57 protein-coding genes and 1 other RNA gene (2 of these 58 cut by a window edge) are annotated in these 57525 nt (G+C 54.5%); 22 read left to right on the plus strand and 36 right to left on the minus strand.

What is annotated here, in order from left to right; all coding sequences use genetic code 11:
- The 4 genes in view from P0H77_RS17720 to idi are tightly spaced (at most 56 nt apart) and all read left to right on the plus strand, a layout consistent with a single transcriptional unit that may run on beyond the window.
- On the plus strand, window positions 1-339 hold the 3' portion of the coding sequence (locus P0H77_RS17720) for a UbiD family decarboxylase (RefSeq protein WP_276158599.1). It extends 1146 nt beyond the left edge of the window; 339 of the gene's 1485 nt are visible here — the last part of the coding sequence; its start codon lies off the left edge, out of view; it ends in the stop codon at window positions 337-339.
- A gap of 10 nt (window positions 340-349) precedes the next feature.
- Window positions 350-931, plus strand: coding sequence for a UbiX family flavin prenyltransferase (locus P0H77_RS17725; protein WP_276158600.1), 582 nt, complete (start codon window positions 350-352; stop codon window positions 929-931).
- A 33-nt stretch (window positions 932-964) separates the two neighbouring features.
- Window positions 965-1681: a DUF554 domain-containing protein gene (locus P0H77_RS17730; RefSeq protein ID WP_276158601.1), complete on the plus strand. Its 717-nt coding sequence runs from the start codon at window positions 965-967 to the stop codon at window positions 1679-1681.
- Window positions 1682-1737: 56 nt separating this feature from the next.
- Window positions 1738-2286, plus strand: coding sequence for an isopentenyl-diphosphate Delta-isomerase (gene idi, locus P0H77_RS17735; protein ID WP_276158602.1), 549 nt, complete (start codon window positions 1738-1740; stop codon window positions 2284-2286).
- Window positions 2287-2332: 46 nt separating this feature from the next.
- Here idi and lysS read toward each other — a convergent pair whose 3' ends face one another.
- The 5 genes from lysS to xerD form a co-directional block, all read right to left on the minus strand.
- Window positions 2333-3850 carry a lysine--tRNA ligase gene (lysS, locus tag P0H77_RS17740; RefSeq protein ID WP_276158603.1) on the minus strand — a complete coding sequence of 506 codons (1518 nt, stop codon included), beginning with the start codon at window positions 3848-3850 and terminating at the stop codon, window positions 2333-2335.
- Between the two features lie 9 nt (window positions 3851-3859).
- Window positions 3860-4958, minus strand: a protein-coding gene (gene prfB, locus P0H77_RS17745) for a peptide chain release factor 2 (RefSeq protein WP_176920966.1) whose coding sequence is annotated in 2 segments (ribosomal slippage) — window positions 3860-4882 and window positions 4884-4958 — 1098 coding nt in all. Because the reading frame shifts where the segments join, the coding sequence is not laid out codon by codon here.
- Between the two features lie 170 nt (window positions 4959-5128).
- Complete coding sequence (recJ, locus tag P0H77_RS17750) at window positions 5129-6862, minus strand: single-stranded-DNA-specific exonuclease RecJ (RefSeq protein WP_276158604.1); 1734 nt, start codon at window positions 6860-6862, stop codon at window positions 5129-5131.
- A 5-nt stretch (window positions 6863-6867) separates the two neighbouring features.
- Entirely contained in the window at window positions 6868-7581 is a 714-nt protein-coding gene (gene dsbC / locus P0H77_RS17755; RefSeq protein WP_276158605.1) for a bifunctional protein-disulfide isomerase/oxidoreductase DsbC, read from the minus strand.
- Between the two features lie 24 nt (window positions 7582-7605).
- Window positions 7606-8502, minus strand: coding sequence for a site-specific tyrosine recombinase XerD (gene xerD, locus P0H77_RS17760; protein WP_276158606.1), 897 nt, complete (start codon window positions 8500-8502; stop codon window positions 7606-7608).
- Between the two features lie 101 nt (window positions 8503-8603).
- On the opposite strand from xerD, the gene fldB reads away from it, so the two are divergent.
- Entirely contained in the window at window positions 8604-9125 is a 522-nt protein-coding gene (fldB, locus tag P0H77_RS17765) for a flavodoxin FldB (RefSeq protein ID WP_276158607.1), read from the plus strand.
- Window positions 9126-9135: 10 nt separating this feature from the next.
- Here the strand turns inward: fldB and P0H77_RS17770 are convergent, their stop codons facing one another.
- Entirely contained in the window at window positions 9136-9546 is a 411-nt protein-coding gene (locus P0H77_RS17770) for a protein YgfX (protein ID WP_276158608.1), read from the minus strand.
- Window positions 9527-9793, minus strand: a complete 267-nt coding sequence (gene sdhE, locus P0H77_RS17775) for an FAD assembly factor SdhE (protein ID WP_276158609.1) — start codon at window positions 9791-9793, stop codon at window positions 9527-9529. Before sdhE ends, P0H77_RS17770 begins: the two co-directional genes overlap by 20 nt.
- Window positions 9794-10041: 248 nt before the next feature.
- On the opposite strand from sdhE, the gene ygfZ reads away from it, so the two are divergent.
- Window positions 10042-11025: a tRNA-modifying protein YgfZ gene (gene ygfZ / locus P0H77_RS17780; protein WP_276158610.1), complete on the plus strand. Its 984-nt coding sequence runs from the start codon at window positions 10042-10044 to the stop codon at window positions 11023-11025.
- 39 nt (window positions 11026-11064) lie between these two features.
- Here the strand turns inward: ygfZ and P0H77_RS17785 are convergent, their stop codons facing one another.
- The gene (locus P0H77_RS17785) at window positions 11065-11724 is read right to left on the minus strand and encodes a hemolysin III family protein (protein ID WP_276158611.1); all 660 of its coding nucleotides are present in this window, start codon (window positions 11722-11724) and stop codon (window positions 11065-11067) included.
- 271 nt (window positions 11725-11995) lie between these two features.
- Here P0H77_RS17785 and P0H77_RS17790 point away from each other — a divergent pair, with 271 nt between their 5' ends.
- A complete protein-coding gene (locus P0H77_RS17790) occupies window positions 11996-12724 on the plus strand; it encodes a MurR/RpiR family transcriptional regulator (RefSeq protein WP_276165172.1) in 729 nt (242 codons plus the stop codon).
- A 115-nt stretch (window positions 12725-12839) separates the two neighbouring features.
- Complete coding sequence (locus P0H77_RS17795; protein ID WP_276158612.1) at window positions 12840-14273, plus strand: 6-phospho-beta-glucosidase; 1434 nt, start codon at window positions 12840-12842, stop codon at window positions 14271-14273.
- A 95-nt stretch (window positions 14274-14368) separates the two neighbouring features.
- Here the strand turns inward: P0H77_RS17795 and P0H77_RS17800 are convergent, their stop codons facing one another.
- The 8 genes from P0H77_RS17800 to P0H77_RS17835 form a co-directional block, all read right to left on the minus strand.
- Window positions 14369-15112, minus strand: coding sequence for an SDR family oxidoreductase (locus P0H77_RS17800; RefSeq protein ID WP_276158613.1), 744 nt, complete (start codon window positions 15110-15112; stop codon window positions 14369-14371).
- Between the two features lie 70 nt (window positions 15113-15182).
- Complete coding sequence (gene gcvP, locus P0H77_RS17805; RefSeq protein WP_276158614.1) at window positions 15183-18056, minus strand: aminomethyl-transferring glycine dehydrogenase; 2874 nt, start codon at window positions 18054-18056, stop codon at window positions 15183-15185.
- A 182-nt stretch (window positions 18057-18238) separates the two neighbouring features.
- A complete protein-coding gene (gene gcvH / locus P0H77_RS17810) occupies window positions 18239-18628 on the minus strand; it encodes a glycine cleavage system protein GcvH (RefSeq protein ID WP_276158615.1) in 390 nt (129 codons plus the stop codon).
- Window positions 18629-18650: 22 nt separating this feature from the next.
- Window positions 18651-19745 (minus strand): glycine cleavage system aminomethyltransferase GcvT, encoded by a 1095-nt coding sequence (gene gcvT, locus P0H77_RS17815; RefSeq protein ID WP_276158616.1) that lies wholly within the window; start codon window positions 19743-19745, stop codon window positions 18651-18653.
- A 376-nt stretch (window positions 19746-20121) separates the two neighbouring features.
- Window positions 20122-21324: an FAD-dependent 2-octaprenylphenol hydroxylase gene (gene ubiI / locus P0H77_RS17820; protein ID WP_276158617.1), complete on the minus strand. Its 1203-nt coding sequence runs from the start codon at window positions 21322-21324 to the stop codon at window positions 20122-20124.
- Window positions 21325-21377: 53 nt separating this feature from the next.
- A complete protein-coding gene (gene ubiH / locus P0H77_RS17825; RefSeq protein WP_276158618.1) occupies window positions 21378-22544 on the minus strand; it encodes a 2-octaprenyl-6-methoxyphenyl hydroxylase in 1167 nt (388 codons plus the stop codon).
- Window positions 22541-23857 (minus strand): Xaa-Pro aminopeptidase, encoded by a 1317-nt coding sequence (pepP, locus tag P0H77_RS17830; protein WP_276158619.1) that lies wholly within the window; start codon window positions 23855-23857, stop codon window positions 22541-22543. The genes ubiH and pepP overlap by 4 nt, the downstream gene beginning before the upstream one ends.
- A 21-nt stretch (window positions 23858-23878) precedes the next feature.
- On the minus strand, window positions 23879-24457 hold the full coding sequence (locus P0H77_RS17835; RefSeq protein ID WP_276158620.1) for a YecA family protein: 579 nt from the start codon (window positions 24455-24457) through the stop codon (window positions 23879-23881).
- Between the two features lie 168 nt (window positions 24458-24625).
- Here P0H77_RS17835 and zapA point away from each other — a divergent pair, with 168 nt between their 5' ends.
- From zapA to P0H77_RS17850, 3 genes are all read left to right on the plus strand, one after another.
- A complete protein-coding gene (zapA, locus tag P0H77_RS17840; RefSeq protein ID WP_049838699.1) occupies window positions 24626-24955 on the plus strand; it encodes a cell division protein ZapA in 330 nt (109 codons plus the stop codon).
- A 41-nt stretch (window positions 24956-24996) separates the two neighbouring features.
- Window positions 24997-25180: non-coding RNA, 6S RNA (gene ssrS / locus P0H77_RS17845), on the plus strand.
- A gap of 15 nt (window positions 25181-25195) precedes the next feature.
- A complete protein-coding gene (locus tag P0H77_RS17850) occupies window positions 25196-25792 on the plus strand; it encodes a 5-formyltetrahydrofolate cyclo-ligase (RefSeq protein WP_276158621.1) in 597 nt (198 codons plus the stop codon).
- 28 nt (window positions 25793-25820) lie between these two features.
- Here the strand turns inward: P0H77_RS17850 and serA are convergent, their stop codons facing one another.
- Complete coding sequence (gene serA / locus P0H77_RS17855) at window positions 25821-27053, minus strand: phosphoglycerate dehydrogenase (RefSeq protein WP_276158622.1); 1233 nt, start codon at window positions 27051-27053, stop codon at window positions 25821-25823.
- A gap of 265 nt (window positions 27054-27318) precedes the next feature.
- Window positions 27319-27978, minus strand: a complete 660-nt coding sequence (rpiA, locus tag P0H77_RS17860; RefSeq protein ID WP_176920986.1) for a ribose-5-phosphate isomerase RpiA — start codon at window positions 27976-27978, stop codon at window positions 27319-27321.
- 153 nt (window positions 27979-28131) lie between these two features.
- On the opposite strand from rpiA, the gene argP reads away from it, so the two are divergent.
- On the plus strand, window positions 28132-29025 hold the full coding sequence (gene argP, locus P0H77_RS17865) for a DNA-binding transcriptional regulator ArgP (RefSeq protein WP_276158623.1): 894 nt from the start codon (window positions 28132-28134) through the stop codon (window positions 29023-29025).
- A gap of 40 nt (window positions 29026-29065) precedes the next feature.
- On the opposite strand, the gene P0H77_RS17870 is transcribed toward argP, so the two are convergent.
- Both P0H77_RS17870 and argO read right to left on the minus strand, forming a co-directional pair.
- Window positions 29066-29824: an oxidative stress defense protein gene (locus P0H77_RS17870; protein ID WP_276158624.1), complete on the minus strand. Its 759-nt coding sequence runs from the start codon at window positions 29822-29824 to the stop codon at window positions 29066-29068.
- Between the two features lie 90 nt (window positions 29825-29914).
- Window positions 29915-30550 carry an arginine exporter ArgO gene (gene argO / locus P0H77_RS17875; protein WP_276158625.1) on the minus strand — a complete coding sequence of 212 codons (636 nt, stop codon included), beginning with the start codon at window positions 30548-30550 and terminating at the stop codon, window positions 29915-29917.
- 209 nt (window positions 30551-30759) lie between these two features.
- Here argO and dctP point away from each other — a divergent pair, with 209 nt between their 5' ends.
- Window positions 30760-31800 carry a TRAP transporter substrate-binding protein DctP gene (gene dctP, locus P0H77_RS17880; protein ID WP_276158626.1) on the plus strand — a complete coding sequence of 347 codons (1041 nt, stop codon included), beginning with the start codon at window positions 30760-30762 and terminating at the stop codon, window positions 31798-31800.
- Window positions 31801-31848: 48 nt separating this feature from the next.
- On the opposite strand, the gene mscS is transcribed toward dctP, so the two are convergent.
- The 12 genes from mscS to tkt all read right to left on the minus strand — a co-directional run bounded on the left by mscS (window position 31849) and on the right by tkt (window position 44470).
- Complete coding sequence (gene mscS / locus P0H77_RS17885) at window positions 31849-32724, minus strand: small-conductance mechanosensitive channel MscS (RefSeq protein ID WP_276158627.1); 876 nt, start codon at window positions 32722-32724, stop codon at window positions 31849-31851.
- Window positions 32725-33047: 323 nt separating this feature from the next.
- A complete protein-coding gene (gene fbaA, locus P0H77_RS17890; RefSeq protein WP_194208317.1) occupies window positions 33048-34127 on the minus strand; it encodes a class II fructose-bisphosphate aldolase in 1080 nt (359 codons plus the stop codon).
- 102 nt (window positions 34128-34229) lie between these two features.
- Entirely contained in the window at window positions 34230-35393 is a 1164-nt protein-coding gene (gene pgk, locus P0H77_RS17895) for a phosphoglycerate kinase (protein WP_276158628.1), read from the minus strand.
- 49 nt (window positions 35394-35442) lie between these two features.
- Window positions 35443-36462 carry an erythrose-4-phosphate dehydrogenase gene (gene epd / locus P0H77_RS17900; protein ID WP_276158629.1) on the minus strand — a complete coding sequence of 340 codons (1020 nt, stop codon included), beginning with the start codon at window positions 36460-36462 and terminating at the stop codon, window positions 35443-35445.
- A 232-nt stretch (window positions 36463-36694) separates the two neighbouring features.
- A complete protein-coding gene (locus P0H77_RS17905) occupies window positions 36695-36841 on the minus strand; it encodes a hypothetical protein (RefSeq protein ID WP_276158630.1) in 147 nt (48 codons plus the stop codon).
- The gene (locus P0H77_RS17910) at window positions 36825-37532 is read right to left on the minus strand and encodes a nucleoside/nucleotide kinase family protein (RefSeq protein ID WP_276158631.1); all 708 of its coding nucleotides are present in this window, start codon (window positions 37530-37532) and stop codon (window positions 36825-36827) included. Before P0H77_RS17910 ends, P0H77_RS17905 begins: the two co-directional genes overlap by 17 nt.
- Window positions 37529-38038 (minus strand): MltR family transcriptional regulator, encoded by a 510-nt coding sequence (locus P0H77_RS17915; RefSeq protein WP_276158632.1) that lies wholly within the window; start codon window positions 38036-38038, stop codon window positions 37529-37531. Before P0H77_RS17915 ends, P0H77_RS17910 begins: the two co-directional genes overlap by 4 nt.
- Window positions 38039-38053: 15 nt before the next feature.
- Entirely contained in the window at window positions 38054-39025 is a 972-nt protein-coding gene (gene glpX, locus P0H77_RS17920; protein ID WP_276158633.1) for a class II fructose-bisphosphatase, read from the minus strand.
- Window positions 39022-40299 carry a zinc-binding dehydrogenase gene (locus P0H77_RS17925; protein ID WP_276158634.1) on the minus strand — a complete coding sequence of 426 codons (1278 nt, stop codon included), beginning with the start codon at window positions 40297-40299 and terminating at the stop codon, window positions 39022-39024. Before P0H77_RS17925 ends, glpX begins: the two co-directional genes overlap by 4 nt.
- Window positions 40300-40301: 2 nt before the next feature.
- Window positions 40302-41702, minus strand: a complete 1401-nt coding sequence (locus P0H77_RS17930) for a PTS mannitol transporter subunit IICB (RefSeq protein WP_276158635.1) — start codon at window positions 41700-41702, stop codon at window positions 40302-40304.
- A gap of 27 nt (window positions 41703-41729) precedes the next feature.
- Complete coding sequence (gene cmtB, locus P0H77_RS17935) at window positions 41730-42173, minus strand: PTS mannitol transporter subunit IIA (RefSeq protein ID WP_276158636.1); 444 nt, start codon at window positions 42171-42173, stop codon at window positions 41730-41732.
- Between the two features lie 305 nt (window positions 42174-42478).
- A complete protein-coding gene (tkt, locus tag P0H77_RS17940) occupies window positions 42479-44470 on the minus strand; it encodes a transketolase (RefSeq protein WP_276158637.1) in 1992 nt (663 codons plus the stop codon).
- Window positions 44471-44750: 280 nt separating this feature from the next.
- Between tkt and P0H77_RS17945 the strand changes: the two genes are divergently transcribed.
- Window positions 44751-45509, plus strand: coding sequence for a M48 family metallopeptidase (locus P0H77_RS17945; protein WP_276158638.1), 759 nt, complete (start codon window positions 44751-44753; stop codon window positions 45507-45509).
- 211 nt (window positions 45510-45720) lie between these two features.
- Here P0H77_RS17945 and speB read toward each other — a convergent pair whose 3' ends face one another.
- From speB to yqgB, 3 genes are all read right to left on the minus strand, one after another.
- Window positions 45721-46641 carry an agmatinase gene (speB, locus tag P0H77_RS17950; RefSeq protein WP_176917322.1) on the minus strand — a complete coding sequence of 307 codons (921 nt, stop codon included), beginning with the start codon at window positions 46639-46641 and terminating at the stop codon, window positions 45721-45723.
- A gap of 250 nt (window positions 46642-46891) precedes the next feature.
- Complete coding sequence (gene speA, locus P0H77_RS17955) at window positions 46892-48865, minus strand: biosynthetic arginine decarboxylase (protein WP_276158639.1); 1974 nt, start codon at window positions 48863-48865, stop codon at window positions 46892-46894.
- Window positions 48858-49004 (minus strand): acid stress response protein YqgB, encoded by a 147-nt coding sequence (gene yqgB, locus P0H77_RS17960; protein WP_276158640.1) that lies wholly within the window; start codon window positions 49002-49004, stop codon window positions 48858-48860. Before yqgB ends, speA begins: the two co-directional genes overlap by 8 nt.
- Before the next feature lie 648 nt (window positions 49005-49652).
- Between yqgB and metK the strand changes: the two genes are divergently transcribed.
- Window positions 49653-50807, plus strand: a complete 1155-nt coding sequence (gene metK / locus P0H77_RS17965; RefSeq protein ID WP_276158641.1) for a methionine adenosyltransferase — start codon at window positions 49653-49655, stop codon at window positions 50805-50807.
- Window positions 50808-51207: 400 nt separating this feature from the next.
- Window positions 51208-52602 carry a galactose/proton symporter gene (gene galP, locus P0H77_RS17970; protein ID WP_276158642.1) on the plus strand — a complete coding sequence of 465 codons (1395 nt, stop codon included), beginning with the start codon at window positions 51208-51210 and terminating at the stop codon, window positions 52600-52602.
- A 54-nt stretch (window positions 52603-52656) separates the two neighbouring features.
- On the opposite strand, the gene hiuH is transcribed toward galP, so the two are convergent.
- A complete protein-coding gene (hiuH, locus tag P0H77_RS17975; protein WP_276158643.1) occupies window positions 52657-53067 on the minus strand; it encodes a hydroxyisourate hydrolase in 411 nt (136 codons plus the stop codon).
- A gap of 134 nt (window positions 53068-53201) precedes the next feature.
- On the opposite strand from hiuH, the gene hprR reads away from it, so the two are divergent.
- The 6 genes from hprR to gshB all read left to right on the plus strand — a co-directional run.
- Window positions 53202-53882 carry a response regulator transcription factor HprR gene (hprR, locus tag P0H77_RS17980; RefSeq protein WP_276158644.1) on the plus strand — a complete coding sequence of 227 codons (681 nt, stop codon included), beginning with the start codon at window positions 53202-53204 and terminating at the stop codon, window positions 53880-53882.
- Window positions 53872-55227: a heavy metal sensor histidine kinase gene (locus P0H77_RS17985; RefSeq protein ID WP_276165173.1), complete on the plus strand. Its 1356-nt coding sequence runs from the start codon at window positions 53872-53874 to the stop codon at window positions 55225-55227. The genes hprR and P0H77_RS17985 overlap by 11 nt, the downstream gene beginning before the upstream one ends.
- 50 nt (window positions 55228-55277) lie before the next feature.
- The gene (locus P0H77_RS17990) at window positions 55278-55778 is read left to right on the plus strand and encodes a SprT family zinc-dependent metalloprotease (protein ID WP_276158645.1); all 501 of its coding nucleotides are present in this window, start codon (window positions 55278-55280) and stop codon (window positions 55776-55778) included.
- A 93-nt stretch (window positions 55779-55871) separates the two neighbouring features.
- Window positions 55872-56579 (plus strand): deoxyribonuclease I, encoded by a 708-nt coding sequence (endA, locus tag P0H77_RS17995; protein WP_276158646.1) that lies wholly within the window; start codon window positions 55872-55874, stop codon window positions 56577-56579.
- A gap of 41 nt (window positions 56580-56620) precedes the next feature.
- The gene (gene rsmE / locus P0H77_RS18000) at window positions 56621-57352 is read left to right on the plus strand and encodes a 16S rRNA (uracil(1498)-N(3))-methyltransferase (RefSeq protein ID WP_276158647.1); all 732 of its coding nucleotides are present in this window, start codon (window positions 56621-56623) and stop codon (window positions 57350-57352) included.
- A 12-nt stretch (window positions 57353-57364) separates the two neighbouring features.
- Window positions 57365-57525, plus strand: the 5' end (the start) of a protein-coding gene (gene gshB / locus P0H77_RS18005) for a glutathione synthase (protein WP_176917314.1). 787 nt of this gene lie beyond the right edge of the window; the window shows 161 of its 948 coding nt (coding positions 1-161); its start codon is at window positions 57365-57367; the stop codon falls past the right edge of the window.

Genomic DNA, 57525 nt, shown 5'->3' on the forward strand with positions numbered 1-57525 from the left:
CGTCAGCGTCAGGCGGCCCTGCTGGCCTTCTCCGCCTTCCCTGAACTGAAACACGTGATCTTAGTCGATGAGGACGTGGACATTTTCGACAGCGATGATGTGATGTGGGCGATGCAAACGCGCTATCAGGGCGATGTAGATACGGTTTTTATCCCCGGCGTGCGCTGTCATCCGCTGGATCCGTCGCAGGTGCCGGAATACAGTCCGTCCATCCTGCAACAAGGGATGTCCTGTAAAACGATTTTCGACTGCACCGTGCCGTTCCACCTGAAACATAACTTTGAGCGTTCCAAATTCCAGCACGTTGACGTGAAACGCTTCCTGCCAGATTTCGAATAAGGGGACCGACATGAAACCACGCATCATCATCGGCATCAGCGGCGCATCCGGTTTCCAGTATGGTGTTAAGGCGCTGGAACTTCTTCAGCCCCTGCCGCTGGAGGTTCATCTGGTCGTCTCGAAAGGGGCGGAAAAAACCTGTGAACTGGAAACAGTTTATCGGCTGGATGAGGTGATGGCGATGGCTGATGTTGTGCACCCTATTGGCAATCTGGGCGCGTCAATTTCCAGCGGCTCTTTTAAAACGCTGGGAATGCTGGTGGCTCCCTGCTCCATGCGATCGCTGGGAGCCATCGCGCACGCACTTACCGATAATTTGCTGACCCGGGCGGCGGATGTAGTGCTAAAGGAACGGCGGCGCCTGGTGCTGCTGGCGCGGGAAACGCCGCTGAATCTGGGTCATATACGCAATATGCAGGCGGTAACCGAAATGGGCGGGATCATCTTTCCGCCCGTTCCGGCGCTGTATCAGCGCCCGTCATCGGTGGATGCCATTATTACCCATAGCGTCAGTCGCGCTCTCGATCTCTTTAATCTCGAGATAAATACGATCCCCCGCTGGGGAGAAGGCAAACTTAATTACGATCGTTAATTTTCAGGATATATTTCCACAGGAAAATTTAAAATGTTAATTGGTCCTTATGTAAATGGCTCGGCGGTAATTATCGGCGGGCTGCTGGGAGCGTTCGCCGGAGGAAAACTGCCTGAACGCGTTAAAACGGCGCTGCCGATGACGTTCGGGCTTTGCTCAGTCGGTCTTGGTATTACGCTGGTATTAAAAGTAAAATATATGCCCGCCGTGGTTCTGGCAATGGTGCTCGGTGCCATTATCGGCGAGCTTCTGCATCTGGAAAAAGGCATTGGGAAAGCCGCGGGTTCTACCCGGGGAATTATTAATAAGGTCCTTCCGCCGGTGCCTGGCTTAACGCACGAAGAATTTACCGAAAAATTTGTTGCCATTCTGGTTCTGTTTTGCGCCAGCGGCACCGGTATTTTTGGCGCAATGACGGAAGGAATGAGCGGCGACCCATCCATCCTTTATATTAAAACGATTCTCGATCTGTTTACGGCGGGTATTTTTGCTACTTTGCTGGGTTATTCGGTCATAACTATTGCCCTTCCGCAAGTCATTATTCAGGTCGCTCTTGCCATGCTTGCTGTATTCATCCTGCCAATGATTACCCCGGAAATGATGGCTGATTTTTCCTGCGCAGGCGGCCTGTTGATGGTCGCAACCGGATTGCGTATCTGTAATATTAAACTTTTTCCTGTCGCTAATATGCTTCCAGGGCTGGTTTTGGTAATGCCTTTCTCGCATTTTTGGGCTACGCTTGTCGCCTGATTTCCGTGGTGACCCGAAAGAATCCTTCGGGTCCCCTTTTTCCTTCAGGAGTATCCATGATCAGGGAACACGTCATTTTACTGGATGCGCAGGATCGCCCCTCTGGCACACTGGAAAAGTATGCGGCGCACACGGCGACAACGCCTTTGCACCTGGCCTTCTCTTCATGGCTGTTCAATACGCAAGGACAGCTTCTGGTCACGCGCCGCGCTCCTGGCAAAAAAGCCTGGCCCGGCGTGTGGACCAACTCGGCGTGCGGTCATCCACAGGAAGGCGAAACCTTCGAGCAGGCGATTGCCCGCCGCTGCCGCTTTGAACTGGGTGTGGAGATTGCCGATCCAATACCGGTTTACCCGGCCTTTCGCTACTGTGAAATCGATCCTTCCGGGATTATGGAAAACGAGGTGTGTCCGGTTTATGCCGCGCGGGTGGTGAGCGATATAAAGGCGAATCCCGACGAAGTGATGGATTACCAGTGGGTAGGGCTGGATGAAATGTTCAATGCGCTTGCGGCTACGCCATGGGCGTTTAGCCCGTGGATGGTACAACAGTCTTCTTTTGCCGATGCACGTGCCGCGCTGAAACGCTATATCCGGCAGGCATAAAAAAGCCCCGGCGTTTAGCGTCGGGGCTTTTTTCAGTACAACAGGCTTACTTCACCGGGCGCATCGCCGGGAACAGGATCACGTCGCGGATGGTGTGGCTGTTGGTGAACAGCATCACCATACGGTCAATACCAATACCCAGACCTGCGGTCGGCGGCAGGCCGTGTTCCAGCGCGGTCACGTAGTCTTCGTCAAAGAACATCGCTTCGTCATCGCCTGCGGCTTTGGCGTCAACCTGATCCTGGAAGCGCTGCGCCTGATCTTCGGCATCGTTCAGTTCGCTAAAGCCGTTACCGATTTCACGTCCGCCAATGAAGAACTCAAAGCGATCGGTGATTTCAGGATTCACGTCATTACGGCGCGCCAGCGGAGAGACTTCTGCCGGGTATTCGGTGATGAAAGTCGGCTGAATCAGGTGCGCTTCCGCTACTTCTTCGAAGATCTCGGTGACGATACGGCCCAGGCCCCAGCTTTTCTCGGGTTTAATGCCGATAGATTCGGCAATCGCTTTGGCTGAATCAAAGTTATCCAGATCGGCCATTTCCGTTTCCGGACGGTATTTCTTGATCGCTTCGCGCATGGTCAGTTTTTCAAACGGCTTGCCGAAATCGAACGTCACATCGCCATAAGGCACTTCAGTTTTGCCCAGAACATCCTGCGCCAGGGTGCGGAACAGGGATTCGGTCAACTCGATCAGATCTTTATAATCTGCATACGCCATATAGAGTTCCATCATGGTGAACTCTGGGTTATGGCGAACGGAGATGCCTTCGTTACGGAAGTTACGGTTGATTTCAAAGACGCGCTCAAAGCCACCGACCACCAGACGTTTCAGGTACAGTTCCGGCGCGATACGCAGGTACATGTCCAGATCCAGCGCATTATGATGGGTGATGAACGGACGCGCAGACGCACCGCCTGGGATCACCTGCATCATCGGCGTTTCGACTTCCATAAAGCCACGGCCAACCATGAACTGACGAATACCGGCGAGGATCTGCGAACGCGCTTTAAAGGTATTACGGGATTCATCGTTAGAGATGAGGTCCAGATAACGCTGACGATAGCGCGCTTCCTGATCCTGCAAACCGTGGAATTTGTCCGGCAGCGGGCGCAGCGCTTTGGTCAGCAGACGCAGTTCGGTACAGTGGATAGACAGTTCGCCCGTTTTGGTTTTGAACAGCTTACCTTTTGCGCCGAGGATGTCGCCGAGATCCCATTTCTTGAATTGCTCGTTATAAACGCCTTCCGGCAGATCGTCACGGGCAACATACAGCTGAATGCGGCCGCCAACGTCCTGCAGGGTAACAAAAGAGGCTTTACCCATGATACGACGGGTCATCATGCGGCCAGCAACGGTGACCTCGATGTTCAGCGCTTCCAGCTCTTCGTTTTCTTTCGCATCAAAGTCAGCGTGCAGTTGGTCTGAGGTATGGTCGCGACGAAAATCGTTCGGGAAGGCAATTCCCTGCTCGCGAAGGCCAGCCAGCTTCTCGCGGCGCGATTTCAGTTCATTATTAAGATCGGCCGCCGCGTCAGCGCTCTGTACGTTTTGTTCAGACATGTTGGTTCCTCATAACCCTGCTTTCAAACTTGCTTCGATGAATTGATCCAGGCTGCCATCCAGCACCGCCTGCGTGTTACGGGTTTCAACCCCGGTGCGCAGGTCTTTGATGCGGGAGTCATCAAGGACATAAGAACGGATCTGGCTGCCCCAGCCAATGTCAGACTTGTTGTCTTCCATCGCCTGCTTCTCAGCATTTTTCTTCTGCATTTCCAGTTCATAAAGCTTCGCTTTCATCTGCTTCATGGCCTGGTCTTTGTTTTTATGCTGGGAACGGTCGTTCTGACACTGGGTTACCGTATTGGTCGGAATGTGCGTAATACGTACTGCGGATTCGGTACGGTTAACGTGCTGGCCACCCGCACCGGATGCGCGATAAACGTCAATACGCAGGTCCGCCGGGTTGATATCGATATCGATATCGTCGTCTACTTCCGGGTAAACAAAGGCGGAACTGAACGAGGTATGGCGACGGCCGCCGGAGTCAAACGGACTCTTACGAACCAGACGGTGAACGCCGGTTTCGGTACGCAGCCAGCCATAGGCGTAATCGCCGGAAATCTTGATGGTCACGGATTTGATACCCGCGACTTCGCCTTCAGACTCTTCAATGATTTCGGTTTTAAAACCGCGCGCTTCCGCCCAGCGCAGATACATACGTTCCAGCATGCTGGCCCAGTCCTGCGCTTCTGTACCGCCTGAACCTGCCTGGATATCCAGGTAGCAGTCGGCATTGTCGTATTCGCCGGAGAACATGCGGCGAAACTCAAGCTGCGCCAGTTTCTCTTCCAGCACGTCAAGTTCGGCAACGGCTTCGTTGAAGGTATCTTCGTCGTCGGCTTCAACAGCCAGCTCCAGTAGCCCGGAAACATCTTCCAGCCCCTGAGACATGTGATCCAGGGTTTCGACAATGGCTTCGAGGGAGGAACGTTCTTTACCCAGCGCCTGTGCGCGTTCAGGTTCGTTCCAGACGTCCGGCTGTTCCAGCTCGGCGTTTACTTCTTCGAGACGCTCTTTCTTCGCATCATAGTCAAAGATACCCCCTAAGAACGCCAGAGCGATCGGTGAGGTCCTGAATGCGGTTTTTTACCGGGTTAATTTCAAACATAGTCAGGTTTCTTTTATTGAACGTGTCAAAATGCAGTTATAAGGGTGAGATTGTACCCAATTCACGGCTTTTTTTATACACACAAAATTATTCGGGATGTATCCGGGCGCAGGCCCGGAACGACCGATAATCCTGCGCCAGAGTTTGCAGCAGGAGGTGAATATCAGGCGCTACAGTGGCCAGATATGATCGATGATAATTTGCAGGCTGCGGTTGCCGCGAAACTCGTTAATATCGAGTTTGTAAGCCAGTTCAACCTCGCGCACGCCGTTATCCGGCCAGCAGGAGGTATCGACATTAAACGCAATGCCGTCCAGCAGCGGACCGCCGCCGACCGGCTCAACCATCACTTTCAGGTGACGTTCACCCACAATGCGCTGTTGCAGCAGGCGAAAACGTCCGTCAAACAGCGGCTCCGGGAACATTTGTCCCCACGGGCCGGCATCACGCAGCATTTCGGCAATTTCCAGCGTCATATCGTCGGGCGAAAGCGGACCGTCGGAAACCACCTCGCCCTGCAATAATGCCGGATCGAGCCACTCGGTAATCAGTTCGCCAAAGCGCTGCTGAAATTCGTCAAAGCGCGTCTCATCAAGGGAAAGCCCCGCCGCCATCGCATGACCACCGAACTTAATGATCAGCTCCGGGTAGAGGGTATCCAGACGCTCCAGCGCGTCGCGCATATGCAGACCGGCAATGGAACGCCCTGAGCCTTTCAGGGTGCCGTCTCCCGCAGGTGCAAAGGCAATCACCGGGCGGTGAAAACGCTCTTTGATCCGCGAGGCCAGAATACCCACCACCCCCTGATGCCATTCGGGATGATACATCGCCAGCCCACCGGGCAAAGCCTCACGGCTGCGCTCCAGCTTTTCGCACAGCGCCAGCGCTTCGATTTGCATCCCCTGCTCGATCTCTTTACGCGTCTGGTTAAGCGCGTCGAGTTCGCTTGCCAGCACGCGGGCCTCGGCGATGTTCTCGCACAGCAGCAGCGCCACGCCGACCGACATATCGTCGAGCCGTCCGGCGGCGTTCAGCCGTGGGCCGAGTGCAAAGCCTAAGTCGCTGGCGGCTAAGCGGTGCGGTTCACGGCGGGATATCTCCAGCAGCGCTTTAATACCAGGACGGCATTTACCGGCACGAATGCGATTCAGGCCCTGCCAGGTGAGAATGCGGTTATTCGCATCAAGCGGCACCACATCCGCCACCGTGCCGAGCGCCACCAGATCCAGCAGTTCGGCCAGATTCGGTGCCGCAATGCCGCGCGTCTCAAACCAGCCCCGATCGCGTAAATGGGCACGCAGGGCCAGCATCAGATAAAACGCCACGCCAACGCCCGCCAGTGATTTCGACGGAAAATCGCAGTCGCGCAGGTTGGGGTTAACGATCGCTTCGGCGTCCGGGAGCGTGTCGCCGGGCAGATGGTGATCGGTGACCAGTACCGGGATCCCCAGCGCATGCGCCCGATCGACCCCGGTGATGGAAGAGATCCCGTTATCCACGGTCATGATCATCTGCGCGCCACGGGCATGCGCCTGATCGACCACCTCCGGACTCAGGCCGTATCCATCCTCAAAACGGTTCGGCACCAGATACGCCACGCTTTCGCAGCCCAGCGCCCGCAGCGCCAGTACGCTAAGCGCGGTGCTGGTCGCGCCGTCGGCGTCAAAGTCGCCGACCACGACGATACGCAACCCTTCGCGAAGCGCGTTGTAGAGCATATCGACCGCTTTCTCAACGCCGGTCAGTTGCTGCCAGGTCAGCATACCTTTGACGCTTCGCTCCAGATCCTGCGCCCCTTTCACGCCACGGCTGGCGTAGAGCCGCCGCAATAGCGCAGGCAGGTCGGCGGGAAGATCCGCTGTTTCATCCACCTCGCGGCGGCGTAGTTGTATCGGTTGTTTCACGCGAATTATTTACCGCTGGTCTGTTTCTGGTGCTCATCGAGGAAAGCTTTCATCTCTTTCGGCCCCTGATAGCCCGGCACGACATTGCCATCGCTTAACACGATAGCGGGCGTGCCGTTGACGCCGAACTGCACGCCAAGCGCGTAATGGTCGGCGATATCGATATCGCATGAGGCTGGCGTCACGCCTTTGCCGTTCATCGCATCGTCGAACGCTTTATTACGATCTTTCGCGCACCAGATAGCTTTCATATCCTGCTCGGGCTGGCTTTGCAGACCCGCGCGCGGGAAGGCAAGATAGCGCACGGTAATGCCCAGCGCGTTGTAGTCTTTCATCTCTTCATGCAGCTTGTGGCAGTAGCCGCAGGTGATGTCGGTAAAGACGGTGATGACGTATTTTTCCTGCGGCGCTTTATAGACGATCATCTCTTTTTCCAGCGCGTTCAGGTGCTTCATCAACAGCTGATTGGTAACGTTAACCGGATGTGCGCCGCTGACGTCATACATTGGCCCCTGGATCATGTGCTTGCCGTCGTCGGACACATACAGCACGCCGCTGTTGGTCAGAACGGTTTTCATACCCGCGACAGGCGCAGGCTGAATATCAGTGCTTTGCACGCCAAGCTTCGCCAGAGCCTGTTGGATCGCCGCATCGTCAGCGTGGGCCATACCGGTAAACGCCGTGGTCAGCAGCGACAGGATCAATAAACCTTTTTTCATAACGTATCCTTTTATTTCAGGCAATCACGCGCGCGGATGATGCTGCTGATGTAACTGCCGTAAGCGTTCAGTGGCTACATGGGTATAAATTTGCGTCGTCGAAAGATCGCTGTGGCCCAGTAGCATTTGCACGACGCGCAAATCCGCGCCGTGATTAAGTAAATGGGTGGCAAAGGCATGGCGCAGCACGTGCGGCGACAGTTTTTCGCTGTCGATACCAGCAAGCTGCGCGTAATGCTTAATGCGATGCCAGAAGGTCTGGCGCGTCATCTGCTGCGCGCGCTGACTGGGAAACAGGACGTCAATGGAGACGCCGTTTAACAGCCAGGGCCGCCCGTGTTCAAGATACGTTTCCAGCCAGTACACCGCTTCTTCGCCGAGCGGCACCAGCCGCTCTTTATTGCCTTTACCGATCACCCGTACCACGCCCTGCCGCAGGCTGATATCGCTCATGGTCAGCCCTACCAGCTCAGAGACGCGCAGTCCGGTGGCGTACAGCACTTCCAGCATGGCTTTATCGCGCAGCTCCAGCGGCTGATCGGTAACGGGCGTTTGCAGCAGACGTTCAACCTGCTGCTCGGATAAATCTTTTGGCAGCCGCTGCGGCAGCTTTGGCGACGCCAGCAGCGCGCTGGGATCGTCCGCACGGATTTTTTCACGGTACAGATGCTGAAAAAACCGCCGCGTGGCGCTCAGCAGCCGTGCGGAACTGGTGGCTTTATAACCGCCCGCCAGGCGCTCCGCCAGCAACGACTGAAGATCGTCATGCTGCACGCGTTCGAGCGATAATTCGCGGTGATGCAGCCATTCCACCAGCATCGTCAGATCGCGTCGATAGGCGCTGAGCGTATTCTCCGCCAGGTTGCGCTCCAGCCAGAGCGCATCCAGAAACTGTTCTATACGTGCAAGATCCTGATCCATCCGTGCCTCTTTACCGCCTCTGCTGCTGCATTATGCCTGATTAATTCACGTTTCTGGTACACTGAGCGCAAAGTCACGAGAAGAATTGAGACGTTTACGCCATGAACATTGGTCTTTTTTACGGTTCCAGCACCTGCTACACCGAGATGGCAGCAGAAAAAATTCGCGACATTATCGGGCCGGAACTGGTCACGCTACACAACCTGAAAGATGATTCTCCCGCGCTGATGGAGCAGTACGATGTCCTTATTCTGGGCATTCCAACCTGGGATTTCGGCGAAATTCAGGAAGACTGGGAAGCCATCTGGGATCGGCTCGGCACGCTCAACCTGAAGGACAAACCCGTTGCCCTTTATGGTATGGGCGATCAGCTGGGCTATGGCGAATGGTTCCTTGACGCGCTTGGTATGCTCCACGATCAACTGACGATGAATGGCGTGAAGTTCATCGGCTACTGGCCCACTGAAGGCTACGAATTCACCAGCCCAAAACCGGTTATCGCCGACGGCAAACTGTTCGTTGGTCTGGCGCTGGATGAAACCAATCAATACGATCTCAGCGATGAGCGCATCCAGACGTGGTGCGAGCAGATCCTTATGGAGATGGCAGAGCAGTTCTCCTGAGCCTTCATTATTAACGCCGCGCTGGCTGTTGCATTAGCATCCGGCGCAGATCGCGCCATTCACCGCTTTCCATGCTGTCCGCTGCCAGCCACAGGTGCTGTCGCCGACGGCTACCCAACTTACGTAGTCGCAGCATCATGCCGCTTTTCAGCATCCAGGGTGCGCCGGTAATTTCCCATTCTTGACCCTGCCAGCGCAGCCGGGAATTCATCATCAGTTTGATTTCCCCCTGGCAGGCGTTGATACGCCGTTGGCTACGCACGCAGTCAAATACCACCAGCGACAGCAGCAGCAGCCATAGCGGCAGGTAGCTTAACGGCCACGGCATGAGTAAAACCAGAGCGGCGACCACGCCATGAAGCAGAAGCGATAGCCACTGTGAGCGCCACGAGACGCGTAAATCAGATTGCCACAGGACCACGTTCCCGATTCCGTGTTTGAATTAATTGCACCATGCGTTGTAGATCTGCGTCAGCGGGTTTACCGTGATTCATCAACCAGTTAAATAAATCCGGGTCGTCGCATTCCAGCAGGCGAATGAAGAGATGTTTGTCATCATCACTCAGCGTGTCGTACTCGTATTCAAAAAAAGGCATGATGGAAATATCGAGTTCGCGCATACCGCGGCGGCATGCCCAGTGGATACGGGCTTTGTTATTAATATCCATGTTTTCAATCCTGCGTCGCTAGATCAGAGTAGTGTAACGCGTTTTATCGACTTACTTTACAGGATTATTGTGTCCTGCGAGCCTGATTCCACTTAAAATCCTGTAAAATTAATCATTTCTCCACAATTGCCTTTCCTGTTCCACCGCAAAAACGGCACAAAAGGCGCGTTAAAAGCGCTTGCAATGGCAACTGGCTCTTTTACCATGAGTTATATTCTTACTTCGCGTTACGCAACCAGGACAACATTATGGCTTTTACTCCATTTCCTCCGCGCCAGCCTTCCGCCTCCGCGCGTCTGCCGCTGACGCTTATGACGCTTGATGACTGGGCGCTGGCGACCATTACCGGCGCGGATAGCGAAAAATATTTACAGGGTCAGGTAACGGCTGACGTGGCTACCCTGACGGAACATCAGCATCTGCTGGCCGCGCATTGCGATGCCAAAGGCAAGATGTGGAGTAACATGCGTCTTTTCCACCACGCCGGAGGCTTTGCGTGGATTGAGCGCCGCAGCCTGCGCGATGCCCAGCTTACCGAACTGAAAAAGTACGCGGTGTTTTCTAAAGTAACCATCGCCGCTGATGATGAGTCCGTGCTTTTAGGTATTGCCGGATTCCAGGCCCGCGCGGCCCTGGCGAATTTATTCAGTGAATTACCGGACGCTGATAAACAGGTCACGACAGAGGGCGAGACATCACTGCTGTGGTTTGCGCATCCTGACGAGCGTTTCCTGCTGGTGACCGATGCGGCAACGGCGCAGCGTGTTACCGAGGCCCTGCGTGGCGAAGCGCAATTGAATAACAGCCAACAGTGGCTGGCGCTGAATATTGAAGCCGGGCTGCCGGTGATTGACGCGGCCAACAGCGGGCAGTTTATTCCGCAGGCCACTAACTTGCAGGCGCTGGGCGGCATCAGCTTTAAAAAAGGCTGCTATACCGGGCAGGAAATGGTTGCCCGCGCCAAATTCCGCGGCGCGAACAAACGCGCGCTGTGGTCGCTGGCAGGCCAGGCCAGCCGCGTTCCGGAAGCCGGGGAAGATCTGGAGCTGCAAATGGGCGAGAACTGGCGCCGCACCGGCACCATCCTGGCTGCCGTACAGCTTGACGATGGACGCCTGCTGGTTCAGGCGGTGATGAATAACGATATGGAGCCGGACAGCGTTTTCCGCGTGCGCGATGACGTGAACACCCTGCATATTGAGCCGCTGCCGTATTCGCTGGAAGAAAGCTGAGTTTGAATGTCCCCGGCGCGCCTGACGCCGCCGGGGCTTTTACACCTTGCCGATATACAAATAAATCGCCAGAAAGTGACAGACGCTGCCGCCCAGCACGAAGCCGTGCCAGATCGCGTGGTTGTAGGGAATGCGCTTGCAAACGTAGAAAATTACCCCCAGCGAGTAAACAATCCCGCCCGCCGCCAACAGCGTGACGCTGCCTGCCGCCAGTTTGACCGCCATTTCATAAATCACTACCAGCGACAGCCAGCCCATCGCCAGATAGGTCACCAGCGATAAGACCTTAAAGCGATGCGCAATGGTCAGTTTGAACAAAATGCCCAGCAGCGCCAGGCTCCAGATGACGATCATCAGCCCGCGCGCCAGCGGTGAATCCAGGCCTACCAGCAGGAAAGGCGTATAGGTTCCGGCAATCAGCAGATAGATCGCACAGTGGTCGAATTTTTTTAGCCATAGCTTAGCCCGCTGATGGGGAATGGCGTGGTAAAGGGTTGAGGCCAGGAAAAGCAGGATCATACTCCCGCCGTACAGGCTGTAACTGGTGATCGCCGTCGCGCTGGCATTGCTGTCCACCGCCTGCACCAGCAACAACACCAGTCCGACAATACCAAACACCAGTCCGATACCGTGGCTGATGCTGTTGGCAATTTCCTCTGCCAGTGAATATCCCTGCGTCATTGACGGCTTACGAACCATAGTGAACTCCGGAAGAACGGACGATATGCACGATGCTTCACCAGAGTAGCTGAGAATAGTTTCAGTGAACACCTGTTCGCTAAAATAAAACAGAAAAAAAATAATGAACTTAAAATCAAAAAGATAAATGTAAAATCCACCTTACAGCTGTTTAGTTTTTAACTAAATAAAATCAATGACCTGCTTCGGTTCGCACGATCCTTTCCGCAACGAGGCGTAAAACGGCATAATGATGCCAACGTTTTCATTCAGGGTAATTATCATTGTGAGCATCTTCACCCACGCCGCGATCGTCACGCTTAACAATCTTGAGATGAAGGTCTATCACTACGTTATCAAAAACCGTGACGCGGTAATGTATATGACCATTCGCGAACTGGCGGATGCGGCGGAGGTTTCAACGACTACGGTGCTGCGCTTTTGTCGCAAGCTCAATTGCGAGGGTTACTCAGAATTTCGCGTGCGTTTTAAACTCTATCTTGAGCAGAACGAACCGCAGCGGCCTGATTTTGGGGCCAGCGAAATTATCAGCTTTTTTAAAAGCGTTAATAATGACGAGTTTGATAAATTACTGGATCGTGCGGTCGATATTATTCTCTCCTCAGAACGAATAATATTCGTCGGCGCAGGCACCTCTGGCTCGCTGGCAAAATATGGCGCGCGATTCTTTTCAAACGTCGGAAAATTCAGTAACCATATTGACGATCCTTATTTCCCGGTCACCAATGACATGGCGAAAAATGCGCTGGCAATTGTATTGTCAGTATCCGGCGAAACGGAGGAGATCCTGCGCTTTGCCAGCCAGTTCAGCCTGCACCACTGTAAGGTGCTTTCCATTACCAGCCATGAACAGTCGCGACTGGCAAAACTGGCAGATTTTAATCTCTCCTGGCATGTATCCCAGACGCGGATCGGTGGCGTCTATGATATTACGACCCAGGTTCCGGTCATTTATATTCTGGAGGCGTTGGGTAGAAAGCTGGCAAAAAAACTGCCGTGAAAAACACCCTGTTTTTTTGGTGTAACAAATCACCTTCCGCGCGATTTGTTATATCGTGACATTGATTAACGTATTTGCCAGACTCGGAGGCAGAACGTAATAGATCGAGGTCAGAATGAAAAAATTAACGTTACCAAAAGATTTTCTGTGGGGCGGCGCGGTGGCCGCACATCAGGTTGAGGGCGGCTGGGATCGGGGCGGAAAAGGCCCCAGCATTTGCGACGTGCTGACCGGCGGCGCGCACGGCGTTCCGCGTGAGATCACCGGGCAGGTGGTGCCGGGCAAATACTATCCGAATCACGAAGCGGTGGACTTCTACAGCCATTACAAAGAGGACATCAAACTCTTTGCCGAAATGGGCTTCAAATGCTTCCGCACCTCTATTGCCTGGACGCGTATTTTCCCAAAGGGCGATGAGCTGGAGCCAAATGAAGAAGGTTTGCAGTTTTACGATGATGTATTTGATGAACTGCTTAAATACAACATTGAGCCGGTGATCACCCTTTCCCATTTTGAGATGCCGCTGCACCTGGTGCAGCAGTACGGCGGCTGGACCAACCGGAAGGTGGTGGATTTCTTTGTTCGCTTCGCGGAAGTGGTTTTCGAGCGCTACAAAAACAAGGTCAAATACTGGATGACCTTCAACGAAATCAATAACCAGCGTAACTGGCGCGCGCCGCTGTTTGGCTACTGCTGTTCCGGCGTCGTCTATACCGACCACGACAATCCCGAAGAGACCATGTATCAGGTGCTGCATCACCAGTTTGTTGCCAGCGCGCTGGCGGTGAAGGCGGCGCGGCGCATTAATCCGGCGATGCAGGTCGGCTGCATGCTGGCAATGGTGCCGCTGTACCCCTTCTCCTGTAAGCCGGAAGACGTGATGTACGCGCAGGCATCAATGCGCGAACGTTATGTCTTCACCGACGTGCAGCTGCGCGGCTACTATCCGTCATATGTATTGAATGAATGGGAACGTCGCGGATTTACCATCGCGATGGAAGCAGGTGATGAGCAGATCCTGCGCGAGGGAACCTGTGACTATCTCGGTTTCAGCTATTACATGACCAATGCGGTGAAAGCCGATGGCGGCAGCGGCGATGCCATTTCCGGTTTTGAGGGCAGCGTGCCTAACCCGCACGTCAAAGCCTCCGACTGGGGCTGGCAGATCGATCCGGTCGGCCTGCGCTACGCGCTGTGCGAGCTTTATGAGCGCTATCAGAAACCGTTGTTTATCGTTGAGAACGGCTTTGGCGCGTACGATAAGGTAGAAGCGGACGGCAGCATTAACGATGATTATCGCATCGACTACCTGCGCGCGCATGTGGAAGAGATGGTCAAAGCCGTTACGCACGATGGCGTGGATCTGATGGGCTATACGCCGTGGGGCTGCATTGACTGCGTGTCGTTTACCACCGGACAGTACAGCAAACGCTACGGCTTTATTTACGTCAACAAGCATGATGACGGTACCGGCGATATGTCCCGTTCACGCAAGAAAAGTTTTGCCTGGTATCAGGGCGTGATTGCCAGTAACGGCGAGAATCTTTAATCGTTTATGCCACGCGGGTCGCGTGGCCGACGACCTGGTAAAACTGTAGGCCCGGTAAGCGCAGCGCCACCGGGCATGGACGTTCCACCGGGCACCTATTTCCCACCCGCCAGTTCAAGAAAACTTCCCGTCACATACGACGCTTTCTCACTCAGCAGCCAGACTATCGCCTGCGCCACCTCTTCCGGCTGGCCACCGCGCTGCATCGGTAGCGCCGATTTTACCCGGTCCACGCGCCCCGGCTCGCCGCCGGAGGCGTGCATCCCGGTATAAATCAATCCGGGTCGCACACCGTTAACCCGAATGCCCTGCGCCGCCACTTCCAGCGCCAAACCGGTGGTTAACGTATCCACCGCCCCTTTAGAGGCGGCGTAATCGACATATTCACCCGGTGCACCCAGCCGCGATGCGGCGGAGGAGACGTTAACAATCGCCCCACCCGGCCCGCCGTGCCGGTGCGACATCCGCTTTACCGCCTCACGACAGCAGAGAAAGTAGCCTGTCACATTCGTCGCCAGCACGCGGTTGATGCGGCTGGCATCAAGCTCCTCAACCGTACACTGCTGAAACAAAATTCCCGCGTTATTCACCAGCGCGATCAGCGGCTCGCCCGTGCGGTCAATGGCGTCAAACATTGCCATCACCTGTGATTCATCGCTGACATCCGCACGCACAGCGAACGCGCGGCCGCCCTGCTCAGTTATCGCCTCGACAACCCCGGTCGCCGCCTGAATATTGTGATGATAATTTACCGCTAGCGTATAGCCCTCACCCGCCAGCTGCAACGCGGTCGCGCGTCCAATCCCCCGGCTGGCGCCGGTCACAAGTGCAATGCCCATTTATCCTCCTGAAGATAAAAAAAGCCGGGCAGCGCTGACGCTTACCCGGCTTGTCATACTGTAGCCTTTATTACTGATATTCGCTCAGCGGCACACAGGAGCAGAATAAATTACGGTCGCCGTAAACATCATCAAGACGCTTCACGGTCGGCCAGTATTTATTCACCGGGCCTGCCGGGAAGACCGCCTCTTCACGGCTATAGCCATGCGCCCACTCCGCGACCAGCTCACGCTGCGTGTGCGGGGCGTTGACCAGCGGGTTATCCTCCAGCGTCCATTCGCCTTTCTGCACGCGGTCGATTTCCGCGCGGATCGCCAGCATTGCCTCAATAAAGCGATCCAGCTCCATCTGGCTTTCTGACTCGGTTGGCTCGACCATCAGCGTCCCCGCGACCGGGAAGGACATGGTCGGCGCGTGGAACCCATAGTCAATCAGGCGCTTGGCGATATCCAGCTCGCTGATCCCGGTGACTTCTTTCAGCGGACGGATGTCGAGAATACATTCGTGCGCCACGCGCCCGTCGCGGCCGGTGTACAGCACCGGGAAAGCGTCTTTCAGACGGCTGGCAATGTAGTTGGCATTCAGAATCGCCACCTGGCTTGCCTGCTTCAGCCCTTCCGCGCCCATCATGCGAATGTACATCCAGCTAATCGGCAGGATAGAGGCGCTGCCAAACGGTGCCGCAGAAACCGCACCCTGACGAGTGAGCATACCCTCGATTTGCACCACGCTATGGCCCGGCACAAACGGAGCCAGATGCGCCTTCACGCCAATCGGTCCCATGCCCGGACCGCCGCCGCCGTGCGGGATGCAGAAGGTTTTATGCAGGTTGAGATGGGAAACATCCGCGCCGATAAAGCCTGGCGAGGTGATGCCCACCTGAGCGTTCATGTTCGCGCCGTCAAGATAAACCTGGCCGCCAAACTGGTGCACGATATCGCAGACTTCGCGAATGGTCTCTTCATACACGCCGTGAGTGGAGGGATAGGTCACCATGATGCAGGAAAGGTTGTCGCTCGACTGCTCCGCTTTCGCGCGCAGGTCGTTAAGATCGATGTTGCCGTTTTTATCGCAGGCCACCACCACCACGCGCATCCCCGCCATCTGCGCGGAAGCCGGGTTAGTGCCGTGGGCGGAACTCGGGATCAGACAAATATCGCGGTGCCCTTCGTTACGGCTTTCGTGATAGTGACGGATCGCCAGCAGCCCCGCATACTCACCCTGCGCGCCGGAGTTCGGCTGCATACAGAGCGCATCGTAGCCTGTCAGTTTGACCAGCCAGTCGGAAAGCTGGTTGATCATCTGATGATACCCTTCCGCCTGATCCGCCGGGCAGAACGGATGCAGCTCGGCGAATTCTGGCCAGGTAATAGGGATCATTTCCGCGGCGGCGTTGAGCTTCATGGTACAGGAGCCGAGCGGGATCATCGCCTGATTCAGCGCCAGATCTTTGCGCTCCAGCGAGTGCATATAACGCATCATCTCGGTTTCGCTATGATAACGATTGAAGACCGGATGCGTGAGGATTGCGTCGTCGCGCAGCATGGCGGCCGGAATGGCGCGGCTGTCATGGGCAACGTCTTTATCCAGCGCGTCGATATCCAGGCCGTGATCGTCGCCAAGAAGAACGGCAAACAGCGTAAGCACGTTGTCACGGGTGGTACTTTCATCCAGGGTGATGCCTACCGCGTTGTGAATGTCGCTGCGCAGGTTGATTTCCGCCGCCTCGGCACGCGCCAGCACGGCCGCTTTATCCGCAACGTCAACGCAGAGGGTATCGAAATAGTGGGCGTGGCGCAGTTTCAGACCTTTTTGCTGTAAGCCAGCCGCCAGGATATCGGTGAGGCGGTGGATACGGCTGGCAATTCGTTTCAGGCCAACCGGTCCGTGATAAACGGCATACAGGCTGGCAATGTTAGCCAGCAGCACCTGCGAGGTACAAATGTTGGAGTTGGCTTTCTCGCGGCGGATATGTTGCTCGCGGGTCTGCATCGCCATGCGCAGTGCCGTGTTGCCTGCGGCATCTTTCGACACGCCAATGATTCGCCCCGGCATGGAGCGTTTAAATTCGTCTTTTGCCGCAAAGAAAGCAGCATGTGGGCCGCCGTAGCCCATAGGGACGCCGAAGCGTTGTGCAGAGCCGAAGACGATGTCCGCGCCCTGTTTGCCCGGTGCGGTCAGCAGCACGAGCGCCATAAAATCCGCGGCCACGCTGACGACGATTTTGCGTGATTTCAGTTCGCCAATCAGCGCGCTGTAATCATGAATTTCCCCGGTGGTGCCGACCTGTTGCAGCAGCACACCAAAGACATCCTGATGATCCAGCACTTTGTCGGCATCGTCGACAATCACGTCAAAACCAAAGGTTTCGGCACGGGTGCGCACCACGTCCAGCGTTTGCGGATGCACATCGGCGGCCACGAAGAAGCGGTTGGCGTTTTTCAGCTTGCTGATGCGTTTTGCCATCGCCATCGCTTCTGCGGCGGCGGTTGCTTCGTCCAGCAGCGAGGCGGACGCCATCTCCAGCCCGGTCAGATCCAGCGTCACCTGCTGGAAGTTGAGCAGCGCTTCCAGACGGCCCTGAGAGACCTCCGGCTGATATGGCGTGTAGGCGGTGTACCAGCCAGGGTTTTCCAGCATATTGCGCAGGATCACCGGCGGTAATTGAACGTTGGTGTAACCCATGCCGATGTAAGACGTGAAGCGCTTATTGCGGCGGGCAATGGCCCTGAGTTCCGCCAGCGCGGCGTGTTCGGTCGCGGCATCCCCCACCTGCGGCGGGGTGGCAAGCTGGATGTCTTTTGGCACAATCTGGCCGATCAGCGCGTCCAGCGACGCGGCACCCACGGCATTCAGCATAGCCTGCTGTTGCGTGGCATCCGGTCCGATATGGCGTTCAATGAAAGCGCCGCTGTTTTCAAGCTGACTTAACGTCTGGGTCATGAGCGAGGGTTCCTGAAACATTCGGTGAATGGTGGTTATTTTTGGCCGGATGCCCGGTGGCGCTACGCTTACCGGGCCTACGGATTGTGTCTGGTCTGGCTTCTGGCCGGATGCCCGGTGGCGCTACGCTTACCGGGCCTACGGAATGCGTCTGGTTCGGCTTCGTATCCGGCGATGAAGGCTTATTCGTCTTCTAACAGTGCCTCATAGGCAGTGGCATCCAGCAGCGCGTCAATTTCGGTTTCGTCACTGGCTTTGATTTTAAAAATCCAGCCGCCGGCATAAGGCTCGCTGTTAACCAGTTCCGGGGAGTCGCCCAGCGCGTCGTTTACCGCCACAATTTCACCGCCGATCGGCGCATAAATGTCGGAGGCGGCTTTCACTGACTCTGCCACCGCGCAGTCATCACCAGCGCTGACGGTAGTGCCCACGTCCGGTAAATCGACAAACACCATGTCGCCCAGCAGCTCTTGCGCATGTTCAGTAATGCCGACAGTGTAAGAACCGTCCGCCTCTTTGCGCAGCCACTCGTGTTCTTTACTGTATTTCAGTTCCGCAGGTACATTGCTCATCGCTCATTCTCCAGAAAGTACATTACGCAACGGCGTTGCCGTTACGAACAAAAACAGGTTTCGTGACCTTAACCGGCATTTCCCGGTTGCGGATTTGCACAATCGCTTTATCGCCAATGCCTGCCGGAACGCGTGCCAGCGCAATGCTGTAGCCCAGCGTCGGCGAGAAAGTGCCGCTGGTGATAACGCCTTCCTGCGGGTTGCCCTGCGCATCGGTAAAGCGCACCGGTAATTCATTACGCAGCACGCCTTTTTCGGTCATCATCAGGCCGACCAGCTGTTCGGTGCCTCTTTCACGCTGCAATTCAAGCGCGTCGCGGCCAATAAAATCGCGATCGGCGGGTTCCCAGGCGATAGTCCAGCCCATATTTGCCGCCAGCGGAGAGACGCCTTCGTCCATTTCCTGACCGTAGAGGTTCATGCCCGCTTCAAGACGCAGCGTGTCGCGCGCGCCCAGGCCGCAGGGTTTAACCCCCGCATCGACCAGCGCCTGCCAGAAATCCGCCGCCTGCTCATTGGGCAGCGCAATTTCATAACCCGCTTCGCCGGTATAGCCGGTGGTCGCGATAAACAAATCGCCCGCCTGTACGCCAAAGAACGGTTTCATACCCGCTACTGCCTGGCGCTGTTCTTCAGTAAACAGCGTGGCCGCTTTCGCCTGTGCATTTGGCCCCTGGACCGCAATCAGGGACAGATCGTCGCGCACGGTGATGTCGATGGCGTAAGATTCGGCGTGCTGGGTGATCCAGGCAAGGTCTTTTTCACGGGTGGCGGAGTTAACGACCAGGCGGAAGAACTCTTCCGTGAAGTAATAGACGATAAGGTCGTCAATCACACCGCCGGATGCATTGAGCATGCCTGAGTAAAGCGCCTTACCGGGTTTCGTCAGTTTTGCGACGTCGTTAGCCAGCAGATAGCGTAAAAACTCCCGGGTACGGTTACCGCGAAGATCGACGATAGTCATATGCGAGACGTCAAACATACCGGCGTCGGTACGCACCGCGTGGTGCTCATCAATCTGGGAGCCGTAATGCAGCGGCATCATCCAGCCGTGAAAATCCACCATTCGTGCGCCGCACTGGGTGTGTTGTTCGTATAACGGAGTCTGTTGAGCCATCTTTTCCTCGTCAAATCAGCCGGGTTTCGCCAGCGAAACAGTGGCGACGCAAACGTTCTCTTTGGTCTGAACTTACCACCGAACCCTGGCGTAAACCATAAGCTAAAGAAGGTCATCACATTAGCTTATGACCAAAATGCGCAGAAACCGCAGCAGAATTTTTGACTGGCTAAATGCGCAACGACGCGAAAAAAAGCATATATCGACGGCTCAACAACGAATTTAGCAATATTTAAATTGGGAAAACTGGCAAAAATTTCTTAGAGCACAATTGATGACATTACAAAAAGTAATGCGAAAAGATGAGTGAAATTAGAATTTCTCAAACGAGGTAAAAAATCCCGGCGCTGAGGCCGGGAAGAAAAGTGTGACCCAGTTAACGTAACCAGTCAGGGAGATCGTTTACTCCCATCGCCTGACGGATGAGTTGCGGTTTCACGCCGGGTAGCGTGTCGGCGATTTTCAGGCCAATATCGCGCAGGAACTTTTTCGCCGGATTATGCCCGGCGAAGAGTTCGCGAAATCCCTGCATCCCGGCAAGCATCAGCGCGGCGCTGTGCTTACGACTGCGTTCAAAGCGGCGTAAATACATGTACTGCCCGATATCTTTACCCTGCTGATTAAGACGGCGCAGTTCACCGATCAGTTCCGCCGCATCCATAAAACCAAGGTTAACGCCCTGCCCGGCCAGCGGATGAATGGTATGGGCAGCATCGCCAACCAGCGCCAGACGGTGCGCAGCAAACTGGCGCGCGTAGCGGCCGGTTAACGGGAAAACCTGGCGTTCGCTCTCCACGTTGCACAGCCCCAGACGATGATCAAAAGCAACCGTTAATGCCTGATTAAACGCGGTGTCTTCAGCCTGCTGCATCCGCGCGGCCTCGTCAGGGGCCAGCGACCAGACGATAGAACACAGGTGCGGATCGCTAAGCGGCAGGAACGCCAGGATGCCCTCGCCGTGAAAGACCTGACGCGCCACGCCCTGATGCGGCTCGGCGGTACGGATGGTCGCGACCAGCGCATGATGGTTATAGTCCCAGAAGGTCAGCGGGATATCGGCTTTGTCGCGCAGCCAGGAGTGAGCGCCGTCCGCTCCCACGACCAGCCGGGCAGTCATCATGCTGCCATCTTTCAGATTCAGGAAGACCTCGTTCTCGCCCCACGCTACCTGCTGCAACTCAGCCGGAGCGATTAACGTTACGTCCTGACACTGCTGCGCTTTTTGCCACAGCGCGTAATGAATGACGTCATTCTCAATAATATGACCCAGATGAGTATGGCCCATGCTGCGATCGTCAAAACTGATATGCCCGAAGCTGTCCTTTTCCCACACTTCCATGCCGTGATAGCAGCTGACACGCTGTTCGATAACAGAAGACCATACCCCAAGATGGGTCAGCAGCTTTTCGCTGGCCGCGTTAATGGCCGATACGCGTAGCGCATGGGGCGCGTCCATCTCTGGTTTTTGGACCGTTTTTTGTTCCAGTACGGCCACGCGCAGGCCGCTGCCCTGAAGACCGCAGGCAATCGCCAGCCCGACCATTCCCCCGCCAACAATCGCTACGTCAACACTTTGCACAGTTCTACTCCTGAAGCCTGATTCGGCAGGCGAGATGGTTTGAATGAGATAGCTTAGCGCGTTACCCAGCCCAGCGTGCGGCGGGCCAGCGCGTTACGGGCCACAGAGCAGCCTTCCATCGCCATCAGTCCCACGTTACGTCCGGCAATCAACGGAAACCAACGGTTAGCAAACAGATGCACCAGCCCGTCGGTGACACCGATGGTGGCAGCTTTATCCGCGCTGCGGCGGTCGCGATAGCGACTGAGCGTAGCATAGCTGCCGGGATCGTCTGCCTGCGCCAGCGTCTCCGCCAGACTCATCACATCGCGCAGGCCAAGGTTAAAGCCCTGACCGGCAATGGGGTGCAGCGTTTGCGCGGCGTTGCCCACCAGCGCCAGCCGATGCGAAATAGACGCGGAAGCGGTGGTGAGCGCAAGCGGATAGGCCGCCCGCTGCCCGGCATGCGTAATACGCCCCAGCCGCCAGCCAAAGGCGCGCTGTAATTCGTCACAAAATTGCGCGTCGGTCCACGACATGACTTCGTCGCGGCGGTCGAGAGGATGGCACCAGACCAGCGAGCTGCGCCCGGCAGACATTGGCAACATGGCGAGGGGGCCGTCTGGCGTAAAACGCTCAAAGGCACGCCCCTGATGAGCAAGCGCGGTGGTGACGTTGGCAATCACCGCTATCTGCTGATACGGCTGTTGTTGCCACTGAATACCGCACTGCGCGCCGAGCGCCGAGCGTGAACCATCAGCGGCCACCAGCAGACGTCCTGTCAGCGTGTCACCGTTATCCAGCGTAACGCTGACATCATCCTGACAGCGCGCCAGGCTGACCACGCTCGCAGGACAGTGCAGCGTTACGCCGGGCGCTTTACGCAGGAGCGCAAACAGATGCTGACCAACGTCATGAAGTTCCACCACCTGTCCTAGCGCCGGAATCGCATAATCGCTGGCGTCCAGCATGACCGCGCCCGCATGACCGCGATCGCTGACGTGGACCGTGTTAATCGGCGTAGCGCTGCGGGCAATGGCCTGCCAGACGCCGATACGCGCCAGCTGCTCACAGGTTCCTGCGGCCAGCGCGATGGCTCGCGCGTCAAAGCCCGGATGGGCCGCCGCGTCAGGCGCGACCGCCTCGATCAGATGGATCGCCAGCGCTCCCTGAGTTAAGTGTGATATCGCCAGCGCCAGCGTTGCGCCGGTCATGCCGCCGCCTACAATAATCACGCTCATTGTTCGCGCGCCGCCGCCATTAAGGCTTCGATATCGTCGGCTTTTTTCACTACGCGATCGGTGAGATTTTCATTGCCCGACGCGGTGATCACGATGTCATCTTCAATGCGAATGCCAATCCCGCGATACTGCGGCGGCACATCGGCATCCGGCGCGACATAAAGCCCCGGCTCGACGGTCAGCACCATGCCGGGTTCCAGCACCCGCGAACGATCAACGCCGTAGGCACCGACATCGTGAACGTCCAGCCCCAGCCAGTGGCTCAGACCGTGCATAAAGAACGGGCGATGGGCGTTGCTGGCGATAAGTTCTTCCACCTCACCCTGCAAAATGCCGAGCTTCACCAGACCAGCGATCATGATGCGCACGACCTCGGTGGTCACCTCCTGAATGGTGGTTCCCGGCCGATAAAGTTTGAGCGCGGTTTCCAGCGACGCAAGCACGATGTCGTAGATTTCACGCTGCGCCGGGGAAAATTTGCCGTTCACCGGGAAGGTGCGCGTAATATCGCCCGCATAGCCCCGGTATTCGCAGCCCGCGTCGATCAGCACCAGATCGCCGTCGCGCAGTTCGCTTTCGTTTTCGGTGTAGTGCAGGATGCAGCCGTTTTCGCCGCCGCCGACAATGGTGTTATACGACGGGTAACGCGCGCCGTGGCGCGTAAATTCGTGGTGAATTTCCCCTTCCAGTTGATATTCAAACATGCCCGGACGGCATTGTTGCATCGCCCGAATATGCGCCAGCGCGGTGATCTCCCCGGCGCGGCGCAGCACGTCAATTTCTTCCGCCGATTTGAACAGGCGCATCTCATGCACCAGTGGACGCCAGTCGGCAATGTTGCCAGGCGCGGAGAGATTCTGCCGCGAGCCTTTACGCAGTTTTTCCAGCGCGTTAAAGACGATTTGGTCAGCATACGCATACTCGCCCTGGGCGTGCCAGACGGTGTCCAGACCGTTAAGTAATTGATAAAGCTGCGCATTGATTTCGCTAAACGCCAGCGCCCTGTCGACGCCCAATTTTTCCGGGGCGGCGTCCTGACCGAGACGGCGGCCAAACCAGATCTCCGCCGTCAGATCGCGCAGGCGGTTAAACAATACGCTGTGGTTGTGGGTATCATCACTTTTAATCAGCACCAGCACGGCTTCCGGCTCATTGAAACCGGTGAAGTACCAGAAGTCGCTGCTCTGGCGATACGGATACTCGGTATCCGCGCTGCGCGTGGCTTCCGGCGCGGCAAAGATCAGCGCCGCGCTGCCCGGTTGCATCTGGGCCAGAAGTGCCTGGCGACGACGGTGAAACTCCTGCTGAGTCATGATACCTCCATGAGTATTTTCTTAATGTAAGGTCGGTTTGCGCACTTCCGGCGCGGTCGGCTGCTGGCGTGTGAAGGTATCGTGGCACAACAGCGCAGCAACGCGGACGTATTCAATAATCTCTTCAAGCGACATTTCCAGCTCTTCCTGATCTTCTTCCAGATCGTAGCCAAGCTGAGCAATATTGCGCAGATCGTCAATCGCCTCACCGGTTTCACCAGGGACTTTATCCAGCTTCGGCTGCGTCACGCCCAGCCCCAGCAGGAAATGGTTTACCCAGCCCGACAGCGCATCAGCACGGTCGAAAACGCTGACCTCATCCCCTTCCGGAAGATAAAGCTGGAACTGAAAACCGTCGTCTTCCAGCGAATCACTGGTGGCGGAGTGCATGCTACGCAGCGCCTGCGCTAACTCATGGCCGAACGCCAGACCTTCGTTAGTAAGATCGTGCAACAGCGGCTGCCATGACGTGTCCGTGGTGCCGCCACAAAGGATCCCGCTAATCAAACCATGCATTTCTGCCGGGGTTAATCCTGCTCCCTGTTGGTTCAGTAACTGGTTCACATCGTTGTAACCAGGCATTTCATTCTTTATAGACATGCGCATTCGTCATCGTTGGGGGAAGATTCATGTTATGCTACCACTTTGGACCCTGGTGATACCAGAAAAGGGCTTGTATCTGCACGCCAGGGTAGCTATAGTGTCGCCCCTTCGCCAGCCCCGGATTCGGGTACGAAGGCCGCGCAGTCAATTCAGCAGGAAGGTGGCATGTCTGCACAACCCGTCGATATCCATATTTTTGGCCGTTCACTACGCGTGAATTGCCCGCCTGAACAAAGGGATGCCCTGAATCAGGCTGCGGACGATCTGAATCAGCGGTTGCAAGATCTGAAAGAACGCACTAGAGTCACAAATACTGAGCAGCTGGTTTTCATCGCCGCGTTGAACATCAGCTATGAGTTAACTCAGGAAAAGGCAAAAACCCGCGACTACGCTGCCAGCATGGAGCAACGTATTCGGATGCTGCAACAGACCATTGAACAGGCATTACTTGAGCAAGGTCGCATATCCGAAAGATCGGGGCCAAAGTTTGAATAACACTTTGCGATTAGCTATGGTAGAGTTATCGTGAAGACAAAATTTCTCTGAGATGTTTGCAAGCGGGCCAGTCCCCTGAGCCGATATTTCATACCAACAGAATGTGGCGCTCCACGGTTGGTGAGCATGCTCGGTTCGTCCGAGAAGCCTTAAAACTGTGACGACACATTCACCTTGAACCAAGGGTTCAAGGGTTACAGCCTGCGGCGGCATCTCGGAGATTCCCCTTCTTTTACTACCATGACTGAACTTACCGTTACGTCACTTCAGCGTCAGGAAATTCGCCGCCATATCAGGCAGCTTCGCCGTACCCTTTCTGTTGACCAACAAACGCATTTCGCCCAGCAGGCCGCCGCCCGCATGATGGCGTATCCGCCGGTGGTGATGGCGCATACCGTGGCGCTGTTTCTCTCCTTTGATGGCGAGCTTGATACTCGTCCGCTGATTGAACAACTGTGGCGCGCCGGCAAGCGGGTTTACCTTCCGGTGTTGCATCCTTTTAGCCCTGGCAACTTGCTGTTTCTGCACTACCATCCGCAAAGCGAACTGGTGGTGAATCGTCTGAAAATCCACGAGCCGAAGCTGGACGTGCGTGACGTGCTGCCCCTGACGCAGCTCGACGTGCTGGTCACGCCGCTGGTGGCGTTTGACGGTCAGGGTCAGCGGCTGGGGATGGGCGGTGGGTTTTACGATCGTACCTTACAGCACTGGCAGCAGTATCGCTTACAGCCGGTAGGCTACGCGCATGATTGTCAGCGCGTGGAGGCGCTGCCGGTGGAAGAGTGGGATATACCGCTGCCTGCGGTGGTCACTCCCTCCGTAATATGGGAGTGGTAACCCCCTCAGCAAAGAGGGGGCATATGCCTTAGTACAGTAAGCGGGCGCGAATGGTCCCCGGAATCGCCTTCATGCTTTGCAGCGCACGCTGCGCCACATCTTCTTCCGCTTCGATATCAATAACCACATAGCCCATCATCGGCGACGTTTGCAGGAACTGCGCGGCGATGTTGATGCCCTGCGCGGCGAAGATCTGGTTAATGGCGGTCAGCACGCCCGGACGGTTTTCATGAATGTGCAGCAGACGACGACCACCGTGCAGCGGCAGCGAGACTTCCGGGAAGTTGACTGCGGAAAGCGTCGAACCATTGTCGGAGTATTTGGCCAGCTTGCCCGCCACTTCAAGGCCTATGTTTTCCTGCGCTTCCTGCGTGGAGCCGCCGATGTGCGGGGTCAGGATCACGTTATCAAACTCGCACAGCGGTGAGGTGAACGGATCGCTGTTGGTCGCAGGCTCGGTCGGGAAGACGTCGATGGCCGCACCGGCCAGATGCTTACGCGACAGCGCATCGCACAGCGCGGGAATATCCACCACCGTGCCGCGCGCGGCGTTAATCAACAGTGAGCCCGGTTTCATCAGCGCCAGCTGTTCCGCGCCCATCATATTTTTAGTGGAGGCATTTTCCGGCACGTGCAGGCTGACCACATCGCTCATATTGAGCAGGTCGGAAAGATGCTGAACCTGAGTCGCATTGCCCAGCGGCAGTTTATTTTCGATATCGTAGAAGTAGACGTACATCCCCAGCGATTCCGCCAGGATGCCGAGCTGCGTGCCGATGTGGCCGTAACCAATGATGCCCAGTTTTTTGCCACGCGCCTCATAAGATCCCGCCGCCAGCTTGTTCCAGACGCCACGGTGCGCTTTGGCGTTCGCTTCCGGAATCCCCCGCAGCAGCAGCAGCAGTTCGCCGATCACCAGTTCGGCTACCGAACGGGTATTGGAGAACGGGGCGTTAAACACCGGGACGCCGCGTTTTGCCGCCGCGTTAAGATCGACCTGATTGGTGCCGATGCAGAAGCAACCTACCGCGACCAGCTTTTCAGCCGCGGCAAAGACCTCTTCCGTCAGATTAGTACGGGAACGCAGGCCGATGAAATGGGCGTCACGGATCGACTCCTTCAGCTGTTCGGTACTCAGCGCGCCTTTGTGATATTCAATGTTGGTATAACCCGCCGCACGCAGGCTATCCAGCGCTTTCTGGTGCACGCCTTCGACCAGCAGAAATTTAATTTTGTCTTTTTCCAGTGATACCTTTGCCATTTCCCGACCCTGTCTTTGTCTTAACTGATATTGAGCAAAACACAACTCCCTCTAAGCAACATATCAAAAAAAACTATCGCGGCAATATGAACGTTTGCGTCGCCTACCTGAGGGAATAGCATTCAGAGGAAAATGGCAGCATAAAATGCTGGCGGTGAGAGATTACGCGGGGAGAAACGTCAGCAGGAGCGTCAAAACGTGACACATGTCACCAAATTTGGCGATCGGAATTTTTTTAAAGGGGGGAGTGCCCTCCCCCATCAGATCATTTCACGATGGTTTTGACGCCATCGGCGGTGCCAATCAGCGCAACATCCGCGCCACGGTTGGCAAACAGCCCTACGGTGACGACGCCTGGAATGCTGTTAATGGCATTCTCGGTGGCGATCGGATCGATGATTTCCATACCGTGAACGTCAAGGATCACGTTGCCGTTGTCGGTCAGTACGCCCTGACGGTATTCCGGACGGCCGCCCAGTTTGACCAGCTCACGCGCCACCGCACTGCGCGCCATCGGGATCACTTCCACCGGCAGCGGGAATTCGCCGAGGATATCGACCTGTTTTGAGGCATCCGCGATGCAGATAAACTTATCTGCAACCGAGGCAATGATCTTTTCACGGGTCAGCGCCGCGCCGCCGCCTTTGATCATCTGCATTTGCCCGTTGATCTCATCGGCACCATCAACGTAGATGCCCAGACGATCAACTTCATTAAGATCGAACACCGTAATGCCAAGGCTTTTGAGTTTGGCGGTTGAGGCGTCGGAGCTGGACACCGCGCCCTCAATCTGTCCCTTCATGGTACCCAGCGCATCAATAAAATGGGCGGCGGTAGATCCCGTTCCAACCCCGACAATGGTGCCCGGTACGACATACTGAAGGGCGGCCCAGCCTACTGCTTTTTTCAGTTCATCCTGCGTCATAGTTTTGCCTGTGGAGTGATTATCCTGCGCGCATTATAGAACATAAGGACCAGGGATGTCCCGGCGACCCGCGTGCACATAATTTCGTCTGTATCTATGGTAAATTTATGTCATAGTGCTGTATAGAAAACCATTAGGGAGCCACACAGATTCATGAAACGTCCGGACTACAGAACGTTACAGGCGCTGGATGCGGTCATTCGTGAACGCGGATTTGAACGCGCTGCGCAAAAGCTATGTATTACCCAGTCCGCCGTCTCACAGCGTATTAAACAGCTGGAAAATATGTTTGGACAGCCGCTGCTGGTGCGTACCGTGCCACCACGGCCAACGGAACAGGGACAAAAACTGCTGGCGCTGCTGCGTCAGGTTGAAATGCTGGAAGATGAATGGCTGGGCGATGAACAGACCGGTTCAACGCCGCTGCTGCTGTCGCTGGCGGTCAACGCCGACAGTCTGGCAACCTGGCTGCTGCCCGCGCTGGCCCCCGTGCTGGTGGACTCGCCCATTCGTCTGAATTTACAGGTTGAGGACGAAACCCGGACGCAGGAACGTTTACGCCGTGGTGAAGTGGTGGGTGCGGTGAGTATCCAGCCGCAGGCGCTGCCGAGCTGTCTGGTGGATCCGCTTGGCGCGCTGGATTACCTTTTCGTCGCATCAAAAGAGTTTGCGGCACGCTACTTTCCCAACGGCGTCACCCGCTCGGCCCTGCTGAAAGCGCCTGCCGTCGCCTTCGATCATCTCGACGATATGCATCAGGCTTTTCTTCAGCAAAATTTTGACCTGCCGCCGGGCAGCGTGCCCTGCCATATCGTCAACTCATCGGAAGCCTTCGTGCAGCTGGCGCGTCAGGGCACCACCTGTTGTATGATCCCGCATCTGCAGATTGAGAAAGAACTGGAAAGCGGCGAGCTGATTGACCTGACGCCAGGCCTGTATCAGCGCCGGATGCTGTACTGGCACCGTTTTGCGCCAGAAAGCCGGATGATGCGTAAAGTGACCGATGCCCTGCTGGAGCACGGTCACCGGGTGCTGCGCCAGGTTTAAGCAAACGCCCCTCCTGCAGGAAGGAGGGGCAGATTTTGCGCTACTGTGCTTTTTGCGGCGCCTCAGGCGCTGTCGTGGCACGGGTATCTCCCTGTGCCGGTTCCAGCTCAAACACCACATCTACCTGGTCGTCAAACTGAATCGTTGCCTGCTCATAGCTCTCCTGCGCGGTTGTTGACGCCGCGTCCGCTTTCATCATCCGCACCATTGGGCTCGGCTGATAGTTGGAGACGTGATAGCGCACGCTGTACACAGGACCCAATGTTCCTTTAAAGCCAGAGGCCAGCTCCTGCGCCTGACGTACCGCGTCATCAATCGCCGCTTTACGCGCCTGATCTTTATACGCTTCAGGCTTTGCCACGCCCAGCGACACGGAACGAATTTCATTCAGTCCGGCTTTCAGCGCGCCATCCAGCAGCGCGTTAAGCTTATCCAGCTCACGCAGCGTCACCTCAACCGTTCTTACCGCCTGATACCCTTTCAGGATGCTTTTCCCGTTCTGATAATCATAATCCGGCTGGGTGCGCAAATTGGCAGAGCGAATGTCCTTTTTAGTGACGCCGTTCTGTTCGAGGAACGTAAGATACTGTGCAACACGATCGTCTGCTTGTTTCTTCGCCGACGCCGCATCTTTTGCCGCGATATTCACTTCAATCGCCAGCGTCGCGATATCCGGCACGGCATCCACGCTGGCCGTCCCTGAAGTAACAATATGCGGACCATTCGGCAACTCATTTGCCGTGGCCGTCATTGCGCCAAAACTCACCAGGGCCGCCAGGGCCATCATGTTAAACTTCACTGTCGAACCTCCATTTGCATTAAGCACTTACTAAGAGAGCACATGCCAGCAAGCTTAGCCTCTGCCCGCAGAAAGTCCATCAGACAACGCTTAGTTAAACAGCGCCTGAATATGGTTCACCCCTTCTTTCGCCAGCTGAAAAGCAATAAACCACATCACGCAGCCCACCACGATATTAATGATGCGCTGGGCTTTTGCCGTACGCAGGCGAGGCGCCAGCCATGCGGCCAGCAGGGCCAGGCCGAAAAACCACAGAAACGAGGCGCTGACCGTGCCCGCGGCAAACCAGCGCCGCGGCACGCTTTCCAGCTGTCCGCCGAGACTGCCCAGCACCACGAAGGTATCCAGATAGACGTGCGGATTCAGCCAGGTGACCGCCAGCATCGTGGCGATAATTTTCCATCGTCCCTGCTTCATGATCTCCGCGCTGACAAGCTCAAGATTACTGCTCAATGCCGTTCTCAGCGCGCCGAAACCATACCACAGCAAAAAGGCCACCCCGCCCCAGGTGACGGCGGCCAGCAGCCAGGGCGACTGCATCAGCAGCGCGCTACCGCCAAATACGCCTGCGCAGATGAGCGCCATATCGCTCATCGCACAAAGAAAGGCGATCATGATGTGATACTGCCGACGAATGCCCTGATTCATCACAAAAGCATTTTGCGGACCGAGCGGCAGGATCATCGCTGAGCCAAGAATAAGCCCCTGAAAATAATAAGATAACACGTTAACATACCCGTACTGATTGCCAATGGCGCAGACTATAGCTCACTGTTTTTATTAGCGGAAATTGATAATTTTAATCATCGATAAATTTTGTTAATAATCGCAAACGGGAGCGCTTCACTTTCAGAATTTATAAAGATGCTTTTCCATACAATCCAGGGCGGCAAGCGTACACTCTCATTATCACGCTTTCCTTCAAAGGATTTGATATGGTCCCTCCCCTTTTTCGCTCTACATTACTCGGGCTACTTTTTTTCACGCTGCCCGCCATGGCGGCTCCAAAAGTGCTGCGCTATACCGACCATGAACCCTACGGCGGCATGCGTACCCGGCTTATCAACGATGTTTTCTTTGCGGCAATAGAAAAAGAGTCGCAGGGACGTCTCAAAGTAGAAGCGCACTGGAATGGCGAAAACTCAATTAGCTATAACGCGCTGGCGACCATCAGCGACGGTAGCAAAGCCGATATGGGCATTGTGGTGCCAGAGTACACGGCCAGACAGCTGCCGCTGCATCAAATCTTCAAGAGTTTTGCTATCGGTCCGGAACATGGCGCTCAGCAGGTCGAGTTCTTCCGTCGCGTGTATCACGACGTGCCGGAATTTAACGCTGAGCTGGATCGCAACAATCTGGTCAATCTGCAATTTTTTCTCGGTTATCCGGTGGGCTTTTTTACCGCGAAGCCGCTGAAATCCCTAACTGATTTACAAGGTACGACCTGGCGGACAGCCAGCTTCTGGCATCAGGCGTATTTACATAATACCGGCGCAAAAACCGTGACATTGCCGTGGAATAACGGCATCACCACCGCGTTACAGGACGGCCGTCTGGACGGGCTGATGGTTAACCTGGACAGCGGCTACGACATCCACGCCGAACGTGCCGCACCGAATATTCTGCTCTCACCTTCCCTGTGGCTGGGCCATGTTTATCTGTTAACGATGAACAAAAAAACGTGGGAAAGCCTTGAAGCGCGCGATCGACAGGCTATTCAACGTGCGGCGGCAACAACCCAACAGGCACTGGGCGCGGCGCTGGAGAATAATCTGACGACGATGGTTACAACGCTGGAGCAGGAAGGCGCACACGTTCGCTATCTGAACAAAGAAGAGCTTAGCGCGTGGCAGAACGCCATCAATTACCCGCAGGTTCAGGCGCAGTGGGTAGAGAAGCAGAAAAGCGAAGGGGTTAATAATGCCGGAGAGGTGATGCAAAAGGTGAGCGCACTGCTTGACGAAACCCGCCGCTAAAACCGTGGTCGCCCCATCGTTTATGACAGGGGCGACCATATATATCGCTTAGTGCTTCACTAAGTCGACTTCTTTTTCCTGTTTCACCCGTTTGAGGTTCACATCCATTTGCTGATATGGGAATTCAATGCCCTGCGCATCAAACTCGCGTTTAATACGCTCCAGCACATCCCAGTATACGTTTTGCAGATCGCTGCTCTGACTCCAGATGCGGATCACAAAATTCACCTGGGACGCAGCCAGCTCGTTCATACGCACCGTCTTTTCGCGATCTTTGAGAATACGCTCATCGGACTCGATAATATTGGTCAGGATCTTTCTCACCTGGTCGATATCCGCGTCATAGGAGACACCGATGACCAGTTCGTTACGACGTACCGGTTCGCGCGAGTAGTTAATGATGTTCCCGGAAATGATTTTACCGTTCGGGATCACGACATAGCGGCCATCCGCCGAACGCAGCGTGGTGGAGAAAATTTGCACGTGCAGCACGGTCCCGGCCACGCCGCCTAAATCCACGTATTCACCGGAACGGAAGTGGCGGAAGATGACCAGCAGCACACCTGCCGCAAGGTTGGAGAGCGAGCCCTGCAAAGCCAGGCCGACGGCCAGACCGGCAGCACCCAGCACCGCGATCACCGAGGCGGTCTGCACTCCGACGCGCCCAAGGGCAGCAATGAGCGTAAAGCCGATGATGCCATAGCGTACCAGCGCGGACAGAAAGTCCGCGACGGTGGCATCGATATGACGCGAGATCATCAGGCGATCCACGGCCTTTGAAACGACGCGCGCGACAATCACCCCGACGATAATAATGGCAATAGCGGCGACAATGTTAACCACATAGCTCAGCAGCAGCGCCTGATTGTTTACCAGCCAGGAGCCAGCATTGTTAATGCTGTCCACAACGTTCAAATCTTCCATTCAGCCATCCTTATAGTTACCCAAAAAGAAAAAAGTCAGTCATCCCCAAAGGAGAAAAGTAAGTTAATAAAGGGTAAACACAAAGCGGAGAAAATGCCAAGTAGATCACAAAACCCTGCAGTTATTGTGTTGAATATGCAGCAGAAACCAGCGCGCGGGTGAGGATCGTTGATAACGGAGGTTGTCAGGGGAAACACCGGGATTGGGTTCCCGGAAGGAGGTGCAACCCGGTGGTCACCCGGCTTTCCACGGATGATTTACTATCAGCCATAAAAAAGCCCGCTTGCGCGGGCCTTTGAACAACATGAATTTACATGCGTTAATTACAGAACGTCTACCGCGTTCAGCTCTTTGAAAGCCTGTTCCAGACGGGCAATCATGGTTGACTGAGCGGCACGCAGCCACGCACGCGGATCGTAGTATTTTTTGTTCGGCTGGTCAGCGCCTTTCGGGTTACCCAGCTGGCCCTGCAGATACTCTTCGTTAGTTTTGTAGTAGTTCAGAACACCTTCCCAGGTCGCCCATTGGGTATCGGTATCGATGTTCATTTTCACTACGCCGTAGCTGACGGAGTCTTTGATTTCCTGAGCAGTAGAACCAGAACCGCCGTGGAAGACGAAGTTCAGGCTGTTGTGCGGCAGGTTGTGTTTCTTGGAAACATATTCCTGAGAGTCGCGCAGGATAGTCGGGGTCAGCTTAACGTTACCCGGCTTGTACACGCCGTGTACGTTACCGAAGGACGCCGCAATGGTGAAACGCGGGCTGATTTTGCTCAGCTCGGTGTACGCATAATCAACGTCTTCCGGCTGGGTGTACAGTGCAGAAGCGTCCATGTGGCTGTTGTCCACGCCATCTTCTTCACCGCCGGTGCAGCCCAGTTCCAGCTCCAGCGTCATGTCGATTTTAGCCATGCGGGTCAGGTATTTGGAGCACAGCTCGATGTTTTCTTCCAGAGACTCTTCAGACAGGTCGATCATGTGGGAAGAGAACAGCGGTTTGCCGGTAGCAGCGAAGTGTTTTTCACCTGCGTCCAGCAGACCGTCGATCCACGGCAGCAGTTTCTTCGCGCAGTGGTCGGTGTGCAGAATAACCGGCACGCCATAATGTTCAGCCATCTGATGCACGTGATGCGCGCCAGAGATTGCGCCCAGAATTGCAGCACCCTGCGGAACATCGGTTTTCACGCCTTTACCCGCGATAAACTGGGCACCACCGTTAGAGAACTGAACGATAACCGGTGCTTTAACTTTAGCAGCGGCTTCCAGAACGGCGTTGATAGAGTCTGTACCAACACAGTTAACGGCCGGCAGAGCAAAGTTGTTTTCTTTTGCTACCTGGAAGACTTTCTGTACGTCATCACCAGTAATTACGCCTGGTTTTACGAAATCAAAAATTTTAGACATGTTACGTAGTCCTGTATCGTCGGGCCTGAGAAAAATATCTGCCGTGCTGAGTGTCAGTACGGCCAGAAAACAGCGGGCAGGAAACCCTGCCCGTAGTAACGATTACTTCTTCGCACGCTCTTCGAGCATGGCTACTGCTGGCAATACTTTGCCTTCCACGAATTCGAGGAATGCGCCGCCGCCAGTAGAGATATAGGAGATTTTGTCAGCAATACCGAACAGATCGATAGCTGCCAGAGTGTCGCCGCCGCCTGCGATAGAGAACGCTTCGCTGTCAGCAATCGCGTTAGCGATAACTTCAGTGCCTTTACGGAAGTTAGCGAACTCGAATACGCCAACCGGACCATTCCACAGGATGGTTTTGGCGTTTTTCAGAATTTCAGCCAGTTTCTCAGCGGAAGCATCGCCCAGGTCGAGGATCTGCTCGTCATCTTTGATGTCGTTAACAGATTTCAGGGTTGCAGTAGCCGTTTCAGAGAACTCGGTCGCTACGCGAACGTCCGTCGGAACCGGAATATCGCAGGTGGTCAGCAGACGTTTGGCTTCATCAACCAGGTCTGCTTCATACAGGGATTTACCCACGTTATGACCCTGAGCGGCAACGAAGGTGTTAGCGATACCGCCACCCACAATCAGCTGGTCAGCGATTTTAGACAGGGAATCCAGAACGGTCAGTTTGGTAGAAACTTTAGAACCACCAACGATAGCCACCATCGGGCGAGCCGGTTCTTTCAGTGCTTTACCCAGCGCTTCCAGTTCGTCAGCCAGCAGCGGACCTGCACAGGCTACATCAGCAAATTTGCCGATACCGTGAGTGGAAGCCTGCGCACGGTGCGCCGTACCGAAAGCATCCATAACGAACACGTCACACAGCGCTGCGTATTTTTTGGACAGTGCTTCGTCGTCTTTTTTCTCGCCTTTATTAAAGCGAACGTTTTCCAGAACGACCAGCTCACCTTCAGCCACTTCAACGCCGTCAAGGTAGTCTTTTACCAGACGAACCGGGCTGGAGAGTTTGTCTTTCAGATAGTTTACTACCGGCAGCAGAGAGAATTCTTCATTGTACTCGCCTTCGGTAGGACGACCCAGGTGAGAAGTAACCATCACTTTAGCACCCTGTTTCAGGGCCAGTTCGATGGTCGGCAGGGAAGCACGGATACGCGCATCGCTGGTTACTTTCCCTTCTTTAACTGGTACGTTCAGATCCGCACGGATAAAAACACGTTTACCAGCAAGATCCAGATCGGTCATCTTAATTACAGACATGGTGAATCCTCTCGTTGATTCTTAAAGTTTTGCAGGCGCAACAAGCGCCCTACCTGAAACCAATAGCTGCCATCGCTAACGTCGTATCGAGCATTCGGTTAGCAAAGCCCCATTCATTATCGCACCAGACGAGTGTCTTAATCAGGTGCGCCCCACTTACCCGCGTTTGCGTGCCGTCGACAATGGCACTGTGCGGATCGTGGTTAAAATCAGTTGAGACCAACGGTAATTCCGTATAGTCAACTATACCATGAAATGCTCCCTGCGCTGCTTTTTGCAGCAACAGGTTGACTTCACACGCTTTTACCGGCTGCTTCACGGTAACGCTAAGGTCGATAGCCGTCACGTTAATCGTTGGTACGCGAACGGCAATCGCTTCAAAGCAGTCATCAAACTGCGGCAGGATACGGGCAATACCTGCCGCCAGTTTTGTATCAACCGGAATAATAGACTGGCTGGCCGCACGCGTGCGCCTGAGGTCAGGATGGTACGCGTCAATCACCTGTTGATCGTGCATCGCAGAGTGAATGGTCGTGACCGTGCCCGACTCAATGGCAAAGGCATCATCCAGCAGTTTAATAACGGGAATTATACAGTTTGTGGTACAGGAAGCGTTGGAAACAATGCGGTGCCCGGCTTGCAGAGCGTCATGATTGACGCCGTAGACCACGGTCGCATCAAGATCGTTACTGCCGGGGTGAGAAAAGAGGACCTTCTTCGCGCCAGCGGCCAGATGGGCCTCACCGTGCTGGCGGTTGCCGTAAACGCCGGTACAGTCCAGGACGATATCCACGCCCAGTTCACGCCACGGCAGCGCGTCAATAGTACGTTCATGGAGCAGGCGAATAGCATCATCACCGACGAAAAGTTGCTCACGCTCCTGGCGAACCTCCCAGGCAAAGCGTCCGTGGCTGGTATCGTATTTCAATAAATGCGCGATGCCTGCGGCATCCGCCAGTTCATTGATTGCCACCACGGTGATTTCCGCCCGGCGTCCGGATTCATATAACGCACGAACCACGTTACGCCCGATGCGACCGAAGCCATTAATCGCTACGCGTACGGTCATAGATCTCCTGCAAAACACCCTGATCCCGTGAAGCTGACAGAGTAATGCAGCTACACATTAAGGGAAACCTTGCCTGTCACAAACTGCGACTGATTGGTTAATTGTCGAACGTTTAATCGACTGAAACGGTTCAGCTAGGATAAGGGAATTGTGGAATAAAAGGAATCCATGCCGCCCGGGTTAGCACATTTATCTGATCTACGTCACATTTCGCCGCACGTTGCGGGAGCATTTATTCCGTGACCGGAATCAAGCTCCGCTGGCCCTGCCTTCCCGGCAAGCTGTCGTTGACGTTGCCCATCGCCAGTAATGGCGCTTCCAGCGATGCAGGGCCACAAAATCCGGGCAACAGGGTATACGGGTTAACAGTGATAGCCACCTTCCGGCGTCATCTCCAGCGTAAGATCGGCGGGCAGGCTATCGGCCAGCACGCGATCCACGTTAGGGCCATCGGTGCGCAGATAAAATGCCTGTGCCTCTTGTGCCGACAAGCCACCGGCGATTTTGCGGTTAATAAGCCGCTGCCGGAGCACGTCCGGCGGTGCCTTGATAAAAATCGAAAAATCACAGAATTCATGCAACGCCCGCCAGCGATCGTCGTTCAGCAGCAGCCAGTTGCCTTCGACAATAACAAGCGGCGCAGTAACCTGAATCGCCGCTTCCTCGGGATCGTGTTTCTGACGGTCGTATTGCGGCCAGCGTCCCTCACCTTCGCGGATCTGCCGCAGATTCTGCGCCAGCTTTTCCACATCGAAGGTTTCCGGCGCGCCTTTGAACGGCCGCAAGCCCGTTTCATCCAGCCAGCGATTGTAGTGATGAAAGCCATCCATCGGCAGCGTCTGAAGTGCCGGGAGCGTCGGGTCCTGGCGGGAGAGCGTTTCCCAGAAGGTCGTTAAGGTGGATTTTCCCGTCCCCGGCGGGGCGCTGAGAAAAATAATCGTGCGGGGATAAGGCGAGGTGGAGCGTATCTTTTCCAGGCGGTGCAACAGCGGTTTATGGACGGTCTCAATTTCACTTTCTGCGTAATCAACTTCTGTCCGTAGCCCGTTAACCATCAGGGATATTTTCACGGCGTTAATTCCTTTACTATCGTCGTTACCGCCAGCACCAGCGCCGTTTTGAGCATCGCGACGTATCGCGTTTCTGAATAGACGGCGAAATCGGCAAATTTCATCGCTTTCAGTGCGTTATATAACGTCGCATTGTCGGTAATACTGTTTATGTTGCTGATAAAATCCCAGGTTATCTCATCCGCATAACCCGGCACCTGCGCCTGTGTTGACAGATAATGGCCGAACTGTGAGAAATGGGTAATATCGGCATACAGCCATTTATCCATTTTTCCGAGAGCGAATATCAGGCGTAGCGCAACATCAATATCATCAAGCGGTCCACTCTGCGCCAGCAATGGTTTTACGGCATATTCGACGATTTCTTCATCATTGTTAACGAATAACGACGGCAGAAACTGCCTGATGGCCCGCAGCAAAATGTCGTTCGCAGTTTCCATAAAAGAGCATAAATCGTCCTGATCGTTTAGCTGCTCAAGCACATCATCTTCTGTCAGCGTCGTCATTCGTCTCTCGATAGATCACCTGGAGTGTAGGGAGTCTATTATATTACACGTTCGGTCAGCGCCATTAATAAGCAATGTTTGCGTATGCACCTTGCCGCTGTACTGGTGAATGCCTTTAAGCAGATCGCCATCCGTTACGCCCGTGGCGCAGAAGAGGATATTGTCACTTTTTACCAGTGCATCAAGCGTGTAGATCTGATTCACCTCAACGCCCATCATGGTGCAGCGGCGGCGTTCGTCTTCGGCAATCTGACAATGTTCCTGCGTCTCCCCTTTTGCCTGGCTGAAATCAATTAATTCAGCCTGCATATCCCCGTCAAGCGCTTTAACGGCGCAGGCGGAGATAACCCCTTCCGGCGCACCGCCGATGGTGTACATCACGTCAAAAGGATTCTCATGCTGGCAGGTCAGCACGCTGGCTGCGACGTCACCATCGGCCAGGGCAAAAACCTTCACGCCCAACCGGGTTGCCGCCTGAATGGCCGGTTGAAGCCGTGGCTTATCCAGCGTTACCATCCGCAACGCCTCAAGCGGTTTGCCCAGGGCGAGAGCGACATTACGCAGGTTTTCTTCAAGCGATAACGCCAGGTTAATCGCGCCATGCGCTCGCTGGTTTACCACCAGCTTTTTCATGTACATATCCGGGGCGTGTAGCAAACTGCCCTGCGGCGCAAAGGCCATCACCGCCAGCGCATTACTTTGCCCCATCGCCACCATGCGCGTGCCTTCAATAGGATCGACGGCGATATCCACCGCAGGACCACAACCGGTGCCGACTTCTTCGCCAATATAGAGCATCGGTGCGCGGTCGATTTCTCCCTCACCGATGACAATACGCCCCTGCATGGCGATGTCATTCAGCGCCCGGCGCATCGCCGTCACCGCCAGACCATCAATTTTGTTCTTGTCGCCACATCCGGTTTGCGGCCAGGCGGCAAGCGCCGCCTGTTCCGTAATGCGAAAGAGCGGCCACGCCAGTGACATCATTCCGCCGCCTCCCCGATATCCACGCCAAACTGCGCCAGCAAATATTTCTCTGCCTTCTCGTTCCAGATGCCGTGGGTCTCTTCCACGAGTTCGGCCAGCGCTTTAAATAGCGGGTCGGTTTTACCTTTTTCGGCGAAATCGGCAATTGCCGTCAGCGGCATGGTGACGCCGTTATAGATAAGCTTTTTGCCGCCCGGAATATCCGGCAGATTAAGCACCGTCTCCGGCACCGCATCCAGCCCGCCGATATGGGTGACCATAAAGGAGGGCTGAAGCTGGCCGGACGCGCTCAGGGCAATCGCCTCTTGCATGTCATCCGTGGAGCCGCCGGAGGTGCCAACCACGTGGGTACTGTTGTAATGCACATTGTAAAAGTTAAATGGCACTTTGAAGTTTTTGTCCGTTGGCCCGGCAAAGAAGTTCAGGCAGCCATCTTCCGCCAGCAGTTCGTCGGCCAGTTCCACGACCGCAGGCACGGCGGCATAAACAAAGATATCGTCAAAGCCCGCATCGTCGGTCAGCGCACGCAGCGCCTGTACCGGGTCGCTGATGCCCGTGGTATTCACATAAATCAGCTCAATACCTTTGCTGGCGGCCAGCTCAACCGGCAGCAGTTTTTGCACCTGCGCCAGCCGTTTTTCGTCGATATCGACCACCACGACTTTTGCCGGATTGACGCCGCCGTTAATCGCATAATCAATCGCGCCAATGCCCATCGGCCCGGCGCAGGCCAGCAGCGCAATATTGCCTCCCGGCTTCACGCCCATCCGGTGCTCATAAACATATTGCGTGGTGTGATAGTTGGCGTGATAGGCGCCAATAATGCAGCACAGCGGTTCCGCCAGCGAGGCGGCGGCAAAATAAGATCCGTGATACGGCAATACACAGCCGAGATTAATCGCGATTTCAGGGATAATCATATACGTGGCGTTACCGCCAAAATATTCATAGCTGTAACCCGCGGAATAACCACTCGGCAAGCCCATCGCCGGTTGCAGAACAAAGCGCTGGCCCTTTTTATATTTGCCGGTCAAATTTTTACCGACGTCGACAATAATGCCTGCGCATTCATGGCCGGTGATCGCCGGATGGTTTTCCAGGTCGTCCGGCACACGTTTATGATCGCTGCCGAGTAATGCGGCTTTCCAGGTGGATAAACAGACGCTGTCGGAAATCACGCTGACCAGCAGTTCATTATCGGTAATTTCAGGCAAGTCGAATTCGCGGATGCGGACATCCCGCTTGCCATAAATAGCAGCAACTTTCGTTTTCATTTTTACCTCTGCGATCGGTTTTTATGTTCAGCGGTTAACTGATTAAATAACGTGTCGAGTTGTGGGTCGCCGATATAGTTATTGATCAACACCAGCGGCTTATTCGTAACGCGTTTCACTCGCCCTTCCAGACTGGAATGGGTCACCACAATATCAGCCGCGTCCGGCGTGTTTTCGATGGCAAAGTGTTTGACCTCAATACTTAATCCGGCTTTCTCAAGACGTTTACGGAACGTGGTCGCCCCCATGGCACTCGATCCCATTCCGGCGTCGCAGACAAAGGCGATAAACTTCACGCGGCTCAGAGAAAATGCGCCTTCCTGTTTCATCGCTTTCACCGCGCTGGCCGACCGGGCAAACTCATCTTCAGACTCCGTTTCCGCCGTTTTTTCCATCTTCAGGATTAACGAGGTGATGACGAAGGAAACGAGAGCGCCTGCCGTGACCCCGGCAATGGTGGCGAGGAAAGATCCTTTCGGCGTCAGCGCGAGATACGCGAAGATAGAGCCTGGGCTTGGACCCGCCACCAGGCCGCCATCCAGCAAATTAAAGATCCACGTACCGGACATCCCGCCCGCAATCATCGCAATAATGGTCAGCGGCTTCATCAGTACATACGGGAAATAAAGTTCATGGATCCCGCCGAGGAAGTGGATAATCATCGCCCCAGGCGCGGAACGTTTACTCATTCCTTTGCCGAAGAAGGTGAACGCCAGCAGTAAACCCAGACCGGGACCGGGGTTAGAGGCCACCATAAAGAAGATGGATTTACCCTCTACTGACGCCTGCTGCATTCCCAGCGGATAGTAGACCCCCTGGTCGATAGCGTTGTTCAGAAAGAGGATCTTCGCCGGTTCATTGATAACCGACAGCAGCGGCAAATAGCCCGCGTGCACCAGCGCCTCAATACACTCTTTAACAACGTTATTGGCAACGATGACCGCCGGGCCGATGATTTCAAAACCCAGCAGGCACAGCGCCATACCGGCGATACCCAGCGAGAAGTTGTTAATCACCATTTCGAAGCCAGCGGGGATGCGTTTCTCCAGCGCCTTATCGATATATTTGATGACCAGACCGCCCAGCGGCCCCATGATCATTGAGCCGAGGAACATCGGAATTTCAGCCCCCACGATAACGCCGATGGTGCCGATACCGCCCATCACCGCCCCGCGCTTACCGCCGATCAGACTGCCGCCGGTAGAGCCGATCATAACCGGCAGCAAATAGGTAATCATCGGGCCGACAATTTTGGCAAAATGCTCATCAGGCATCCAGCCGGTCGGAATAAATAATGCAGTGATAAAACCCCAGGCAATAAAGGCCCCGATATTCGGTATGACCATTGCGGTCAAAAAGCCCCCAAAAGCCTGAACCTTTGCACGAGCAGACTTATTTTCCATGATAATATCCTGTAAAGGAGAATAGAATTAGGCGAGAGCGATAATATCCCTGAGTTGCGTCGCATTATTAGCGTTTAACATTAACTCCAGGGTTTCATCCTCACACAGTAATTCACTGAGTGCCTGAATAGCACCGATATGCGAATCAGCTTGCGCAGCAGCCAGACCAATCAGCAATTTAACGGGCTCATTATTGTCGTCAAAATGCACTGGCTGCTTAAGTAAGATTAATGACAGTCCTGTTTTAGAAGCACCACATTCAGGTCTGGCATGTGGCATTGCCACGCCCGGAGCCAGAATATAATAAGGCCCATTACTGAGCGTTGAATCTTTTATCGCCTGAATATATTCAGGATTAATATATTGATGTCTGAGTAATGCATCCATTGAAAAATCGATGGCTTGCTGCCAGTCTTTTGCTGCCTCTTTTACGTCAATAGCCCCATCGGGGAAATAATCCCTTAGCCGCATAATGCGCCCCTTATTTTATTATCGGATACCGTTCTACGGTGAAAATAAAATACTCGTTGGACTCAACGAAATCAATGAGGCCGCTCGGGCGGAGATCTTGGAAACCCTGGTTTTTAAAATAAACAAATTCAAATAGATAAAAAATAGCAACTGAATAAATGTGATTTCACCTGCAAATAAAGGACAAAGATAAAAATAATATTTGCAATGTAGATCACGTTTACAGGCTTGCCCTGTCTTATTTTAGTGATCTCACGCATAAAAAAACGGGCCGCTTTCGCGACCCGCTTCTGGTGTAAACGTGATTACAGCAGCGCTTTTGCCTGCGCCAGCACGTTATCCACGGTGAAGCCAAACTCTTCGAACAGCAGTTCAGCCGGGGCAGATTCACCGAAGGTGGTCATGCCGACGATAGCACCGTTCAGGCCCACGTATTTGAACCAGTAGTCGGCAATACCCGCTTCGATAGCCACGCGAGCAGAGACCGCTTTCGGCAGTACGGATTCACGGTAAGCCGCATCCTGCTTGTCAAATGCGTCGGTGGACGGCATGGACACCACGCGCGCCTTCACGCCTTCGGCAGTCAGTTTTTCCCAGGCGGCAACCGCCAGCTCAACTTCAGAGCCGGTGGCGATGAAGATCAGCTGTGGCTGGCCGTCGCAGTCTTTCAGCACGTAACCACCGCGCGCGATATTCGCCAGCTGTTCTTCAGTACGCTCCTGCTGCGCCAGGTTCTGACGGGAGAGGATCAGCGCGGTCGGGCCGTCCTGACGCTCCACGCCATATTTCCACGCCACGGCAGATTCTACCTGGTCACACGGACGCCATGTGGACATGTTCGGCGTCACGCGAAGGCTTGCCACCTGCTCTACCGGCTGGTGAGTCGGGCCGTCTTCGCCCAGACCGATGGAGTCGTGGGTGTAGACCATTACCTGACGCTGTTTCATCAGGGCTGCCATACGCACTGCGTTACGCGCATATTCCACGAACATCAGGAAGGTGGAGGTATACGGCAGGAAGCCGCCGTGCAGGGAGATACCGTTAGCGATAGCGGTCATACCGAATTCGCGCACGCCGTAGTGGATGTAGTTACCGGCGGTATCTTCGTTAATGGCTTTAGAACCGGACCAGATAGTCAGGTTAGACGGTGCCAGGTCAGCGGAGCCGCCGAGGAATTCCGGCAGTAACGGACCGAAGGCTTCAATCGCGTTCTGGGATGCTTTACGGCTGGCAATTTTGGACGGATTCGCCTGCAGCTTAGCGATAAATTCACTGGCTTTGGCATCGAAATCAGCCGGCATCTCACCTTTCATACGACGGGTGAACTCAGCGGCTTCCTGCGGGAAGGCTTTGGCGTAGGCGGCGAATTTCTCATTCCATGCAGACTCTTTGGCCTGGCCCATTTCTTTGGCATCCCACTGCGCGTAGATGTCAGACGGAATTTCAAACGGCGCGTGTTTCCAGCCCAGCTGCTCGCGGGTCAGTGCAATTTCAGCATCGCCCAGCGGCGCACCGTGAGAGTCGTGGGTGCCCGCTTTGTTAGGGGAACCGAAACCAATGATGGTTTTGCACAGCAGCAGCGACGGCTTGTCGGTCACCGCACGTGCTTCTTCAACCGCACGCTTAATGGATTCAGCATCGTGACCGTCAACGCCGCGTACTACGTGCCAGCCATAGGCTTCAAAACGCTTCGCGGTGTCGTCGGTAAACCAGCCTTCAATGTGGCCGTCGATGGAAATACCGTTGTCGTCATAGAAAGCAACCAGTTTGCCCAGCTTCAGAGTACCGGCCAGCGAGCAGACTTCGTGGGAGATACCTTCCATCATGCAGCCGTCGCCCATAAAGGCGTAGGTGAAGTGGTCAACGATGTCGTGGCCCGGACGGTTAAACTGCGCCGCCAGGGTTTTCTCAGCAATCGCCATACCCACGGCGTTAGCAATACCCTGGCCCAGCGGACCGGTAGTGGTTTCGACACCTGCGGTGTAGCCCACTTCCGGGTGACCCGGGGTTTTAGAGTGCAGCTGGCGGAAATTTTTCAGTTCATCAATCGGCAGGTCATAACCGGTGAGGTGCAGCAGGCTGTAAATCAGCATGGAGCCGTGGCCGTTGGACAGCACGAAGCGGTCACGATCGGCCCAGGAAGGGTTCTGCGGGTTATGGTTCAGGAAATCGCGCCACAGGACTTCGGCAATGTCTGCCATGCCCATAGGGGCGCCCGGATGGCCGGATTTGGCTTTCTGTACAGCATCCATGCTCAGCGCACGAATAGCATTGGCAAGCTCTTTACGTGAGGACATTTTGACTCCAGATCGGATAAATGAAGGCTATGCCCGCAACGACTTGACGACAGCGCGTTTTGGGCTACGCCGGAAAAAAGTGCCAACAATGTAACCCAAGCGACAAGCCATGTACATGGAGCATCCTTTTATGAATTCAGAAATCTCCGGATCGTGCTCGCAGGTTGCGCAATCTCCTCGCTCGGGTGTTGTTCTTTTCTTTATACTTATGCCGGGTACTGGTTCATTTGAAACCAGAATATTATCAAAATAAATATTTCACTCATGCGGAAGAGAATAAATGAAAATTCGTTCAGCCTTGCTTGCCTTTGGGATCGCCACTGCTCTGACCGGCTGTCAGAATATGGACTCTAACGGTTTTTTAAGTTCCGGCGCGGAGGCGTTTCAGGCATATACCCTCAGCGATGCTCAGGTGAAGGAGCTTAGCGACGAAGCCTGTAAAGAGATGGACGGTAAAGCGTCAATTGCGCCCTCCGGCAGCGACTACAGTAAACGTCTGGCAACCATCGCCAATGCGCTGGGTGACAACATCAACGGTCAGCCGGTGAATTATAAGGTTTACCAGACTAAAGATGTGAACGCTTTTGCAATGGCTAACGGTTGTATCCGCGTGTATAGCGGTCTTATGGATATGATGAATGACAACGAGGTAGAAGCGGTCATTGGTCATGAAATGGGGCACGTTGCCCTGGGTCACGTGAAAAAAGGGATGCAGGTTGCCCTTGGCACCAATGCCGTACGTGGCGCGGCAACCTCTGCGGGCGGCGTAGTGGGTAGCCTGTCACAGTCTCAGTTGGGTGATTTGGGTGAAAAACTGGTGAACTCGCAGTTCTCCCAGCGCCAGGAATCGGAGGCGGATGACTACTCTTACGATCTGCTGCGCAAACGTGGCATCAGCCCGGCGGGGCTGGCCACCAGCTTTGAGAAACTGGCGAAACTGGAAGCAGGCCGTCAAAGCTCGATGTTTGACGACCACCCGGCCTCCGAAGCGCGCGCCCAGCATATTCGCGAGCGCATGGCAGCGGACGGGATTAAGTAAAGCTGAGCCGGCGTTTGTTGAGTCTGGCGCAATAATGCCGGGTGGCGGCTTCGCCTTTCCCGGCTATCAAAACCCTATATATCAGACAGTTACATCCATCGACAGCCCACCCCCGTAGGCCCGCGTAAGCGAAGCGCTACCGGGCAAAACACCCACCGTCTGAGCGTCCTACCACCGTGCCGGGTAAATAATGTCACCCGGCACAACGCGTTTACTCGCCCTTCTTCGCCGCCTGAATGTACAGCATTTCCAGCGCCAGGGTCGCCGCAGCCAGCGCGGTGATTTCGGACTGATCGTAGGCCGGAGCCACTTCCACCAGATCCATCCCCACGATGTTCAGATCTTTCAGACCACGTACCAGTTTGATCGCGCGATCGGTAGTCAGGCCGCCAATCACCGGCGTACCGGTACCCGGTGCAAACGCCGGATCCAGACAGTCGATATCAAAGGTCAGATAAACCGGCATATCGCCAACAATCTGTTTCACCTGCGCAATGATGTCGTCCACCGTGCGATCGTTCACCTGGCAGGCGTCCAGTACGGTAAAGCCGTTGTCTTTGTCGAACTCGGTGCGGATACCAATCTGCACGGAATGGTTCGGGTCAATCAGCCCTTCTTTCGGCGCGGTATAGAACATGGTGCCGTGGTCGAATTCGCAGCCGTTAGAATAGGTGTCGGTATGGGCATCAAAATGCACCAGCGCCATTTTACCAAAGTGCTTCGCGTGGGCACGCAGCAGCGGCAGAGTGACAAAGTGATCGCCGCCAAAGGAGAGCATACGTTTACCCGCCGCCAGCAGTTGCTCCGCATGAGCCTGCAATTTTTCGCTCATTTCGCGCGCGTCGCCGAAGGCATACACCAGATCGCCGCAGTCAACCACGTTCAGGCGCTCACGCATGTCGAAGTTCCACGGGAAACGGCAGTGTTCCCACGCCAGATTGGTGGAAACCTGACGGATCGCGCCCGGCCCATGACGGCTCCCTGCACGGCCTGACGTTGCCATATCAAACGGAACGCCGGTAATCACCCAGTCGGCGTCGCTGTCATACGGCTGGAAATTCAGCGGCAGACGCAGGAAACCGAAGGCGTTAGACACCAGGGAATTATCGTATTGATGACCTAAAGTGCTCATGTTCTGACCTCATGCAGAGTCGATACATTAAAAAATATGAAAAAAAATCCCTTCCGCGTCGTTAAACCCGACGAGAAAGGGATTGATTCGTATGGTGCTTGTTGAGGCGAATTATCGCCGTTAATTCAACCGGGTTCAAGTGAGTATAGCAAACCCGGCGTCGGCAAATTATCATCGCTGAATGGCCGCTTCGCCTTATCTGGCCTGCATTCGCCGGTCAGACAAGCGCCACGTTGCCGGGCATTAACGATTACTCGTCTTCCAGATACGTATACCCGTAAAGCCCTGCCTCGAACTCTTCGAGGAACTGCTGCTGTAATGCCGCATCCAGATCGGTTTGTTTTACCTGATCGCGGAAATGGGTCAGCAATGTGTTCGGATCGAGCTGTACGTACTGCAGCATATCCGCCACCGTATCCCCTTCATCGGACAGTTCCACTTCGACGCTGCCATCCGGGAAGACAAACACGTCAACCGCTTCGGTATCACCGAACAGGTTATGCATGTTGCCGAGGATCTCCTGATACGCGCCGACCATAAAGAAGCCCAGCATCGGCGGATTCTCCGGATCGTATTCAGGCATCGGCATGGTGGTGGCGATGCCGTCGCCGTCGATGTAGTGATCGATAGCGCCATCGGAGTCGCAGGTAATATCCAGCAGCACCGCGCGGCGTTCCGGCACCTGATCCAGCCCTTCCAGCGGCAGCACCGGGAATAGCTGATCGATGCCCCATGCGTCCGGCATCGACTGGAACAGCGAGAAGTTGACGTACATCTTGTCCGCCATACGTTCCTGCAATTCGTCGATGATAGGACGGTGCGCACGGTTGCTCGGATCGAGTTGCTTCTGTACCTCGTGGCACATACTCAGGTAAAGCTGCTCGGCCCAGGCGCGCTCCTGAAGACTGAACGTGCCGGAAGAGTAACCGATGTGAATATCGTGCAGATCCATCTGGCTGTCGTGTAGCCATTCGCGGAGCGAGCGACGGGTGCCTGGCTCATGCATCTCCTGCCAGGTTTCCCACATGCTTTGCAGCGCACGCGGCGCATCTTGCGTCGGTGCCGTCGGAACAGTGTATTCGTTACGCTCCACGCCGATGATGTTAGAGACCAGCACGGTATGATGGGCTGTTACCGCGCGGCCAGATTCAGTGATCACCGTCGGATGCGGCAGGCCATTTTCTTCACAGGCGTCGCCGATGGCCCAGATGATGTTGTTGGCATATTCGTTCAGGCCGTAGTTCACCGAACAGTCGGACTGCGAGCGCGTTCCTTCATAATCCACGCCCAGACCGCCGCCGACGTCGAAGCACTGGATGTTAACGCCCAGCTTATGCAGTTCAACGTAGAAGCGTGCCGATTCACGTACGCCGGTAGCGATATCGCGAATATTCGCCATCTGGGAACCGAGATGGAAGTGCAGCAGTTGCAGGCTGTCCAGACGCCCGGCTTCGCGCAGCGTTTCTACCAGCTGCAATACCTGCGTCGCGGCCAGGCCAAACTTGGATTTTTCCCCACCGGAGGACTGCCATTTGCCGGAACCCTGTGACGCCAGGCGCGCACGCACGCCGAGGCGTGGGATTACGTTCAGACGTTCAGCTTCATCCAGCACGATGGCGATTTCTGACGTCTTCTCGATGACCAGATAAACCTTGTGGCCCATCTTCTCACCGATCAGCGCCAGACGAATGTATTCACGGTCTTTGTAGCCGTTACAGACGATCACGCTGCGGGTCATCCCGGCGTGCGCCAGTACCGCCATCAGTTCCGCCTTAGAACCCGCTTCCAGGCCCAGCGGCTCACCGGAGTGGATCAGCGACTCAATAACGCGACGGTGCTGGTTCACCTTAATCGGATAAACGAGGAAGTAATCCCCATTGTAGCCGTAGGATTCACGCGCACGCTTGAACGCGGCGTTAATGGAGCGCAGACGATGTTGCAGGATCTGCGGGAAGCAGAACAGTGCAGGCAAACGCTGCCCCTGCGCTTCACGTGCTTTCACCAGTTTGGCGAGGTCAACGCGCGCTTCCGGGACGTCAGGGTCCGGGCACACGCTGATGTGGCCCAGCTCGTTAACGTCGTAGTAGTTATTACCCCACCAGGCAATATTGTAAGTGCGCAGCATCTTGCTGGCTTCCTGGGAGCTCATCGCAACCTCCTGCATAGAACGTAGTACACCTTGTTCGCCTGCTGACGAAGGCGAAGATGAAATGTCGTCAGACATAGCGAACCTCAAATTGTGTCGAAAGTGTAAAACAGCAAACTACTATCGCAGCCCAAAGGCGCGATAACAACCCATAAACAGTCTGATTCTCCAGTGGAAAACACTGAAGCGCCGACTGCGCGACCGGTTTCTTGTTCATATCATTGTAAAACACGTACCCGAACTTAGGTATGACGGTTCGGAGAAACCACGAGAAAACTCTTGTTCAACAAGAGCGCCCTTGTTCAGATTTCAGAGACGGTGACCGGCTCCTGGATCCTGAGAAGCACCGAGATGGGTATAACATCGGCAGATTTGCATAAGTGAGATGCGGAGTGCGGAAAAGAAGCGCACACCAGAACGGTGCGGCTGCGCGAATGGCGTCCAATGGTTCATTGTTTCGTATCACCTCCACGCCAACCGATACAGTCAGCGACAAGCCAAAGCTAAAGTTTTAACCCGGCTGGAAGTGGCGACACGAACACATTCGTCGTGCGCTTTTTATATAAGCCGCGCGCGGCGTTTTATACCTGGATTATCCGTGAAAAGCAAAACATAAATCCGCATTATGCCAACGCTGGCACAATACGTTCTCCACACCTTTGCCCAATAATGCGACATAACTCAAAAAAAACTGGAAATGAGGCGAAGAACTGACCTAGAATAGCCATCCAGATGTTAATCCATCTATACAGATTAACACTCAGACTGCCAGCGCATAAACCTGCACGTCCTGGTAGAGATATCCACCATGGCGACTCCGCACAGCAGTTTGAGCAAACCGACTTTTCCTTGGGTGAAATTAAAAATGGCAAAACACCTTTTTACGTCTGAGTCCGTTTCAGAAGGGCATCCTGACAAAATCGCTGACCAAATCTCTGATGCCGTACTGGATGCGATCCTCGAACAGGATCCGAAAGCACGCGTCGCCTGTGAAACCTACGTAAAAACCGGCATGGTTTTAGTGGGGGGTGAAATCACCACCAGCGCATGGGTAGATATCGAAGAGATCACCCGTAAAACGGTACGCGAGATTGGCTATGTGCATTCTGACATGGGCTTTGATGCAAACTCCTGCGCCGTGCTAAGCGCGATTGGCAAGCAATCCCCGGATATTAACCAGGGCGTTGACCGTGCCGATCCGCTGGAACAGGGTGCGGGCGACCAGGGCCTGATGTTTGGCTATGCGACCAACGAAACCGACGTGCTGATGCCAGCGCCAGTCACCTACGCACACCGTCTGGTGCAGCGTCAGGCTGAAGTACGTAAAAACGGCACCCTGCCGTGGCTGCGTCCGGATGCAAAAAGCCAGGTTACCTTCCAGTATGACGGCGACAAAATCGTAGGTATCGATGCTGTCGTCCTGTCTACCCAGCACGCAGAAGATATCGATCAGAAATCGCTGCAGGAAGCGGTGATGGAAGAGATTATCAAGCCGGTGCTGCCGACCGAATGGCTGAACAGCGCGACTAAATTCTTCATCAACCCAACCGGACGTTTTGTTATCGGTGGCCCGATGGGCGATTGCGGCCTGACCGGTCGTAAAATCATCGTAGATACCTACGGCGGTATGGCTCGTCACGGCGGCGGTGCATTCTCCGGTAAAGATCCGTCTAAAGTAGACCGTTCAGCGGCGTATGCAGCACGTTATGTGGCGAAAAACATCGTTGCCGCAGGCCTGGCGGATCGTTGCGAAATTCAGGTCTCCTACGCCATTGGCGTGGCGGAACCCACCTCCATCATGGTGGAAACCTTTGGCACCGAAAAAATTGCCACTGAACAGTTAACGCTGCTGGTACGCGAATTCTTCGACCTGCGTCCGTATGGCCTGATCCAGATGCTGGATCTGCTGCACCCGATTTACAAAGAGACCGCCGCTTACGGTCACTTTGGTCGTGAACATTTCCCGTGGGAAAAAACCGACAAAGCACAGCTGCTGCGCGATGCTGCTGGCCTGAAATAATCGGCTACCCACTCTTCCAGAAAGCCAGCCTTGCGCTGGCTTTTTTATTTCTCGCCGTTGGATAATCTGCCTTTTTTTCCAAACGGTCTATACTGTTCAGGCTTGCTGTAGCCTCGTAATGAAACCGATTACACCTCACTTTATCTGATGATTTCAGGAAAATTTTTGCCGTTTGTGCAAACCTTGCCGTTCGTTACATTTTATTTCGGTTTAATCTGAAATCGCTTTTGCGGACGTCACAAACCCTAATACAAAGACTATAGTTTCAACCGGTTATAAACTTACCATTCTTGACACTTATGTAACCGATTACACTGATGTGATTGAACTCACATATTTTAGCGGCGTACTGACCTACTATTCAGGTCAAATAAATTTGATAACACAACTGGAGGGCACCATGCCTGACAATAAAAAACATGGGCGTTCTAACAAGGCGATGACCTTTTTTGTCTGTTTCCTTGCCGCTCTGGCCGGACTGCTTTTTGGCCTTGATATTGGGGTGATTGCAGGGGCATTGCCCTTTATCACCGACGAGTTCCAGATCAGCGCGCACACGCAAGAATGGGTGGTTAGCTCAATGATGTTCGGCGCGGCCGTCGGTGCTGTCGGCAGCGGCTGGCTCTCCTTTAAACTCGGGCGTAAAAAGAGCCTGATGATTGGCGCAATTCTGTTTGTGCTCGGTTCGCTGTTCTCTGCCGCTGCACCAAACGTGGAAATCCTGATTATCTCTCGTGTACTGCTGGGCCTGGCGGTCGGTGTCGCCTCTTATACCGCGCCGCTTTATCTGTCTGAGATTGCGCCGGAGAAAATTCGCGGCAGCATGATTTCCATGTATCAGTTAATGATCACCATCGGGATTTTAGGGGCTTATCTCTCTGATACCGCGTTCAGCTACAGCGGTGCATGGCGCTGGATGCTGGGCGTGATTATTATCCCGGCGATCCTGCTGCTGATTGGCGTTTTCTTCCTGCCGGACAGTCCGCGCTGGTTTGCCGCTAAACGCCGCTTCCACGATGCCGAACGCGTACTGATGCGCCTGCGTGATACCAGCGCCGAAGCAAAAAATGAGCTGGAAGAGATCCGCGAAAGCCTGAAGGTAAAACAGAGCGGATGGGCGCTGTTTAAAGAGAACAGCAATTTCCGTCGCGCCGTGTTTCTTGGCGTACTGCTGCAGGTGATGCAACAGTTCACCGGCATGAACGTCATCATGTATTACGCGCCGAAAATCTTTGAACTGGCTGGGTATACCAATACCAATGAGCAGATGTGGGGCACAGTTATCGTTGGTTTAACCAACGTGCTGGCGACCTTCATCGCTATCGGTCTGGTGGACCGCTGGGGCCGTAAACCAACGCTGACGCTGGGCTTCCTGGTGATGGCCGTGGGAATGGGGATTCTGGGTACGATGATGCATATCGGGATCCATTCGCCGTCAGCACAGTACTTTGCTATCGCCATGCTACTGATGTTCATCATTGGTTTTGCGATGAGTGCCGGTCCGCTGATTTGGGTACTGTGTTCTGAAATCCAGCCGCTGAAAGGCCGCGATTTTGGTATCACCTGTTCAACGGCAACCAACTGGATCGCCAACATGATCGTCGGCGCAACGTTCCTGACCATGCTCAATACGCTGGGCAACGCCAATACCTTCTGGGTGTATGCGGGTCTGAACGTGCTGTTTATCCTGCTGACCCTGTGGCTGGTGCCGGAAACCAAACACGTTTCGCTGGAGCATATCGAACGTAACCTGATGAAAGGTCGTAAACTGCGCGATATTGGTGCGCACAACTGATGATCGCAGGCTTCCTCTCTATGAGGGGAAGCCTGCCTTTTGCCAAATCCGCCGTCAGCTTCCCCGATAAGTCGAGTAGCCGTACTGGCTTAACAGCAACGGGACATGATAATGCTCGTTGGTTTTGCTGATATGAAACTCAACGGGAATTTCCGGGAAAAAGCTTTCCTGCTTTTTGCTGTCAAAATAAGGTTTAGTTTTAAACGTCACCCGATAATCACCGGGCTTCGCTTCCTGCTCAGGCCATAATGCTTTAATTCGGCCCTCCTTATCGGTGTGACCCGTGTTTAATTGCTGCCATCCGTCGTTATTCTTTTGCTCCAGAACAACTTCAACGTTAGCGGCGGGTTTACCCGTTTGCTGATCGAGAATATGAACGCTCAAAATATTATTAGCCGCCGCCATTACCATCGCGGGTGCTGAAAAGGCAGAAACGATTGCAGCAGTAAGAATAAGGTTTTTCATGTCTGGCTCCGTGTTCAGATAAGTACATCAAACATAGATGAACCGGGCGGCGCAAACCTGACGTGAGCATTACATTTTCGTCATCAATGATGATAACTTTCCCTCTCGCCCACCAGCTGTGACATAGTTACGCCATGAAAATTCTGCTTATTGAAGACAACCAAAAAACCAGCGCCTGGGTAAGTCAGGGGCTGTCCGAAGCAGGCTATGTCGTGGATCATGCCAGCGATGGTCGCGCTGGTTTACGCTTTGCCTTACAGGCGTCTTATTCACTGATCATCCTGGATATTATGCTTCCAGAGCTGGATGGCTGGCAGGTTCTGAAAGCTATCAGGACGGCGCATGAGACGCCGGTCATTTGCCTTACCGCTCGTGATGCGGTTGAAGACAGAGTAAAAGGGCTTGAACTGGGGGCAAATGACTACCTGGTTAAGCCCTTCTCTTTTGCTGAACTTCTGGCCAGAGTCCGCGCGCAACTCAGAAATAACCGCGTTTCAGACCATTGCCTGAAAACAGGCGAGATGGAAATGGATTCGCTTAAGCAAAGCGTTTATCGCAACGGCAAAGCGATTGTATTAACCCGTAAGGAGTTTCTCCTGCTGTGGCTGCTAATGTCCAGGGCGGGTGAAATCATTCCCAGGGCAGTTATTGCCAGTGAAGTGTGGGGAATAAATTTTGATAACGAGACCAATACGGTTGATGTGGCGATTCGCCGCCTGCGTGCAAAAGTTGACGATCCTTTCGCCCATAAATTGATTGTTACCGTCAGGGGAATGGGGTATTTGTTCAGGAAAGATGAAAATAATGAAACCTGAGTTACCCATCACCTTACGGCTTACCCTCGCCTTTGTTCTGGTAATGACGCTGGCCTGTACTGGCGTAAGCTGGACACTGTATCGGGCGCTGAGTAACGAATTAACATGGCGTGACGATATCACGCTAATTAACAGAGCAGAGCAAATCAGGCAATTATTGCTTGACGGTGCGAAGGCAGAAAATCTGCCTTTCTATTTCAACCGCATGATGGATACTCGCCAGGATATTCTCCTCATTGAGACCTCCGCGTCAGATAGCATCGCCGTAAATCGTACGCCTGTTGATCCGGTCCTGTTTAATGCCCTGCCCGCGCAAATAAAACCGACGCTGGAAACGCTCGATAAACGTGATATCGCAGGTACTCCGCTTTCCGCCGTGCGGATTGCAGCCAGTAGTCAGGGCAAACCGGTGACCATCACCGTGGCCAGACTGGCATCGGAACGGCGGTATATGCTTGAGCAGTATCAGTATCACAGTATCTTTATCTGTATTATTGCTATTCTGGTATGCTCTGCACTTAGCCCTTTCTTAATCAAAAATGGGCTAAAAGCCATCACCTCATTAAGTAAGTTAACCGCGGATACCAATAGTCACAGACTCAATCAGCCCGTCGATGAAAATACGCTTCCTGTCGAGCTAAAGCCACTGGGACGCGCGTTAAACACCATGCGTCAGAAACTGGCTGAAGACTTTACGCGGCTTAATCAATTTGCGGACGACCTGGCGCATGAGCTACGTACGCCGGTAAATATTCTTCTTGGGCATAATCAAGTTGTTTTGCATAAAGAGCGAACTGTCGATGAATATCAGCAGGCTCTGGCGAACAATATCGAAGAACTTGAAAAACTTTCTCGGCTGACAGAAAACATTCTGTTTCTCGCACGCGCTGAACATCACAATGTCATGCTTAAGAAAGAGCCGCTATCTATCGCTGATACAATCACCAGCCTGATTGATTTTCTGGAGTATGAAGCAGATGAAAAGCATATTACTTTTGACATCGCCTGTGCGGGTGATATTCAGGCCGATCGGATATTGCTTCAAAGAGTACTGTTAAATCTGCTCGGTAACGCGATCGCATATTCACCGAATGGCGCTATCATCCGCATTCATACTTATCGCGATAATACTGAAAATACGATTGCAATAAGTAATTCTGGCGAGCCTTTTAACGCGCCCGATAGTGTATTCAATCGTTTCTGGCGGGGCGATAATGCACGTCATTCGTCAGGTTATGGCCTTGGATTATCTATGGTAAAAGCGATTATGGCGTTACATTCAGGTTCTGTGAGCTATCGATTTAGCAACGGTTACCATATCTTCTCACTTCATTTCCCGCTTTGAGAAGGTATGCGAGTTGCAGCTAACTTTTTTAACGATTATCCTCTGACAGTATGAAAACCGCCCGTCTCCCTATCGCCCTCCAGCAAGCCGTTATGCGCAGCCTGCGGGAAAAACTCGCCCTCGCCAATCACAAGCTGGATCGCCATTATCCGGAGCCGAAGCTGGTCTACCAGCAGCGTGGCACGACGGCCGGCACCGCCTGGCTCGACAGCTATGAGATTCGCCTCAATCCGCTGCTGTTGCAGGAAAATCAGCAGGCGTTTATTGATGAGGTCGTGCCGCACGAGCTGGCGCATTTGCTGACCTGGAAACATTTTGGCCGCGTTGCGCCACATGGCAAAGAGTGGAAATGGATGATGGAAAGCGTGCTGGGCGTTCCCGCCCGTCGTACCCATCAGTTCGGACTGGAATCAGTGCGCCGCAACACCTTCTCCTATCGCTGCCGGTGTCAGCAGCATCAGCTTACCGTGCGCCGACATAATCGGGTGGTGCGCGGCGAGGCGACTTACCGCTGCGTTCACTGCGGCGAACCGCTGGTGGCCGACGCATAAATTAAACGCGATCCGGAAATTTTCTGTTCTGCCTGATTGCATCTGACAACTGCTTTCGTTACGTTGCGTGCTCTTATTGAGATGGAGTTCGTCATGTACCGCACCGGCCGTGTTTCCCTGTTCCTTCTTCTCCCGCTTCTGATAACACCTTTATATGCTAAGGAGATCACCAGCTTCGCCCAGGCCAAAGCCGCGGGCGTCAATGTTAACGCTGACGTTCCCGGTGATTTTTACTGCGGCTGCCCGATTCACTGGCAGGGCAAGAAGGGCGTTATCGATCTGGAAGCCTGCGGCTATAAAGTGCGTAAAAATGCCAATCGCGCCAGCCGCGTGGAGTGGGAACATGTGGTGCCAGCGTGGCAGTTCGGTCATCAGCGCCAGTGCTGGCAGGACGGCGGGCGGAAAAACTGCACCAAAGATCCCGTCTATCGCAAAATGGAAAGCGATATGCATAACCTGCAACCGGCAGTCGGTGAAGTAAACGGCGATCGCGGCAACTTTATGTATAGCCAGTGGAATGGCGGCGAAGGTCAGTACGGCCAGTGCGCTATGAAGGTCGACTTCAAAAACAAGCTTGCCGAACCGCCAGCACGCGCACGCGGTGCCATTGCCCGCATCAATTTTTATATGCGCGACCAGTACAACATCAGCCTTTCACGCCAGCAGACGCAGCTTTTTACCGCCTGGGATAAACTCTACCCGGTGACAAAATGGGAGTGCGAACGTGACGAACGCATTGCCCGCGTGCAGGGGAATCACAACCCTTATGTCCAGCGCGCTTGCCAGGCGCAAAAGAGCTAACCTACACTAGCGGGTATTATTATTAATGGACTGTTAGCTTTATGCGTAAACCCCGCATTTATCACCCTGCCCCGCTAAGCGTGGGTCAGGATATCGCGCTCAGCGACGACGCCGCGAATCACGTCGGTCGCGTGCTGCGCATGACCGCCGGTCAGCCCGTTCAGCTTTTTGACGGCAGCAATCGAGTTTTTGACGCTGAAATTACCCGCGCCGATAAGAAAAACGTCATCGTTAACGTGCAACGTTGCGAAGCCGACAATCGTGAGTCACCGCTGCATATTCATCTGGGCCAGGTGATGTCGCGCGGGGAAAAAATGGAATTTACTATCCAGAAATCGATCGAACTGGGTGTAAGCCTCATTACGCCACTTTTTTCTGAGCGCTGCGGCGTTAAACTGGATGCTGAACGTCTGAACAAGAAGATCCAGCAGTGGCAGAAAATCGCTATCGCTGCCTGTGAACAGTGCGGTCGTAATCAGATCCCGGAGATCCGTCCGGCGATGGATCTCGAAGCCTGGTGCGCCGAACCGGATGAGGGACTGAAGCTGAACCTGCATCCGCGCGCCAGCGCCAGCATTAATACGCTGCCGCTGCCGGTTGAGCGGGTACGCCTGCTTATTGGACCAGAAGGCGGGCTTTCCGCTGACGAAATTGCCATGACCGCACAATACCAGTTTACTGATATTCTGCTGGGACCTCGCGTTCTGCGCACTGAGACCACTGCGCTCACCGCCATTACCGCCTTACAGGTGCGGTTTGGCGACCTGGGCTAACGGAGAACAAGAATGATTAAGCTCGGCATCGTGATGGACCCCATCGCAAACATTAACATCAAGAAAGACTCCAGCTTCGCTATGCTGCTGGAAGCACAGCGTCGCGGCTATGAGCTTCATTATATGGAGATGTCCGATCTCTATCTGATCAACGGCGAAGCCCGCGCACGCAC

The organism is Superficieibacter sp. HKU1 (assembly GCF_029319185.1).
In the GTDB taxonomy this organism is placed as follows: Bacteria; Pseudomonadota; Gammaproteobacteria; order Enterobacterales; family Enterobacteriaceae; genus Superficieibacter.

Coding starts and splice junctions, on each gene's coding strand:
- P0H77_RS17725 (WP_276158600.1), top strand. CDS start 350: ATGAAACCACGCATCATCATCGGCATCAGCGGCGCATCCGGTTTCCAG.
- P0H77_RS17730 (WP_276158601.1), top strand. CDS start 965: ATGTTAATTGGTCCTTATGTAAATGGCTCGGCGGTAATTATCGGCGGG.
- idi (WP_276158602.1), top strand. CDS start 1,738: ATGATCAGGGAACACGTCATTTTACTGGATGCGCAGGATCGCCCCTCT.
- lysS (WP_276158603.1), bottom strand. CDS start 3,850: ATGTCTGAACAAAACGTACAGAGCGCTGACGCGGCGGCCGATCTTAAT.
- dsbC (WP_276158605.1), bottom strand. CDS start 7,581: ATGAAAAAAGGTTTATTGATCCTGTCGCTGCTGACCACGGCGTTTACC.
- xerD (WP_276158606.1), bottom strand. CDS start 8,502: ATGGATCAGGATCTTGCACGTATAGAACAGTTTCTGGATGCGCTCTGG.
- fldB (WP_276158607.1), top strand. CDS start 8,604: ATGAACATTGGTCTTTTTTACGGTTCCAGCACCTGCTACACCGAGATG.
- sdhE (WP_276158609.1), bottom strand. CDS start 9,793: ATGGATATTAATAACAAAGCCCGTATCCACTGGGCATGCCGCCGCGGT.
- ygfZ (WP_276158610.1), top strand. CDS start 10,042: ATGGCTTTTACTCCATTTCCTCCGCGCCAGCCTTCCGCCTCCGCGCGT.
- P0H77_RS17785 (WP_276158611.1), bottom strand. CDS start 11,724: ATGGTTCGTAAGCCGTCAATGACGCAGGGATATTCACTGGCAGAGGAA.
- P0H77_RS17795 (WP_276158612.1), top strand. CDS start 12,840: ATGAAAAAATTAACGTTACCAAAAGATTTTCTGTGGGGCGGCGCGGTG.
- P0H77_RS17800 (WP_276158613.1), bottom strand. CDS start 15,112: ATGGGCATTGCACTTGTGACCGGCGCCAGCCGGGGGATTGGACGCGCG.
- gcvP (WP_276158614.1), bottom strand. CDS start 18,056: ATGACCCAGACGTTAAGTCAGCTTGAAAACAGCGGCGCTTTCATTGAA.
- gcvH (WP_276158615.1), bottom strand. CDS start 18,628: ATGAGCAATGTACCTGCGGAACTGAAATACAGTAAAGAACACGAGTGG.
- gcvT (WP_276158616.1), bottom strand. CDS start 19,745: ATGGCTCAACAGACTCCGTTATACGAACAACACACCCAGTGCGGCGCA.
- ubiH (WP_276158618.1), bottom strand. CDS start 22,544: ATGAGCGTGATTATTGTAGGCGGCGGCATGACCGGCGCAACGCTGGCG.
- pepP (WP_276158619.1), bottom strand. CDS start 23,857: ATGACTCAGCAGGAGTTTCACCGTCGTCGCCAGGCACTTCTGGCCCAG.
- P0H77_RS17835 (WP_276158620.1), bottom strand. CDS start 24,457: ATGTCTATAAAGAATGAAATGCCTGGTTACAACGATGTGAACCAGTTA.
- zapA (WP_049838699.1), top strand. CDS start 24,626: ATGTCTGCACAACCCGTCGATATCCATATTTTTGGCCGTTCACTACGC.
- P0H77_RS17850 (WP_276158621.1), top strand. CDS start 25,196: ATGACTGAACTTACCGTTACGTCACTTCAGCGTCAGGAAATTCGCCGC.
- serA (WP_276158622.1), bottom strand. CDS start 27,053: ATGGCAAAGGTATCACTGGAAAAAGACAAAATTAAATTTCTGCTGGTC.
- rpiA (WP_176920986.1), bottom strand. CDS start 27,978: ATGACGCAGGATGAACTGAAAAAAGCAGTAGGCTGGGCCGCCCTTCAG.
- argP (WP_276158623.1), top strand. CDS start 28,132: ATGAAACGTCCGGACTACAGAACGTTACAGGCGCTGGATGCGGTCATT.
- dctP (WP_276158626.1), top strand. CDS start 30,760: ATGGTCCCTCCCCTTTTTCGCTCTACATTACTCGGGCTACTTTTTTTC.
- mscS (WP_276158627.1), bottom strand. CDS start 32,724: ATGGAAGATTTGAACGTTGTGGACAGCATTAACAATGCTGGCTCCTGG.
- fbaA (WP_194208317.1), bottom strand. CDS start 34,127: ATGTCTAAAATTTTTGATTTCGTAAAACCAGGCGTAATTACTGGTGAT.
- pgk (WP_276158628.1), bottom strand. CDS start 35,393: ATGTCTGTAATTAAGATGACCGATCTGGATCTTGCTGGTAAACGTGTT.
- epd (WP_276158629.1), bottom strand. CDS start 36,462: ATGACCGTACGCGTAGCGATTAATGGCTTCGGTCGCATCGGGCGTAAC.
- P0H77_RS17915 (WP_276158632.1), bottom strand. CDS start 38,038: ATGACGACGCTGACAGAAGATGATGTGCTTGAGCAGCTAAACGATCAG.
- glpX (WP_276158633.1), bottom strand. CDS start 39,025: ATGATGTCACTGGCGTGGCCGCTCTTTCGCATTACGGAACAGGCGGCG.
- P0H77_RS17925 (WP_276158634.1), bottom strand. CDS start 40,299: ATGAAAACGAAAGTTGCTGCTATTTATGGCAAGCGGGATGTCCGCATC.
- P0H77_RS17930 (WP_276158635.1), bottom strand. CDS start 41,702: ATGGAAAATAAGTCTGCTCGTGCAAAGGTTCAGGCTTTTGGGGGCTTT.
- cmtB (WP_276158636.1), bottom strand. CDS start 42,173: ATGCGGCTAAGGGATTATTTCCCCGATGGGGCTATTGACGTAAAAGAG.
- tkt (WP_276158637.1), bottom strand. CDS start 44,470: ATGTCCTCACGTAAAGAGCTTGCCAATGCTATTCGTGCGCTGAGCATG.
- P0H77_RS17945 (WP_276158638.1), top strand. CDS start 44,751: ATGAAAATTCGTTCAGCCTTGCTTGCCTTTGGGATCGCCACTGCTCTG.
- speB (WP_176917322.1), bottom strand. CDS start 46,641: ATGAGCACTTTAGGTCATCAATACGATAATTCCCTGGTGTCTAACGCC.
- speA (WP_276158639.1), bottom strand. CDS start 48,865: ATGTCTGACGACATTTCATCTTCGCCTTCGTCAGCAGGCGAACAAGGT.
- yqgB (WP_276158640.1), bottom strand. CDS start 49,004: ATGAACAAGAAACCGGTCGCGCAGTCGGCGCTTCAGTGTTTTCCACTG.
- metK (WP_276158641.1), top strand. CDS start 49,653: ATGGCAAAACACCTTTTTACGTCTGAGTCCGTTTCAGAAGGGCATCCT.
- galP (WP_276158642.1), top strand. CDS start 51,208: ATGCCTGACAATAAAAAACATGGGCGTTCTAACAAGGCGATGACCTTT.
- hiuH (WP_276158643.1), bottom strand. CDS start 53,067: ATGAAAAACCTTATTCTTACTGCTGCAATCGTTTCTGCCTTTTCAGCA.
- hprR (WP_276158644.1), top strand. CDS start 53,202: ATGAAAATTCTGCTTATTGAAGACAACCAAAAAACCAGCGCCTGGGTA.
- P0H77_RS17985 (WP_276165173.1), top strand. CDS start 53,872: ATGAAACCTGAGTTACCCATCACCTTACGGCTTACCCTCGCCTTTGTT.
- P0H77_RS17990 (WP_276158645.1), top strand. CDS start 55,278: ATGAAAACCGCCCGTCTCCCTATCGCCCTCCAGCAAGCCGTTATGCGC.
- endA (WP_276158646.1), top strand. CDS start 55,872: ATGTACCGCACCGGCCGTGTTTCCCTGTTCCTTCTTCTCCCGCTTCTG.
- rsmE (WP_276158647.1), top strand. CDS start 56,621: ATGCGTAAACCCCGCATTTATCACCCTGCCCCGCTAAGCGTGGGTCAG.